General features: G+C 58.7%; 56 protein-coding genes and 3 rRNA genes (2 of these 59 cut by a window edge). 35 read left to right on the top strand and 24 right to left on the bottom strand.

The annotated features are described in order from the left end of the window. A protein-coding gene (locus LG376_RS04270) for a DUF1846 domain-containing protein (protein ID WP_225746257.1) crosses the window boundary here: on the top strand, positions 1 to 1,239 show its 3' portion. It extends 258 nt beyond the left edge of the window; 1,239 of the gene's 1,497 nt are visible here — the last part of the coding sequence; its start codon lies beyond the left edge, outside the window; the stop codon is at positions 1,237 to 1,239. 112 nt (positions 1,240 to 1,351) lie between these two features. Beyond that, positions 1,352 to 2,287 carry a rhodanese-related sulfurtransferase gene (locus tag LG376_RS04275; protein WP_225746258.1) on the top strand — a complete coding sequence of 312 codons (936 nt, stop codon included), beginning with the start codon at positions 1,352 to 1,354 and terminating at the stop codon, positions 2,285 to 2,287. Here the strand turns inward: LG376_RS04275 and LG376_RS04280 are convergent. From LG376_RS04280 to LG376_RS04305, 6 genes are all read right to left on the bottom strand, one after another. Beyond that, entirely contained in the window at positions 2,284 to 3,030 is a 747-nt protein-coding gene (locus tag LG376_RS04280) for an aminotransferase class IV (RefSeq protein ID WP_225746259.1), read from the bottom strand. The genes LG376_RS04275 and LG376_RS04280 overlap by 4 nt on opposite strands. Beyond that, on the bottom strand, positions 3,027 to 4,886 hold the full coding sequence (locus LG376_RS04285) for a chorismate-binding protein (RefSeq protein ID WP_225746260.1): 1,860 nt from the start codon (positions 4,884 to 4,886) through the stop codon (positions 3,027 to 3,029). The genes LG376_RS04280 and LG376_RS04285 overlap by 4 nt, the downstream gene beginning before the upstream one ends. Before the next feature lie 17 nt (positions 4,887 to 4,903). After that, on the bottom strand, positions 4,904 to 5,386 hold the full coding sequence (locus LG376_RS04290) for a hypothetical protein (protein ID WP_225746261.1): 483 nt from the start codon (positions 5,384 to 5,386) through the stop codon (positions 4,904 to 4,906). 9 nt (positions 5,387 to 5,395) lie between these two features. Continuing rightward, a complete protein-coding gene (locus tag LG376_RS04295) occupies positions 5,396 to 6,367 on the bottom strand; it encodes a universal stress protein (protein WP_225746262.1) in 972 nt (323 codons plus the stop codon). 86 nt (positions 6,368 to 6,453) lie between these two features. Further along, entirely contained in the window at positions 6,454 to 6,954 is a 501-nt protein-coding gene (locus LG376_RS04300) for a MarR family winged helix-turn-helix transcriptional regulator (RefSeq protein ID WP_049377051.1), read from the bottom strand. 54 nt (positions 6,955 to 7,008) lie between these two features. Further along, a complete protein-coding gene (locus LG376_RS04305) occupies positions 7,009 to 8,097 on the bottom strand; it encodes an inositol-3-phosphate synthase (RefSeq protein WP_005326986.1) in 1,089 nt (362 codons plus the stop codon). A 117-nt stretch (positions 8,098 to 8,214) separates the two neighbouring features. Here LG376_RS04305 and LG376_RS04310 point away from each other — a divergent pair, with 117 nt between their 5' ends. The 8 genes from LG376_RS04310 (at position 8,215) to dnaB (ending at position 15,919) form a co-directional block, all read left to right on the top strand. Next, positions 8,215 to 8,592, top strand: a complete 378-nt coding sequence (locus tag LG376_RS04310; RefSeq protein WP_034667960.1) for a DUF5318 family protein — start codon at positions 8,215 to 8,217, stop codon at positions 8,590 to 8,592. Positions 8,593 to 8,667: 75 nt separating this feature from the next. Then, positions 8,668 to 10,920: a transglycosylase domain-containing protein gene (locus LG376_RS04315; RefSeq protein WP_225746263.1), complete on the top strand. Its 2,253-nt coding sequence runs from the start codon at positions 8,668 to 8,670 to the stop codon at positions 10,918 to 10,920. Between the two features lie 6 nt (positions 10,921 to 10,926). Then, positions 10,927 to 12,324 carry a glycosyltransferase family 87 protein gene (locus tag LG376_RS04320; RefSeq protein WP_225746264.1) on the top strand — a complete coding sequence of 466 codons (1,398 nt, stop codon included), beginning with the start codon at positions 10,927 to 10,929 and terminating at the stop codon, positions 12,322 to 12,324. After that, the gene (locus tag LG376_RS04325; protein WP_049377054.1) at positions 12,321 to 12,509 is read left to right on the top strand and encodes a hypothetical protein; all 189 of its coding nucleotides are present in this window, start codon (positions 12,321 to 12,323) and stop codon (positions 12,507 to 12,509) included. The genes LG376_RS04320 and LG376_RS04325 overlap by 4 nt, the downstream gene beginning before the upstream one ends. Positions 12,510 to 12,631: 122 nt before the next feature. Further along, positions 12,632 to 12,922, top strand: a complete 291-nt coding sequence (gene rpsF, locus LG376_RS04330) for a 30S ribosomal protein S6 (protein ID WP_005326996.1) — start codon at positions 12,632 to 12,634, stop codon at positions 12,920 to 12,922. A gap of 49 nt (positions 12,923 to 12,971) precedes the next feature. Continuing rightward, positions 12,972 to 13,517, top strand: coding sequence for a single-stranded DNA-binding protein (locus LG376_RS04335; RefSeq protein WP_005325943.1), 546 nt, complete (start codon positions 12,972 to 12,974; stop codon positions 13,515 to 13,517). A 48-nt stretch (positions 13,518 to 13,565) separates the two neighbouring features. Continuing rightward, positions 13,566 to 14,018 (top strand): 50S ribosomal protein L9, encoded by a 453-nt coding sequence (gene rplI, locus LG376_RS04340; protein WP_005325949.1) that lies wholly within the window; start codon positions 13,566 to 13,568, stop codon positions 14,016 to 14,018. 470 nt (positions 14,019 to 14,488) lie between these two features. Next, positions 14,489 to 15,919 carry a replicative DNA helicase gene (dnaB, locus tag LG376_RS04345; RefSeq protein ID WP_005325950.1) on the top strand — a complete coding sequence of 477 codons (1,431 nt, stop codon included), beginning with the start codon at positions 14,489 to 14,491 and terminating at the stop codon, positions 15,917 to 15,919. A gap of 1 nt (position 15,920) precedes the next feature. On the opposite strand, the gene LG376_RS04350 is transcribed toward dnaB, so the two are convergent. From LG376_RS04350 to LG376_RS04365, 4 genes are read right to left on the bottom strand one after another with little or no spacing between them, the layout of a single operon-like run. Next, positions 15,921 to 16,385, bottom strand: a complete 465-nt coding sequence (locus LG376_RS04350) for a VanZ family protein (RefSeq protein WP_225747359.1) — start codon at positions 16,383 to 16,385, stop codon at positions 15,921 to 15,923. Positions 16,386 to 16,413: 28 nt separating this feature from the next. Beyond that, positions 16,414 to 17,715, bottom strand: a complete 1,302-nt coding sequence (locus tag LG376_RS04355) for an MFS transporter (RefSeq protein ID WP_225746265.1) — start codon at positions 17,713 to 17,715, stop codon at positions 16,414 to 16,416. 9 nt (positions 17,716 to 17,724) lie between these two features. Beyond that, on the bottom strand, positions 17,725 to 19,878 hold the full coding sequence (locus tag LG376_RS04360) for a cation-translocating P-type ATPase (RefSeq protein ID WP_225746266.1): 2,154 nt from the start codon (positions 19,876 to 19,878) through the stop codon (positions 17,725 to 17,727). 8 nt (positions 19,879 to 19,886) lie between these two features. Continuing rightward, positions 19,887 to 20,087, bottom strand: coding sequence for a heavy-metal-associated domain-containing protein (locus LG376_RS04365; RefSeq protein ID WP_005325954.1), 201 nt, complete (start codon positions 20,085 to 20,087; stop codon positions 19,887 to 19,889). Between LG376_RS04365 and trxA the strand changes: the two genes are divergently transcribed. Then, a complete protein-coding gene (gene trxA, locus LG376_RS04370) occupies positions 20,043 to 20,573 on the top strand; it encodes a thioredoxin (RefSeq protein WP_353743550.1) in 531 nt (176 codons plus the stop codon). The two genes, LG376_RS04365 and trxA, sit on opposite strands and share 45 nt — an antisense overlap. 83 nt (positions 20,574 to 20,656) lie before the next feature. Further along, complete coding sequence (locus tag LG376_RS04375) at positions 20,657 to 21,394, top strand: PspA/IM30 family protein (RefSeq protein WP_005325958.1); 738 nt, start codon at positions 20,657 to 20,659, stop codon at positions 21,392 to 21,394. Here the strand turns inward: LG376_RS04375 and LG376_RS04380 are convergent. Then, the gene (locus LG376_RS04380) at positions 21,391 to 22,488 is read right to left on the bottom strand and encodes an NYN domain-containing protein (protein WP_225746267.1); all 1,098 of its coding nucleotides are present in this window, start codon (positions 22,486 to 22,488) and stop codon (positions 21,391 to 21,393) included. The two genes, LG376_RS04375 and LG376_RS04380, sit on opposite strands and share 4 nt — an antisense overlap. A gap of 203 nt (positions 22,489 to 22,691) precedes the next feature. Between LG376_RS04380 and LG376_RS04385 the strand changes: the two genes are divergently transcribed. The 7 genes from LG376_RS04385 to rrf all read left to right on the top strand — a co-directional run bounded on the left by LG376_RS04385 (position 22,692) and on the right by rrf (position 30,723). After that, positions 22,692 to 23,066, top strand: a complete 375-nt coding sequence (locus LG376_RS04385) for a GntR family transcriptional regulator (protein ID WP_225746268.1) — start codon at positions 22,692 to 22,694, stop codon at positions 23,064 to 23,066. Further along, positions 23,063 to 23,491, top strand: a complete 429-nt coding sequence (locus LG376_RS04390; protein ID WP_225746269.1) for an ATP-binding cassette domain-containing protein — start codon at positions 23,063 to 23,065, stop codon at positions 23,489 to 23,491. Before LG376_RS04385 ends, LG376_RS04390 begins: the two co-directional genes overlap by 4 nt. 105 nt (positions 23,492 to 23,596) lie before the next feature. Further along, on the top strand, positions 23,597 to 23,866 hold the full coding sequence (locus LG376_RS04395; protein WP_225746270.1) for a hypothetical protein: 270 nt from the start codon (positions 23,597 to 23,599) through the stop codon (positions 23,864 to 23,866). After that, positions 23,863 to 24,834 (top strand): beta-carotene 15,15'-monooxygenase, encoded by a 972-nt coding sequence (locus tag LG376_RS04400; protein ID WP_225746271.1) that lies wholly within the window; start codon positions 23,863 to 23,865, stop codon positions 24,832 to 24,834. The genes LG376_RS04395 and LG376_RS04400 overlap by 4 nt, the downstream gene beginning before the upstream one ends. Positions 24,835 to 25,421: 587 nt before the next feature. Then, a 16S ribosomal RNA gene (locus LG376_RS04405) occupies positions 25,422 to 26,939 on the top strand. A 458-nt stretch (positions 26,940 to 27,397) separates the two neighbouring features. Further along, a 23S ribosomal RNA gene (locus tag LG376_RS04410) occupies positions 27,398 to 30,466 on the top strand. Between the two features lie 139 nt (positions 30,467 to 30,605). Further along, positions 30,606 to 30,723: ribosomal RNA gene (rrf, locus tag LG376_RS04415) — 5S ribosomal RNA — on the top strand. The 16S, 23S and 5S rRNA genes sit together here, the layout of an rRNA operon. A gap of 365 nt (positions 30,724 to 31,088) precedes the next feature. Here the strand turns inward: rrf and LG376_RS04420 are convergent. Continuing rightward, on the bottom strand, positions 31,089 to 32,099 hold the full coding sequence (locus tag LG376_RS04420; protein ID WP_370633339.1) for a pseudouridine synthase: 1,011 nt from the start codon (positions 32,097 to 32,099) through the stop codon (positions 31,089 to 31,091). Here LG376_RS04420 and LG376_RS04425 point away from each other — a divergent pair. The 4 genes from LG376_RS04425 (at position 32,080) to LG376_RS04440 (ending at position 34,219) form a co-directional block, all read left to right on the top strand. Next, positions 32,080 to 32,223, top strand: a complete 144-nt coding sequence (locus LG376_RS04425) for a hypothetical protein (protein WP_005325337.1) — start codon at positions 32,080 to 32,082, stop codon at positions 32,221 to 32,223. The two genes, LG376_RS04420 and LG376_RS04425, sit on opposite strands and share 20 nt — an antisense overlap. 41 nt (positions 32,224 to 32,264) lie before the next feature. Continuing rightward, a complete protein-coding gene (locus LG376_RS04430; protein WP_049377497.1) occupies positions 32,265 to 33,164 on the top strand; it encodes a universal stress protein in 900 nt (299 codons plus the stop codon). 119 nt (positions 33,165 to 33,283) lie between these two features. After that, the gene (locus LG376_RS04435; RefSeq protein WP_049377498.1) at positions 33,284 to 33,532 is read left to right on the top strand and encodes a GlsB/YeaQ/YmgE family stress response membrane protein; all 249 of its coding nucleotides are present in this window, start codon (positions 33,284 to 33,286) and stop codon (positions 33,530 to 33,532) included. Between the two features lie 78 nt (positions 33,533 to 33,610). Further along, a complete protein-coding gene (locus LG376_RS04440) occupies positions 33,611 to 34,219 on the top strand; it encodes a TetR/AcrR family transcriptional regulator (protein WP_049377499.1) in 609 nt (202 codons plus the stop codon). On the opposite strand, the gene yidC is transcribed toward LG376_RS04440, so the two are convergent. After that, the gene (gene yidC / locus LG376_RS04445; RefSeq protein ID WP_225746273.1) at positions 34,176 to 35,120 is read right to left on the bottom strand and encodes a membrane protein insertase YidC; all 945 of its coding nucleotides are present in this window, start codon (positions 35,118 to 35,120) and stop codon (positions 34,176 to 34,178) included. The genes LG376_RS04440 and yidC overlap by 44 nt on opposite strands. A gap of 33 nt (positions 35,121 to 35,153) precedes the next feature. Between yidC and LG376_RS04450 the strand changes: the two genes are divergently transcribed. Both LG376_RS04450 and LG376_RS04455 read left to right on the top strand, forming a co-directional pair. Next, the gene (locus LG376_RS04450; RefSeq protein ID WP_049377501.1) at positions 35,154 to 35,816 is read left to right on the top strand and encodes a class E sortase; all 663 of its coding nucleotides are present in this window, start codon (positions 35,154 to 35,156) and stop codon (positions 35,814 to 35,816) included. Beyond that, positions 35,816 to 35,968 (top strand): hypothetical protein, encoded by a 153-nt coding sequence (locus tag LG376_RS04455; RefSeq protein ID WP_049377502.1) that lies wholly within the window; start codon positions 35,816 to 35,818, stop codon positions 35,966 to 35,968. The genes LG376_RS04450 and LG376_RS04455 overlap by 1 nt, the downstream gene beginning before the upstream one ends. On the opposite strand, the gene LG376_RS04460 is transcribed toward LG376_RS04455, so the two are convergent. After that, positions 35,965 to 36,501 (bottom strand): DUF2020 domain-containing protein, encoded by a 537-nt coding sequence (locus tag LG376_RS04460; RefSeq protein WP_225746274.1) that lies wholly within the window; start codon positions 36,499 to 36,501, stop codon positions 35,965 to 35,967. The genes LG376_RS04455 and LG376_RS04460 overlap by 4 nt on opposite strands. Between LG376_RS04460 and LG376_RS04465 the strand changes: the two genes are divergently transcribed. Together LG376_RS04465 and LG376_RS04470 are read left to right on the top strand one after the other, a co-directional pair. Next, positions 36,500 to 37,663 carry a sensor histidine kinase gene (locus LG376_RS04465; protein ID WP_225746275.1) on the top strand — a complete coding sequence of 388 codons (1,164 nt, stop codon included), beginning with the start codon at positions 36,500 to 36,502 and terminating at the stop codon, positions 37,661 to 37,663. The genes LG376_RS04460 and LG376_RS04465 overlap by 2 nt on opposite strands. Positions 37,664 to 37,700: 37 nt before the next feature. Beyond that, positions 37,701 to 38,339 (top strand): response regulator transcription factor, encoded by a 639-nt coding sequence (locus tag LG376_RS04470; protein WP_040425341.1) that lies wholly within the window; start codon positions 37,701 to 37,703, stop codon positions 38,337 to 38,339. On the opposite strand, the gene LG376_RS04475 is transcribed toward LG376_RS04470, so the two are convergent. Further along, a complete protein-coding gene (locus tag LG376_RS04475) occupies positions 38,336 to 38,647 on the bottom strand; it encodes an Lsr2 family protein (RefSeq protein ID WP_049377504.1) in 312 nt (103 codons plus the stop codon). The genes LG376_RS04470 and LG376_RS04475 overlap by 4 nt on opposite strands. 189 nt (positions 38,648 to 38,836) lie before the next feature. Continuing rightward, positions 38,837 to 39,469, bottom strand: a complete 633-nt coding sequence (locus tag LG376_RS04480; RefSeq protein WP_049377505.1) for a DUF6474 family protein — start codon at positions 39,467 to 39,469, stop codon at positions 38,837 to 38,839. Between the two features lie 69 nt (positions 39,470 to 39,538). Here LG376_RS04480 and LG376_RS04485 point away from each other — a divergent pair, with 69 nt between their 5' ends. Then, positions 39,539 to 40,972 (top strand): TM0106 family RecB-like putative nuclease, encoded by a 1,434-nt coding sequence (locus LG376_RS04485; protein WP_225746276.1) that lies wholly within the window; start codon positions 39,539 to 39,541, stop codon positions 40,970 to 40,972. Here the strand turns inward: LG376_RS04485 and LG376_RS04490 are convergent. Continuing rightward, entirely contained in the window at positions 40,959 to 42,257 is a 1,299-nt protein-coding gene (locus LG376_RS04490; RefSeq protein ID WP_225746277.1) for a copper oxidase, read from the bottom strand. The two genes, LG376_RS04485 and LG376_RS04490, sit on opposite strands and share 14 nt — an antisense overlap. A gap of 10 nt (positions 42,258 to 42,267) precedes the next feature. After that, a complete protein-coding gene (locus LG376_RS04495) occupies positions 42,268 to 43,419 on the bottom strand; it encodes an MFS transporter (RefSeq protein ID WP_049377507.1) in 1,152 nt (383 codons plus the stop codon). 71 nt (positions 43,420 to 43,490) lie between these two features. On the opposite strand from LG376_RS04495, the gene LG376_RS04500 reads away from it, so the two are divergent. Then, positions 43,491 to 44,345 (top strand): LysR family transcriptional regulator, encoded by an 855-nt coding sequence (locus tag LG376_RS04500; RefSeq protein ID WP_198492212.1) that lies wholly within the window; start codon positions 43,491 to 43,493, stop codon positions 44,343 to 44,345. Positions 44,346 to 44,387: 42 nt separating this feature from the next. Here LG376_RS04500 and LG376_RS04505 read toward each other — a convergent pair whose 3' ends face one another. After that, positions 44,388 to 44,990 (bottom strand): superoxide dismutase, encoded by a 603-nt coding sequence (locus LG376_RS04505; RefSeq protein WP_049377509.1) that lies wholly within the window; start codon positions 44,988 to 44,990, stop codon positions 44,388 to 44,390. Positions 44,991 to 45,154: 164 nt separating this feature from the next. On the opposite strand from LG376_RS04505, the gene msrA reads away from it, so the two are divergent. Continuing rightward, entirely contained in the window at positions 45,155 to 45,802 is a 648-nt protein-coding gene (msrA, locus tag LG376_RS04510; protein WP_049377510.1) for a peptide-methionine (S)-S-oxide reductase MsrA, read from the top strand. Here msrA and LG376_RS04515 read toward each other — a convergent pair. Beyond that, on the bottom strand, positions 45,799 to 47,541 hold the full coding sequence (locus LG376_RS04515) for an alpha/beta-hydrolase family protein (RefSeq protein ID WP_225746278.1): 1,743 nt from the start codon (positions 47,539 to 47,541) through the stop codon (positions 45,799 to 45,801). The two genes, msrA and LG376_RS04515, sit on opposite strands and share 4 nt — an antisense overlap. Positions 47,542 to 47,628: 87 nt before the next feature. On the opposite strand from LG376_RS04515, the gene LG376_RS04520 reads away from it, so the two are divergent. The 3 genes from LG376_RS04520 to LG376_RS04530 are packed head-to-tail and all read left to right on the top strand — an operon-like array spanning position 47,629 to position 50,221. Beyond that, the gene (locus LG376_RS04520) at positions 47,629 to 48,576 is read left to right on the top strand and encodes an L-lactate dehydrogenase (RefSeq protein ID WP_225746279.1); all 948 of its coding nucleotides are present in this window, start codon (positions 47,629 to 47,631) and stop codon (positions 48,574 to 48,576) included. After that, entirely contained in the window at positions 48,576 to 49,280 is a 705-nt protein-coding gene (locus tag LG376_RS04525) for a glycerophosphodiester phosphodiesterase family protein (RefSeq protein ID WP_225746280.1), read from the top strand. Before LG376_RS04520 ends, LG376_RS04525 begins: the two co-directional genes overlap by 1 nt. A 20-nt stretch (positions 49,281 to 49,300) precedes the next feature. After that, positions 49,301 to 50,221, top strand: coding sequence for a DUF5926 family protein (locus LG376_RS04530; protein WP_225746281.1), 921 nt, complete (start codon positions 49,301 to 49,303; stop codon positions 50,219 to 50,221). Positions 50,222 to 50,271: 50 nt separating this feature from the next. Here LG376_RS04530 and LG376_RS04535 read toward each other — a convergent pair whose 3' ends face one another. The 3 genes from LG376_RS04535 to LG376_RS04545 all read right to left on the bottom strand — a co-directional run bounded on the left by LG376_RS04535 (position 50,272) and on the right by LG376_RS04545 (position 53,404). Beyond that, complete coding sequence (locus LG376_RS04535; RefSeq protein ID WP_225746282.1) at positions 50,272 to 51,510, bottom strand: LCP family protein; 1,239 nt, start codon at positions 51,508 to 51,510, stop codon at positions 50,272 to 50,274. Positions 51,511 to 51,572: 62 nt separating this feature from the next. Beyond that, a complete protein-coding gene (locus tag LG376_RS04540; protein ID WP_225746283.1) occupies positions 51,573 to 52,271 on the bottom strand; it encodes a CPBP family intramembrane glutamic endopeptidase in 699 nt (232 codons plus the stop codon). Continuing rightward, entirely contained in the window at positions 52,268 to 53,404 is a 1,137-nt protein-coding gene (locus LG376_RS04545; protein WP_225746284.1) for an amidase, read from the bottom strand. The genes LG376_RS04540 and LG376_RS04545 overlap by 4 nt, the downstream gene beginning before the upstream one ends. A 33-nt stretch (positions 53,405 to 53,437) precedes the next feature. Here LG376_RS04545 and pheA point away from each other — a divergent pair, with 33 nt between their 5' ends. Continuing rightward, positions 53,438 to 54,334 (top strand): prephenate dehydratase, encoded by an 897-nt coding sequence (pheA, locus tag LG376_RS04550; RefSeq protein ID WP_225746285.1) that lies wholly within the window; start codon positions 53,438 to 53,440, stop codon positions 54,332 to 54,334. Between the two features lie 9 nt (positions 54,335 to 54,343). Further along, on the top strand, positions 54,344 to 54,997 hold the full coding sequence (locus LG376_RS04555; RefSeq protein ID WP_225746286.1) for a histidine phosphatase family protein: 654 nt from the start codon (positions 54,344 to 54,346) through the stop codon (positions 54,995 to 54,997). Here the strand turns inward: LG376_RS04555 and LG376_RS04560 are convergent. Beyond that, positions 54,994 to 55,048, bottom strand: the final stretch of a protein-coding gene (locus LG376_RS04560; RefSeq protein WP_049377520.1) for a metallopeptidase family protein. The gene runs 293 nt beyond the window's last position; the window shows 55 of its 348 coding nt (coding positions 294-348); its start codon lies beyond the right edge, outside the window; the stop codon is at positions 54,994 to 54,996. The two genes, LG376_RS04555 and LG376_RS04560, sit on opposite strands and share 4 nt — an antisense overlap.

Here is a 55,048-nt window from a genome sequence, read left to right on the forward strand (position 1 = left end):
GACCTGGGCATTCTTTATGAAGATGACCTGCTGCGCCTGGTGGACGTATTCCGCAGCCGCGGATTCTTGGTAGAAAACATCGTCATGACCCAGCTGGAGGAAGGCAACTCCCAAGCCGAAGCCTTCATCGACAAGGCAGAGCGCCTCGGCCTCAAGGTGGCGCGCCACTGTGTTATCCCTGGTTACCCCACCAATACGGACCTCATCGTGTCCGAAGAAGGTTTTGGCCGCAATGAGTTTGCGGAAACCTCCCGCGACCTCGTCGTGGTCACCGCGCCGGGCCCCGGCTCCGGCAAGCTGGCCACCGCGCTCTCGCAGGTTTACCACGAACACCAGCGCGGCAAAAATGCCGGCTACGCCAAGTTTGAAACCTTCCCTATCTGGAATCTCCCCCTGGAACACCCCGTGAACCTGGCCTATGAGGCAGCCACGGTGGACCTCAATGATTCCAATATTATTGACCACTTCCACCTGTCCGCCCACGGCGAATCCACCGTGAACTACAACCGCGATGTGGAAGCGTTCCCGCTGCTGCGCACGCTTTTGGAAAAGCTCACCGGCACCACCCCGTACCAGTCCCCGACGGACATGGGCGTGAACATGGCGGGCTTCTGCATTACTGACGACGCCGTGTGCCGCGCCGCCGCCCAGCAAGAAATCATCCGCCGTTACTTCAAGGCGCAGGTGGAAGAGGCTCGTGCGGGCTTGGGCACCGAGCAATCCGAGCGCGCCGCGGTCATCATGGCCAAGGCCGGCATCAAGGTAGAAGACCGCCCCGTGGTGGCACCTGCGCGCCAGCGCGCGGAAGAAACCGGGGAGCCCGCCTCCGCTATGCAGCTGCACGATGGCACCATGATCACCGGCCGCACCGCGCCCCTGCTGGGCTGCTCGGCGGCGATGCTGCTCAATGCGCTGAAGCACCTGGCGGGCATCGATGACGATATCCACCTGCTGTCGCCCGAGTCCATCGAGCCGATTCAAACGCTCAAGACCAAGCATTTGGGTTCCAAGAATCCACGCCTGCATACCGACGAGGTTCTGATCGCCTTGTCCGTGTCTGCGGCGAAGGATGACAATGCCCGCAAGGCGCTGGAGCAGATCAAGGAGCTTGCTGGTTGCGACGTCCACACCACCACCATCCTGGGTTCTGTGGATGAGGGAATCTTCCGCAACCTCGGCGTGCTCGTGACCTCTGATCCCGTCTTCGCCCGCAAGAAGGCGCTGTACCAGAAGCGCTAGATTTCGCGTGCTCAAGATTCGGCCCTTTCAGCTTGTGCTGGAGGGGCCGAAGTCATATAAGGAAGAGCTACAAGATTGGGGATCTGCGCAGCTGCGGGCCTAAGATTAGGGCGTGACTATTGGCAAAGTTCTCCTATATTACTGCTTTACCCCCATCGAAGATCCCACCGCTATCATGCTGTGGCAGCGCACCTTGTGCGAGTCCCTGGGGCTCACGGGGCGCATCCTCATTTCCGAGCACGGCATCAACGGCACCGTTGGCGGCGATATGGAAGCCTGCAAGCGCTACGTCCGCCAGACCAAGGAATACCCCGGCTTTAAGCGCATGCAATTCAAGTGGTCCGAAGGTGGCGCGGATGACTTCCCGCGGCTTTCGGTCAAGGTGCGCGATGAAATCGTGGCCTTTGGCGCGCCGGGCGAGCTGAAGGTGGATGAAAACGGCGTCGTTGGCGGCGGCGTGCACCTCAAGCCAGAAGAGGTAAATAAGCTGGTAGAAGAACGTGGCGAGGAGGTCGTCTTCTTTGACGGCCGTAACGCCATGGAAGCGGAGATTGGCAAGTTCAAAAATGCCGTCGTGCCCGATGTGAAAACCACGCATGATTTCATCGAGGAAATCGAGTCCGGCAAGTATGACTGGATGAAGGATAAGCCGGTGGTGTCCTACTGCACCGGTGGCATTCGTTGCGAGATCCTGTCCTCGTTGATGAAGAACCGTGGCTTCAAAGAGGTCTACCAGATCGATGGCGGCATCGTGCGCTACGGCGAAAAGTACGGCAATGATGGTCTGTGGGAAGGCTCCATGTATGTCTTTGACAAGCGCATGCACCACGAGTTTGGCCAAGGACTCCAAGACCCCGGCTTCATTCAGCTGGGCCACTGCGTGCACTGCGGTAAGGGCACGAATACCTTCCACAATTGCATCAATGAAGATACCTGCCGCCAGCAGGTGCTCATCTGTGATGACTGCATCCAACATGTAGAAACGCAGCACTGCGGTCGGCCGGATTGCGCCGAAGTGGCAGCGCAGCTAGCCAAGCAGGAGAGCTAGTCGCCCGCAGTTTCCTTGCGGAAACAGCCCCACCACCAGTGCTGCCACGCGGTGGTATGCGGGCTGTGCGGTGGATGGATGACACCGGTGGGGGCGTGTAGTTCGCTAACGGGGCTCATGCCGTGGAGCGAGTTGAGGAACCACAGGGGGCACTCGGCGGCGAGCTCAGGGGTGATGGGGCGCGTTTCGGTGTGAATTCCAAGGTCCGCAGCGCGCCGGGCAACTTGGCGCAGCGTGATGCTGGGCAGCGCCGGACCGGTGGGGAGGATGAGCGTTTCCTCGTCCCAGGCGACGAGCGCGCCGGTGGTGGTCTCCACCATGGCACCAGAGGAATCCACGATGGCGGTGTCATCGGTGCCGTCTGCCTGATACTCATCGCGGTAGCGTGCCAGCGCTGGGAAGTCGGGGCCCTTGACTAAGGGCTGCGTGCGCGGGTCGGGGGCTTGCACATAGGTCACCCGGGTGACCGGGCGCGCAGGGGGTGCGGGGCGAATATCGAGGCGCAGGTGTCCGCCGGCTAGCGAGATGCGGGGAAAGAGATCGCCGGGGCCCATAAGCTGCAGCATCGCGGGGACGAAGCCGGCGGGAAGCGGTCCGGCCACCGACTCGAAGCGCTGGAGGTGCAGGGGGAGGGCGTTGGAGTGGGCGTCGCCAAGCATCCGCCAAGAATCCGCCACGTCAAAGGGCCCGGGGTGAGGCTGGCTTGGAATGAAGCTGCCCTCGTGCCAGAGATAGGTGCTCATTGCCACGCCCCCAGCACGGACTGGGCCTTGAGGTTGCGCTCTTCTAACTCGGCGGCCGGATCCGAATCTAGGACGATGGCCCCGCCGGCGCCGATGGTGACCTCACCGACCGCGCGCACGGCCGTGCGGATGACCACGCTGAGATCGGATTGACCGTCAAACCCCAAGTAGCCCACCACGCCGGAGTACACGCCGAGCGGTCCCGTTTCGAGCTGGTCAATGATCTCGCAGGTGCGCAGCTTCGGCGCGCCCGTCATCGATCCGGGAGGGAAGATGGCGCGGAGGGCATCGATCGCGGTGGCACTGGCGCGCAGCTGCCCGGTAATGGTGGAGACCAATTGATGCACGGTGGCATAGCTTTCTACCTGCATCAACTTCGGCACGCGCACGGTGCCGGGTTCGCATACCCGGGAGAGATCATTGCGCAGTAGGTCAACGATCATGAGGTTTTCGGCCCGTGTCTTCGGGTCCGTGGTCAGCAGCGCGGGATCCTGATCGGCCGAGATGGTGCCCTTAATCGGCTTGGCCTCTACCTCGCGGCCGCGCACGGTGAGGAAGCGCTCGGGCGAGGCACTGCAGACCTCGACGCCATCGAAGACGAGGTGCGCGGCATAGGGAGCGGGATTGTGCGAGCGCAATTGGCGATAGAGCTCACCCTCGGCCGCGGCCGTGTAGGTATCGGTCAGGCAGACCTCGTAGCTCTCGCCGGCGTGCAGGAATTCCTGGGCGCGCTTAATCCGCTCCAGGTAGCCAGGGCTGCGCCAGGAGCCCGCGCTTAGCGACGCCCCACCGTCCTCCCCCGTAGGCCGTGGTCCCTCTGCATCTAAGGCGGCTTCCAGGCGGTTTAGCAATTCCTCGGCGCCGTCGCCGGCAAGGCAGCACAGGTGCGCGGTTTCTGCGTGGTGGTCGTAGACGATGAAGGACTGCGGCCGCACAAAATAGGCATCTGGGTAAGGGGAGCGGTGGCTAAGTTCAATCGGCAGTGTGAGCTGGGCGCATTCGTAGCCTAGGTACCCGATGACCCCGCCGGTAAACGGGAGGGCCGGTGCGTCGATGATGCGGGTGGCGAGCTCGCGGTCGAGGAGGGTGAGGATATCGGGGGCGTCACCAAGCTGGTAGCGGAAAGAGCGACTCAACGCTCCCGCGGTATCGCCGAGGATGGAATAGCGCCCACGGGGATCCGCGGAGTCGAGGAAGAAGGCATCGTTGCCCTCGGCCCGCAGGGCGGCAAAGACCCGTGCGCAGTCCACCGCGCCGGGCACCTCGCGGTGGAGCAGGCGGAATCCGCCGAGGAAATTGCGCATGATGTCCCGGCCGTGCTGGGTAAGCACCGACTCGGGGTGGAATTGCACGCCCCAGTGCGGCAATCCATCCACCTTGAGCGCTTGGATGACGCCGTCTTCGCTGCGGGCATGGACGGTGATGCCGGGGGCCTCTTCTATGTGCAGGGAGTGGTAGCGCACCACTTCGAAGTCTTGCGGGATTCCGGCAAAGATGCCTTCGCCCGAGTGACGGATGGTGGAGACAAAACCGTGGCGCGGCTGCGGCGCCGGCGACACCTGGGCGCCGGCTAGCAGGCCTAGCCCCTGGTGGCCAAGGCATACGCCCAGCACCGGAATCTCGGCCGCGGCCGCGGCGGCGATAATGCCCCGGGCAGCACCGAAATCCTCTTCACGTTCCGGCGTGCCCGGGCCAGGAGAGATCACCACGTGGGAAAATTCGCCCGCACGGACGCGCTCGGCCAGCCCTTCCGCTTCACCGGCGGCGACGACGAGTGGTTCGCGTCCGGCTACCTCCGCGATGAGGTGGGCAAGGTTGAAGGTATAAGAATCGTAATTATCAAGCAGGAGGATCATAGGGAGGCGGAAAGTTTCTACGCGGCGGCCGAGTCCATGAGGAACAGCTGGATATCGGTGATGGTCCACAGCATGAAATTGCAGGCCATTACCCAGAAAATGGCCATCCAACTGCGCCACCGCAGATAGCGGTGCAGCTTGCGCACCATGATGATGGCGCAGCCGATCATGCCGAAGAAGGGAATGATCGGGGTGGTCAGGCTAAAGAAGGTGCGCTGCCCGTCGGTGCAGAGCCACGTGGCGGCGCCGTCCTCGCACAAGGGGCCGCCGGAGAGCCGGGTGACGAGCGCGACTGCGAAACCATAAAGCGCGGAGAGCACAAGAACGCCGATCATGTACCAGACGGCCTGGCGGGTGGAGCGGCGGTTAGCAGCGGCAATCTCTAAAGGGTCCGGCTCATCGGCCAGCTCATCAAAGCTCCGCGGTTCCGGGCGACGCAGATTGGCATAGTCCGCATCGGAGGTCAGATCGTTTTCGGGATGCTCTGGTCGCAGGCTCATGCCCCAATCCTAACCACAGGCAGGGTGGACCAAGATAGGCACCCGAATATGCGGCAGCAGCTCCGTGGCGGTAGATCCCAAGAACACGCGGGCGATGGGCCCCTGCGGGGTGGAGGACATGAGCATCAGATCGCCCTTCTTCCACTTGAGCGAATCCACCGCGCCGCCCCAGCCCGCGCCGGAACCAATTTCAGAGGTGACATCCAGCTCGGGGAATTGCTCTTGGATGCAATCGCGGGCGCGGTCCAGCATGGCGAGGGAATCCTCGAGCCACTCGGCCGTCAGCTTAAGCGCCATATCGTGCTTATCCTTGGACGGCGTATTGAGCAGACCGTTTGCCGAGAAGGCAAGCAGGCGCAGCGGCAGGTTCCAGCGGTTCGCGAGCTCAGCTGCGGCGAGCATCTCATGATCTTCGCGCGGGCTGCGTTCGGTGATGGCAAAGTTGAAGCGGGTGACGCCGTGCTTGGACAGCTTTACCTTGCGGGGCACCAAGCCCAATGGTTGAGGAGAATAATGCAGCAAGGTATCGGCCGTAGAACCAGCAAAGAAACGGCCCTTCGGCGCCGCCTGGTTGGGGCCTAAGATGATGAGGTCTGCCCCGAACTTCTTGGCCATCTCCGTCAGTAGCTGGGGGCGCGAAGGCCCGTCGACCAAGAGGGAAGGCTTGTCATCCCAGCAGCTGCGGGGTACGCCGGCTTCATCGAGGGCGGCACGGGTAGCGGCCGCGCAGGCTTCTTTTTGTGCTTTAAACCATTTCTTATATTTTCCGCCCAGCTTGCTGAGGGAGGTAGTAGTCCACGGCTGGAACACGGTAGAGATGACCCGTACCTGGATAGTGGCGGTACGGGAAAGCCACGCGGCACAATCTAGAGCCTCGGTGCCGGAGGAAGAAGGGCTCCAAGAAATGAGGATACGAAGGGGCTTATCGGCCGAGCCCTTGCTCAAGGCTGGCAGATGCCCATCGGAAGAATCAGTTGCCATACGGAGTGAACTAGTGAGAGATTACGGTTTTCGTTTTCTCAATTATCACGTTAAGCCCAAGAAAAATGAAATCACCGCGGGCAAAACTAGCGCTGTTCGTCGTTCATTGTGGGGCGATAGACATCAGCGAGCTTGGAGATGACGGTGGCAACGTCGTTCGCGGTCTCTAAATCCTTCGGCTCGAGCCACCGCATGATTTCTGCTAGGGCGGAGGCGCGCTGCTGCGAGACGATGGCTAGTTCGGATTCGCCTAGTTGCGTCAGTGCTACCAAGACGCCGCGGCGGTCCTCTTCATCGCGGTGGCGTTCCACGTAGCCGCGGCGCTCTAGCTGGTAAAGCGCGTTGGAGGCGGTGGGCATGCGGATAAGCTCTGCCTGCGCGATAGTGGAAACGCGCGACGGTCCGCGCATACGCAGCTGGTTCATGATGGACACCTGGGAGGTGGTCAGTGAAGAGCCCTCCGCCGTGCGCTGGAAAATAAGAATGAGCTTATTGAGCGACGGCTGGATGGAACGCGCGACCTCGACGGCATCCTCGTACGTAGACGGGGATTGAGCGGGGCCCTTCTCCTCATGTTGCTGCGTCATAAAAAACGATTGTATAGCCCGTTTTCCCTGCGCGGTAGTTCGGAAGTTAAAAAATTAGTTTCCGGCAATAAAGTCTTCTAACTCGGCGCGCGCCACGTCATCGGCCTTTTGTACCGGCGGGGATTTCATCAAGTAGGACGAGGCAGCCAGTACCGGGCCCGCCACCCCGCGGTCGAGGGCAATCTTGGCGGCACGCACCGCATCAATGATGATGCCGGCGGAGTTAGGCGAGTCCCAGACCTCCAGTTTGTACTCCAAGTTCAGAGGTACTTCGCCAAAGGCAGAGCCCTCCAAGCGGACATAGGCCCATTTGCGATCATCGAGCCATTCCACGTAATCGGAAGGCCCGATGTGGACGTTGCGGTCCTCCCGCTTGCCGGCGATGGGTGAGTTGTGCAGGTTAGAGGTTACGGCCTGCGTCTTGGAGATCTTTTTGGATTCGAGGCGCTCGCGCTCGAGCATATTCTTAAAATCCATATTGCCGCCCACATTGAGCTGCATGGTGCGCTCCAAGCGCACGCCGCGGTCTTCAAAGAGCTTCGCCATGACGCGGTGAGTAATGGTGGCGCCCACCTGGGACTTAATATCATCGCCCACGATGGGCAGCCCGGCGTCTTCGAACTTCTTCGCCCATACCGGATCAGAGGCAATAAAGACTGGCAAGGCATTGACAAAGGCGCAGCCGGCATCGATAGCCGCCTGAGCGTAGAATTTATCCGCTTCTTCAGAGCCCACCGGCAGATAGGAGACTACGACGTCGGCGCCGGACTGGCGGAGTATGGCGGGGACGTCGGCAAGCGGGGCTTCCGATTCCGCGATGGATTCTTGGTAGTACCGGCCGAGGCCGTCCAGGGTAGGACCGCGCTGCACGGTAACGCCCAGCTCAGGGACGTCGGTAATGGAAATGGTGCAGTTGCGGGAGCTGCGCGTAGCCTCCGCTAGGTCCTTGCCTACCTTGTCCGCATCCACGTCGAAGGCGGCAACGAATTCCACATCGCCTACGTGGTACGGGCCAAACTGGGCGTGCATCAAACCGGGAATATCTGCATCGGCCGCGGCGTTGCGATAAAACTCCACGCCTTCAATGAGGGACGTGGCGCAGTTGCCGACGCCCACGATGGCGACCTTTACTTTTTCGGACACGGTCTACTCCTTTAACTCCATGAGTTGTGGCTGTTAGTGACTGCGCAAGAGTAAGCCTAAAATTATGCCCTGCGGTGGCATAACACCATGTGGATCGATCAAGAAGAGGTAATTAGGATGATCCGGGTGAATTCCGTTGCCTATAAGCACGTGCTCTCCCATGAATGGGAGCGCGCCCACCACCTGCGCGAATTTCGCGCCGGGCAGCTCACGCGGGAGGACGTGTGCGATGCTGATTTTTTGCTGCGCGCCGCAGCTGAGCACCACGGGCGCACCATGGATAAGGAATGCCCCGTGTGCGGCGAGCCTTTGCGGCTCACGCGCTGGGTCTATGGCGAGAACCTCGGCCGCCGCGCCGGAAGCGCCCGCAGTGAGAAAGAAATAGCGGAGTTTGTAGCCGAGGGCTTGGAGTTTACGGTGCACGAGGTGGAGGTATGCCGCCAGTGCCGGTGGAACCACTTGTTGCGTTCTGCTACTGCATTTAACGCGTGTTAGTTTCCAGCGCACCGCCTTAGGCAGTAAGCTGCAATTATTTAGTTTGTGATCAGGGATGAATGAGGACACGAATCAGTGACCGAGAAGGAATCTACCGGCAAGTCCACTAAGGTGGCTCGCCCCAGCAAAAAGCAGGCGACAAAGAAGCGCCGCATCTGGCCGTGGGTCGTTTTGGCGTTCCTACTGGTCTTTGTAGCACTGCCCGCAGGACTTTTTGCCTACGCATACTCGCAATACTCCGTTCCGGAGCCGAAGGACCTAGCCAATAACCAGGTCTCCACCATCTATGCGGGTGATAATCAGACCCAGCTCGCCCGCTTGGTGCCGCCGGAAGGCAACCGCACCCACGTGAAGCTGGATGAAATCCCGGAATACGTGCAGGACTCCGTGCTGGCCGCGGAGGACCGTGACTTTTGGGATAACTCCGGCTTCTCCTTCACCGGCCTCGGCCGCGCCGTGGTTGGTAAGGTAACCGGCAATGAAGATGCTGGCGGCGGTTCCACCATTACCCAGCAGTATGTGAAAAACACGCTGGTGGGCAACGAATACTCCTACGTGCGCAAGATTCGCGAGCTCATCTACTCGGTGAAGATGACCAATGAGTGGGATAAGGAGGATATTCTCAATGCCTACCTCAACACCGTGTACTTCGGCCGCAATGCCTACGGCATCCAGGCGGCATCCAATGCCTACTTTGATAAGGACGCCAAGGACCTCACTCCGGAGGAAGGCGCCATGCTCGCCGGTCTCATTCAGTCCCCGTCCGGCCTCGACCCGCGTGTGAACCAGGAGGGCTCCGAGGACCGTTGGAACTACGTTCTTGACGGCCTGGTGGGAATGGGTGACCTCACCCAGGAACAGCGCGATGGCATGGTCTTCCCAGAGACCCGCGACCCAGCTGAGTACTCCGCCTACACCGAGGCGCCCGGCGCCAATGGCCACATCAAGGATCAGGTCATCCGCGAATTGGAAGAGGTAGGCATTACCGAAAATGAGGTGTCGACCGGCGGCCTGCGCATCACCACCACCATCGACATGAATGTGCAGAACAACACCATTCAGGCAGTCGATGACCAGATGGCTCCGCTGCAAGAGGATGCGCGTGCGGCTTCCGTGACCATTGATCCGAAGACCGGTGCGGTCCGCGGATACTTTGGCGGCCACGATTCCAATGGCTGGGACTACGCCAACTCCCCGCTGCAAACCGGTTCTACTTTCAAGATCATGACCCTTGCGGCCGCCCTGCAGCAGGGCATCAGCCTAGATACCAATTACTCGTCCGCTCCGTACCAGCTGCCCGGCTCGGATGTTGTCAACAACGACATGGGCGGCGGCTGCGGCGTATGCAACCTGCGCGAGGCTACTAAGCAATCCCTGAATACCTCCTTCCTTCGCCTGCAGGCCGACCTCAAGAACGGCACCCAGGACACCGCGGACATGGCCCACGCCCTTGGCGTGGCTAAGTCCCTGCCGGGCATTGAAAAGACGCTGACGGAAAAGGGCAAGCAGCCATTCGAAGGCATCGTATTGGGCCAGTACCAGTCCCGCCCGCTCGATATGGCCACCGCCATGTCCACCCTGGCCAACCAGGGCGTATGGCATAACCCGCACTTTGTGCAGCGCGTGGAAAACGCTGCCGGCGAAGTGCTGTACGAGCACCCCGAAGACGGCGGCGAGCGCCGCGTATCGTCCAACGTGGCTAATAACGTCATCGAAGCCATGGAGCCGGTGGCCGCATGGTCTAATGGCGCCCTAGCCGGTGGCCGTGTTTCCGCCTCCAAGACCGGTACCGCTCAGATGGGCGATACCGGCAATAACAAGGATGCCTGGATGGTCGGTGCCACCCCGCAGCTGGCTACCGCCGTGTGGGTAGGTACCGCGGATAACACCTCCGCCATCTTCGATCAGTACGGCGGCATCATGTACGGCGCCGGCGCGCCAACCAAGATTTGGAAGGCCGTGCTGGACAACTCCCTGGCCAACTCCGAATTCCAAAACTTCCCGGCTGCCTATCCGCTGGGATTCGGCAACATGGGCGCCGGAACGGCCGCTCCGGCCTATGACCCGAGCTGGGATAGCGGCGCTGGCGATACCCAGGACTACGAGGCCCCTGCCGAGCAAGCAGCTCCGGAAGAGGAGACCAAACCGGCTCAGCCGGAGAACAAGCCGGAGAGCCCGAAGCCTGCCCCGAAACCGCAACGCGGCAATGGCAATAGCGGCAATGGTGGCAATAGCGGTAATAGCAACCAGGCACCGGCCCAGCCAGAGGCGCCGTCGTTGGATGACCTCATCGGCCCCGATAGCGACTTGGCAGACCTCCTAGGGTAGGCAGCAGTGACAGCGAATCCGCACCAGCGCATTCCCGCCTCCTCAGAACCCTTGGCCCGCGGGGTAATTGAATTCCTCGGCGGGCCAAGGGGCCGTTTTGCCGGTGTACGCCGCACCCAGTGGTGGACCCCGCTGCGCGCCATTATCGCCGTCGGCTGGGTTTTCCTGGCGTGCGGATTCCTCTCGAAGGCTAATTGCGCCGGCGGCACCCGCGGTGATGACGGGGTCATTAACCTAAATTGGGCAGGCAACCGCCAGTACACCTCTTTTTGCTATAACGACATCATCCCGCTCTACGGCGGCCGCGGCCTCGATGAAGGCGGCTTCCCCTATGCCTATTCTTGGCAAGAGGGTGACCTGACCCGCTATATGGAGTACCCGGTTCTGGCGGGCCTATTCCAAGGGTTAATGGGCTGGATTGCCCGCAATACGTACTCTCTGGTTGAGTGGGTCGGCATCCCGGAGGCCGGATGGTACTTCGGCCTGACCGCCTTGGTCATGGCGTGCATCTGGGTAGGCGCGCTCTACATGGTCTACCTGCTGGTGGGCAACCGCACCTGGGACACCATCCTCGTCGCCGCCAGCCCCCTTGTCATCATCCACGCCTTCAGCAACTGGGATATCCCCTCCATTGCCTTTGCCGTAGGTGCGCTCCTGGCCGCCGCGCGCAAGCGCCCTGCCGTAGCGGGTATCCTCATCGGCCTTGGCACCTCATTTAAGCTGTGGCCGCTCTTTCTCTTGGGGGCGTTCCTAGTCTTGGCGGTGCGCAATCGTCGCTGGCCGCAATTTTTCTACGCTTTGCTCGCCGCGGCCGTGACCTGGATTGTGGTCAACGCTCCGGTGGCCCTGAAGTACCCGGAGGCATGGCGCGAATTTTTCCGCCTCAACCAAGAGCGCGGTGCGGAGTGGACCACCATCTACTCGGTGCTTAGCCGCAATACTGGAATTAGCTTTAGCCCAGAGTTCCTCAATACCTTCAGCTTGGTAGCATTTTTGGCTCTCTGTGCGGCGATTGCGGTGCTGGGACTGCGCAGCTCGCGGACCCCGCGCATGGCCGAGCTGGTTTACCTCATCCTGGCAGCCTTCTTACTATTCAACAAGGTATGGTCGCCCCAGTATTCTCTGTGGCTGGTAGTGCCCGCGGCCCTAGCCCTGCCACGTTGGCGCTTGGTCTTTAGCTGGGCGCTTGTCGACGCCCTCGTATGGCCCTTACTCATGTGGCACATGCTGGGTACAGACAATAAGGGTATTCCGCACGAGCTGCTTGACGTTGCGATTATCTCCCGCGACGCCCTCATTATCGCCATGGCTGTCCTCGTCATTCGCCAGATGTGCGGAAAGACCCCGGATATGGTGCGCGATGCGCACGCCGGCCGCGACCCCTTGGCAGGAGCATTCGCATGATCATTACCTATATCGGAATGGCATCCATCTTCTTGGGATTCCTCTGCGTGATGGGGGCCTTCTGGCTCTTCCACAATCGTGAAGATCGCCGCGGGCCCGTCGTGCTGGGGCTTTTGGCCATTCTTTTCCTCACCATCATTCCGGCGACTGCTGCTGTGTTTTTCGCCGCAACGACCACTGGTTAGATTTCTTTTCCCCGGTCATTTGCGGTACTGTAGTGGGGTTGCTTGACGCAACGTACCCTCCTGCTGCATCCGCAAAGGTGATGCAGCCGAAAACTACTAGACCATAGGAGGTGATGAGGTCCGTGCGTCACTACGAAGTCATGATCATTCTGGATCCTAATCAGGATGAGCGCACCGTAACCCCGTCCCTGGATAAGTTCCTCGAAATCGTCCGCCAGGAAGGCGGCAAGGTTGAGAACCTTGATGTATGGGGCAAGCGTCGTCTTGCATACCCCATCAACAAGAAGGAAGAGGGCATTTATGCCGTCGTCAACCTGGAGTGCGAGCACACTTCGGTTGCCGAGCTCGACCGCCGTCTGAACCTGAACGACACCATCCTGCGTACCAAGGTTCTGCGCACCGACAGCAAGTAGCGGATACTGGGATCAAGCACAATCCACGTAACCGATAAGGAGTAAAGACATGGCACAGGGAGATACCAATATCACGGTGGTAGGCAACATCGTTGCTGACCCCGAGCTGCGCTTCACCCCGGCGGGTGCGGCAGTAGCTAACTTCCGCGTCGCCTCCACCCCTCGTCGCTATAACTCGCAGACGAACCAGTGGGAAGACGGCGAAGCTATGTTCCTGACCTGCAACGTATGGCGTCAGGCAGCGGAAAACGTTGCCGAGACCATGTCCAAGGGCATGCGCGTCATCGTTACCGGCCGCTTGAAGCAGCGTTCCTTCCAGACCCGTGAGGGCGATAACCGCACCGTATTCGAGATTGACGTCGACGAAGTCGGTCCGTCTCTGCGCTACGCCACCGCTCAGGTAAACCGCAATCCGCGTGAGGGCGGCAATAACTTTGGCGGCGGCCAGCAGCGCTCGAATAACAATAATCAGGGCGGTTTTGGAGGCGGCCAGCAACAGCAGCCGCAGCAGAACCAGGCTCCTTCTGAGGATCCGTGGAACTCCGCACCACCTGCAGGTGGTTTCGGAGGCGCTGATTCTGAACCTCCGTTCTAAGTCTGTCACCCGCAACTATTCAACTAACTCAATTGAAAGGCAGGGATCATGAAGCTGATCCTCACCGCTGCCGTTGAGAACCTCGGCGCCGCTGGCGAAATTGTTGAGGTTAAGGACGGCTACGGACGTAACTACCTGCTTCCTCGCGGCCTGGCCATCGTGGCTACCCGCGGCGCAGAGAAGCAGATTGAGGGCATCAAGCGCGCCCAGGAAGCTCGCGAGATTCGCGACCTGGATCACGCACGTGAGGTCCGCAACCAGCTCGAGCAGCTGACGGATGTCAAGGTAGAGGTTAAGACCTCCGAATCCGGTAAGCTCTTCGGTTCCGTTCAAGCAGAAGACATTGTCAACGCCGTCTCCAAGGCTGGTGGCCCTAAGCTGGATAAGCGCATCGTTGTGCTTCCTAAGGGCCTGGTCAAGAAGACCGGCAACTACCAGGTCGAGCTGAAGCTGCACGCTGATGTTATCGGCAAGGTGAACTTCTCGGTCGTTGCTGCCTAACTAGGCGCACGACGGTCCAAATAAGACCCAAAGACAACAGCAACGCTTTAGGCCTCAAGTTCCTGCTATGTGAGGTGGCAGGAACTTGGGGCCTTTAGCGCGTTTTAACCGGCCTGTGGATAACTGTGGAATTCTGTGGATAACACTTTGGCGATTTAACTCTATGTTTACGCGGAGGCCTCTTTATTAACCCGCAGGTCAGGCCGCTTATCCACGAAGGGTGTGCGTATTTTCACACCGAGAAAAACATGCTCTGAGCTGGGAGTTTGATTTGTGCAGGTCATGGGCTTTTGGAGTTATCCACAGGCTTATGCAGGGCAAATATGGGCGAAGGCTACCGCGACCTGCGATTTTCACAGCACCCTGTGGATAACTGTGGAAGTTATGCCCAGGGGGTGGTGTCCGGGCACTAGACTACACTGAGATTCCGATACGCTCGGATGCTCAAATAGCCACAAGGGGGAGAAGTCATGACCAACGCCAGCTTTGATGATGAACACCTGCCGCCGGAGCCGCCGCCGGAGGAGGAACCGGCTCCGCGCCGTCGCTATCAGCAGGAAGAGCCAAAGCGCTATGGCGAATTCCGCCAACCCCCCGCAGACCGCGAAGCGGAGCAGGGTGTTCTGGGTGCCATGCTGCTCAGTCCCCATACGGTGATGGAAGTCATTGAGGAGCTGGAGCCGGAGGATTTCTACTATCCGGCGCACACGTTGATTTACCGCGCCATGCTGGATCTATACTCCGAGGGCAAGGACGTCGACGCCGTCATTTTGGCCTCCCAGCTCGACCGCTTTAATAACCTCGAGCGCGTTGGCGGCGCCCCCTATCTCCACACGCTGCTCGCCACGGTGCCCACAGCTGCGAACGCTCGCTACTACGCCGAAATCGTCGCGGAAAAGGCAGTGCTGCGCAAGCTTGTTGATGCCGGTACTCGCGTAGTACAGCTCGGATTTTCCGGCACCGAAGATGCAGAGATCGAGTCCGTGCTGGACCGTGCGCAGCAGGAAGTTTTCGCCGTCGCCCAGCGCAAGACAGCAGAAGATTACCGAGTCCTGGGGGACCTTATTGACCCCACCATTGATGAGCTCGCCGCCCTGCAGCAAGCCGGCGGCGTGGAGCTAGGCGTGCCTACTGGCTTCATCGACCTCGATAAGTTGACCAATGGCCTTCACGCGGGCCAGATGGTCATCGTTGCTGCTCGTCCTGGTGTGGGTAAGTCGACCCTGGCCATGGACTTTATGCGCTCCTGCTCCTTGCAGCACGGTAAGTCTTCTGTGATTTTCTCCCTCGAGATGTCAGCTTCTGAAATCGTCATGCGCCTGCTTTCGGCGGAGTCAGAGGTCAAGCTGGCCGATATGCGCGGTGGTCGAGTTTCCACCGAGGACTGGGCAAAGATCGATGAGACCCTCAACCGAGTGCAAGACGCCCCACTCTTCATTGATGACTCACCAAACCTCACGATGATGGAAATTCGGTCCAAGGCCCGCCGCCTCAAGCAGCAGCACGGTTTGGATCTCATTGTCTTGGACTACCTGCAGCTGATGTCTTCGGGTAAAAAGGTCGAGTCCCGCCAGCAAGAGGTCTCCGAGTTCTCCCGTCAGCTGAAGCTCTTGGCCAAGGAGCTGGAGGTTCCTCTTATCGCGATCTCGCAGCTGAACCGTGGACCCGAGGCGCGTACGGATAAAAAGCCGCAGCTTGCGGACCTTCGTGAGTCCGGCTCGCTGGAGCAGGACGCCGATATGGTCATGCTGCTCTACCGCCCCGACTCCCAGGACCGCGATAATGAGCGCGCTGGCGAGGCGGATATTATCCTAGCCAAGCACCGTGGTGGCCCGATTGATACCGTGCAGGTGGCCCACCAGCTGCACTACTCCAAGTTCGTCAATATGGCGCACGGTTAAATTACAGGTCTACCACCGCGTTGGGGTCTCCCAATCGTGGGCCAAGGATGACCAATACCAAGAAAACCGCAGCTGCGGCAAGCGCCAGCCACCGCCATACGGGGAAAAGGCGTTCGCCGCAGAGGCGGGCGAATGCCGCGCCAACGAGAGCGCCCAGGGTATTGAAGAGAAGATCATCGATATCCGTGCGCCCCAGGGCGAAAGCATATTGGCAGACCTCTAGTACGAGGCTGAGGCCAAATCCCCACGCAACTGTCTTCTTAACAGAGCGGCAGAGGCCGAATACCAGCATGCCAAAAGGGATGAAGAATGCGGTATTGCCCGCGTACTCAAATAGCGGGCCAAACCAGCTGCCGCCGGAAAATTCATCGAAAGGAACCCAGCGCAAATCCCGGGCGCGCTGATTTTCCGGTTTCCATAAGTAGCCAATCTGGTAGAAAGGCTTGAGCGTGGTCAATGCGACCATAACGGCCGTCCACGCGGCGAGGGAGAGCCTATTGAGCAAGCGCTATTCCTTTCTGCTCGGGCAGGCTAAAGGCGGCGGCAGCTGCAATGGCAAACGCTGCGGCGAATACGACGAATAGCCAGGCAGTCCCACCCGCAGCAAGCAGTGGTGGAACGATGAGTGGCGCCACAATAGAGGCTAGCCTACCGAAGCCTGCCGCCGCTCCGGTACCACGTCCTCGCAATGAAGTGGGATATAGCTCTGGGCCGATGGCATAGAGGGCTCCCCAAGCGCCGAGGTTGAAGAAGGAGAGCAGACAACCAGCCAGGATGATCAACGCTTCCGTAGCTGCTGCTCCATATAAGCCGGCCGCTGCTGCGGAGCCAAGCAGGAATACCGCGAGGGTTACCCGCCTGCCCCAGAGCTCGATAAGCCAAGCTGCCACCGCGTAGCCAGGCAGCTGGGCAAGGGTGATGATGAGGGTAAAACTAAAGGACTTCACTAGGGAGAACCCGTCGGCTACTAGCAGAGAGGGAATCCAGATGAAGGCACCATAGTAGGAGAGGTTTACACAGAACCAAATGGTCCACAACGCTGCGGTCCGCCTTCGTAGCTGCGGACTCCAAATAGATGCTGCGGGGGAAGGCGTGGGGTCTGGGAGGGCATCGTCCAGCGGCCGATCTTCCGCCGCGGTTTCGAAGCTGGCAACGATAGCTTCGGCCTCATCATGGCGGCCCTTGGATTCAAGAAAGCGCACAGATTCTGGTAGACCGCGGCGAACATAGATTGAATACGCGGCTGGCAGCATGCCAAGGGCCAGGGCCCAGCGCCATCCGGATTCACTCGTGCTCACTACGAAAGTACCGATGATGGCCGCAAGGATCCATCCCAATGCCCAGAATGCCTCGAGAATGACTACCATCCTTCCGCGGACCCGTCGAGGCGCAAATTCGGATATGAGCGTGGAGGCAACTGGTAGCTCGGCTCCGAGGCCCAGCCCGACGATGAATCGGAAGAAGATGAGAACTGTAAGTCCCCCAGCTAGCGCGGAAGCCCCTGTTGCCAAACCGTAGATAAGCAAGGTGAGAGAAAAGACATTGCGGCGGCCGAATTTATCTGCCAGCAATCCGCCAAAGGTTGCACCGAGCGCCATGCCAAGGAAGCCTGCAGAGGCTAACCAAGAAGTCTGGCTAGGATTTAGCTCCCAGTGAACGGCAAGGGCGGCCATGATGAAGGAGATTAGCCCTACATCCATGGCATCAAGCGCCCATCCAAGGCCGGAACCTAGGAGTAGGCGCTTGTGCTTCGAGGTGACGGGAAGGCGATCGAGACGTTCGGTGCGGCTGAGCATGCGATAATACTATCGCTGAACAGAAAAACTTTTCAGGCGTAGTGAGTTGGTAACTACAAAAACCGAGCTCAGTGCCATGGCAAGGCCGGCAAGTAATGGGTTAAGCAGGCCAAGCGCGGCAACAGGAATGAGTATGACGTTATAGGCAAAGGCCCAGAAGAGGTTGCCCTTAATAATTGCCAGCGTGCGGCGCGAGAGCCGAATAGCATCAGCGGCGCAGCGTAGATCGCCGTTCATCAGGGTGATATCGGAGGCTTCGATGGCTACATCGGTACCCGCGCCCATGGCGAGGCCGAGGTCGGCTTGGGCCAGTGCGGCGGCGTCGTTAATGCCATCGCCCACCATTGCCACGGTGTGCCCGGCGGACTGCAACTCCTTGATGTGGTTTACCTTGTCTTCCGGTAGTACCTCGGCGCTGACGTGTTCGATCCCCACCTCGGCAGCCACGGCGCGGGCGGCCCCGGCGTTGTCGCCGGTCAGCAGGTAAGGGGTAAGCCCCAGCTCCTTCATTTGGGCCACAGCGGCCGCCGAGCTCGGCTTGATAGTATCGCGGACCTCAATGATTCCGGCGGGTTGGCCGTCCACGGAGACAACCACCGGCGTGGCACCAGAATCTTGTGCCTCGCGGAACGGTGCTTCTAAGTCACCCAAGGGGCCTTGCGGCTTGCCGACGCCCACCCGGACCCCCTCCACAGTTCCTTCCACGCCACCCGGAACTACTGCGAAGTCGGTAGCCGGCCTAACGTCGCGCTCTTTGGCTATGGCGCGAGCGATGGGATGCTCGGAGTTCTGTTCCACGGCTGCGGCTAAGTCGAGGACGTCGCCGTGTACGGCGGTAACGGACATCTCTCCGGCCGTGACCGTGCCGGTCTTATCCATGACGATGGTATCGATTTGCCGCGTAGATTCCAGGATCTCCGGGCCTTTAATGACAAGCCCCAGCTGCGCGCCGCGGCCGGTGCCGACGAGGATTGCGGTGGGCGTCGCCAAGCCCATGGCGCAAGGGCAGGCCACAATGAGGACCGCGACCGCGGCAATAAACGCTGGGGCCACCCCGCCGAAGAAGAGATGGGCAAGGAGTGTCAGTGCTGCTACGGCGAAGACCGCGGGGACGAAGACTTGCGCAATGCGGTCCACGAGGCGCTGTACTGGTGCCTTGGACGTTTGTGCATCCGTGACCAGCTGGGCCATTTGGGCCAGTACCGTATCCTCGCCCACCTTGGTCGCTCGAACTTCAAGCTTGCCGGAGGCATTAATGGTCGCGCCGGTCACTGCATCGCCGGAGCCGACCTCAACGGGCACGGGCTCGCCGGTAATCATGGAGGCGTCGACCGCCGAATTGCCGGCAACAACGATGCCATCGGTGGCAATCTTTTCGCCCGGGCGTACTACGAAGACATCGCCTACCTGCAACTGGGCAATTGGAATGCGCTGCTCGCCTCCCTCGCGCAGCACCGAAGCTTCCTTAGCTCCTAGGGAGAGTAGCTCCCGCAGGGCCTCAGAGGACTGGCCCTTGGCTCGTGCCTCGAACCACCGACCGAGCAGGAGGAAGGTAATGACCATGCCCACGGACTCGAAATAGATGTGATCCATCTGCGCCGCGTTCGCGTCCAGCGTCATGTGCATTTTCATGCCCGGTTCGCCCGCGTTGCCGAAAAATAGCGCCCACAACGACCAAAAATAGGCCGCTGAGGTTCCCATGGTGATAAGCGTGTCCATGGTAAAAGACCCGTGCTTGAGGTTCGTCCACGTAGCAGTGTGGAAAGGCGCGCCGCCGAAGACGAAAACGATGGTGGCTACGATGGCACAGGCCCATTGCCAATTCTGAAATTGCAACGCCGGCCACATCGATACCACCATGAGCGGTAGCGATAGTGCGCCGGAGATAACGGTGCGGCGCAGCAATCCCCCGTCACTGTTCTTCTCGGCTTGTGGCTCCTCCGCCTTCGCCGCCGCCATATCGAAGGCGCCGTAACCCGCACCCTCTACCACCGAAATGAGCTCCTGTGGACTTACCGTCTGGGAGTCGTACTCGATGGCCGCCGCCTCGGTAGCGAAATTGACGCTGGCGCTTACTCCCTCGAGCTTGTTTAGCTTGCGCTCGACGCGGGAGGAGCAGGAGGTGCACGTCATGCCCGTGACGCCAAGGTCCAGGTGGGACATAGTCTCGCCTACTTCAGTGTGTAGCCGGCTTCCGCTACGGCGGCCGCTACTTGCTCGTCGGTGAAATCGGTTCCGGTAACCGTAACGGCGCCGGTGGTGTGGTCAGCAGTGACTTCACTGACGCCGGAAATCTCGCCGACTTCTTCCTTTACTGACATTTCGCAATGTCCGCAGGTCATGCCCTCTACGGTGTAGTTCTTGGTGCTCATAATGATCCTTTCTTAGAGTTGGTTTCTGGGCTCATTTTATACCCCATAGGGGTATATGACAAGGATTTTTCATGTACGTTGGGGAATAAAGCAATCCGCAAAGGAGTTAGAACGATCATGGCTACTATCGATGTCACCGAAGAAAACTTTGAAGAAACCGTCACCGGCGAGGGCATTACGCTCGTAGACGCGTGGGCCGATTGGTGCGGCCCTTGCAAGCGCTTTGCGCCGGTTTTTGAAAAGGCCTCCGAAGAGCACACGGATGCCACCTTTGCCAAGCTCGACACCGAAGCAAATCAGGGCTTGGCATCCGCGTTGGAGATTCAGTCCATTCCTACGTTGATGATCTTCCGCGATGGCATCCTTGTCTTCCGTGAAGCTGGAGCTCTGCCTCCCGCGGCCTTGGAAGACCTGCTGAAGCAGGTGAAGGACCTCGACATGGAAGAGGTTCGCCGCCAGGTAGAAGAGCAGAATGCGCAGGGTTAATCCCACCAACTTCCTCGGCGCTTTCTGGTGAGTATCGCTAAACTCGCTAGAAAGCGTCTTTTTTATGACCAAAGGAGAAGATAATGGCTAATCCCTTCAGCAAGGGCTGGAAGTACATGATGAGTTCCTTCGATCAGAAGATTGATGAGAACGCTGACCCAAAGGTGCAGATCCAGCAGGCCGTTCAGGCCGCGAAGGAGCAGCACCAGCAGATTTCTGATCACGCCGCAGAAATCATCGGTCATAAGTCCCAGCTGGAGATGCAGATGAACCGCCTGGTCAAGTCCCAGCAGGATTACCAGTCTCAAACTCAGCGTGCGCTTGAGCTGGCGGACTCTGCGGAGGACCCGCAAAAGGCTTCCGAGTACAACCAGGCTGCGGAAGTGGTTGCCTCCCAGCTGGTAGCAGTGGAGCAGGAGCTGGAAGACGTTAAGCAGCAGTACGCCGCCGCGGAGCAGGCTGCCGCGCAGGCCAAGAGCCAGCAGCAGCAGTCTGAAGCGCGCTTGAAGGAACAACTAGCGCAAGTTAGCCAGCTCGAGGCTCAGGCGGACCAGGCGGCTATGCAAGAAAAGAACGCCCAGGCTATTGATTCCATGAATCAGCTCAACCCGGACGATTCCGTACCTACTCTTGATTCCGTGCGTGCCAAGATTGAAAAGCGCTACGCCGATGCCCTTGGCGCCCAAGAATTGCAGCACGCCACCGGCGGCGATCGCATTAATGAGATCCAAGCCGCCGGCAATGACATGAAGGCGACTGCGCGCCTCGATGCCATCCGGGCGGATCTTAAAAAGAAGAAAGAGCTCGAATCCGGCGATTAATTCTGCCGGCGAACGTTAATCAGAACCCCACGAATACCTGAGTGGAATCCATCGCGCAGGTTCACGCGCTGGGTTTCGGTCAGCGTGTATTCGTGTAGGGTTTCGCAGGCAAACTGCAACAGCGGGCGGTCTATCTCCGGGGGAAGCCCGCCGCCAGAAAGCAGATGTGCCTGATCGCGCTGCTCGGTGCTAGCAGCGTTATCGAACCACCACGAGGCGTATTGCTGGCCCACGTCGAATGGGGATTGGAACCCAGCAGAGCTCCATACTTCCTCCGGCAGCGGCACATACTTGGAGCGCAGCTTGCGGCGCGGTGCCATCATGGATGGCTTGGGCGCCGGCTTCTCCGCGGGAGATTCCTCCTCGGCGGGGGAATCCTCTGCAGCATCCACCTTGGGCGGAGCCGGCTTGGGCGTCGGGGCCGGGGTGGGTTTTTCTGTGGCGCCGAAGGCTGCCTCCACCTCTGAGGGCTCGCCGCATTCATCCGGTTCGGGCATTTCCTCGCCATCTTTATGCGCATTTTCGCGCACCACTGGAGGAAGCGGGCCTTCTAGGACCTGCAATTCCATAGCGTCTGCGAAGTCCTCGCGAGGGTCCAAGATGGTGGTGGAATCGCAGGCATGGCGCAGTGCGGAGGACATGGAGTCCCAGCCAAACCCATAAAGATGGACACGGATGCCGTTATCCACGGCCGCTTGAGCGCCGGGAATCATGTCCGCATCGCCACTGACGAGCACAAAGTCAGTGAATTGGCCCTTCATGGCGGCGATGACCATGTCTGCCACGAGGCGGGTATCTACGGCCTTTTGGGTGCGGCGCTCGCCCCATTCGATGAGCTGACCGGTGCGCAGCTGGACCCCTTCGCAGGTGCGTAGTGCACGCTGGTAGCGGTGCGGGCCGGTGTCGGGAATGCCGTCATACCAGTATTGGCGCTGGATGGGGGTCCCAAGTTGGTTCTCGATCATCCCGCCCATAGTGCTGACTACCTCGGGCAGATCAATCTCTAGTTGTGCGCGGGCACCCGTTTCCCACGAGTTATAAAAGCTAGCGAGCAAGTATGAGGTATCGACAAAGACGAGTGTGCGTTCAAGCATGGCTCCTAAGTTCCGTTCTAATTGTTCTAAATAAAAATCTTTGTGGTTTCCAGTGTGCCCCATTAGTCACAAAACGTCGATAACCTTGGACAAAATCCCAGCGCAGTGGCAGCAAAAAAGTTTTCTCTTTGGAAGTATTGCAGGGGTGGGGTGTTGCCGATATGGTTGGTTACACAAGTAACTAACCAACGAACCGAGGGGCAATGGATAATTCCACGCAACCACTCTTCCGCCAAATTGCTTCCTTGGTGGAGGACGCCATCGTGGACGGAACCTTGGGCGAGGGGGATAGGGCCCCTTCCACTAATGAGCTTGCTGATTTTCACAACATCAACCCGGCCACGGCCCGCAAGGGCATCAGCCTCCTGGTGGATATCGGGGTGCTGGATAAGCGCCGCGGCATTGGCATGTTTGTGGCGGAAGGGGCCCTGAACACGATCCGCGAGCGCCGCCGCGCTGATTTCGCGGCGGAGTATATGGCACCGCTTGTCGACGAAGCCGTTCGTCTAGGTTACGACCGCGCCCAGCTCCATGACCTATTTGATCGCGTTGCAGAAAGCCGAGGAATGTACTCATGATTAAGACACGAGATTTCACCTTTGCCGATGGCATGACGCACGGCTTAGTTGGCCCCAACGGCATCGGCAAAACCACGCTCCTGCGCAAAATTGCTGGCCAAATCCAATCTGGCGGTATCACCGTCTTCGGCGAAGAGCCCTTTGACAAGCAGTCGGTTCTCAACCGAGTCATTTTGATGGGGATTGATAACCCGCTGCCGGATTCCTGGGGCATCGGAAAGCTGGGTGTTATTGGTAAGGCGCGCTGGCCGCGCTGGGATGAAAAGCGGTTCAATGAGCTGCTGGTTCGCTTCGACGTACCGGCCAAGGCCTATTCTTCCCTGTCCCGCGGGCAAAAGTCTGCGGTCGGCTTCATCTTCGCCGTTGCTTCTGGCTGCGAAGTCATGCTCCTTGACGAACCCTATCTCGGCCTCGACACACAGTGACGCGAGCTGTTCTATCAGGTCCTTCGCGAGGAACACGGCCGTACCATCGTCATTTCCACTCATCACCTCAATGAGGTAGCGGGTCTCCTCGACACCGTCTCTCTGATGGGGGATAACCCAATTTCCGGCCCAATTAATGACTTTATCGAGGGCATTCTGGAGATCACCGGCCCATCTGAGGCCCTCACAGCAGCGGTCACAGAGCTCGAGCTGCGCGTGCTCAGTAGGGAAACCACAGGCTTGGGGGATCGCGTGCTTATCGACGCCCGCTCTACCGCCACCGACCCCATCTTCCGCACTGTTCAGGCCTACGGTCTGCGCGCCACTGAGGTTTCTTTGGAGCGCGCGGTCTTGGCATTGGAGGAGAAAGCATGAAACTCCAGTGGTACCTAGGCGATTGGTGGAGCTGGTCCTTCTTCTTTTTAGCTTTGTTGGTAATGCCCGTCATGGCGCAGGGAACGTGGAACCTGTTCCCGGTGATCTTTTCCTTGTCGCTAATACTTACCCTGGCACCAGACTTTAAGAAGTACCAGCTGGTGGGTCTAGGCTCGAAAATCTGGAATGAGCATCGCCGCAGTCTTGTTGCCCTGTGCGCACTAGCGGCAGCTATCGGTGCCCTTACCGTGCAGTTGTGGTGGGCATTGCCCATTTATGCCCTCGCGGCGGCGTGGGCCATGTACCGCAAAGCTGCGCCTCAACGGACCGGGTACACCACCACCGGGACCCAACCCTCAAGCGGCTTCGGATGGTTCCCCCGCACCTTGGCAGGGCAAACTATTTACTGCCGGCAGGTCAAGGCATGGGGTGCTGCGTGTCTGGCACAAGTAATCGGGTTTGTCCTTAGCCGGTATAAGGAGGAAATTCCGTTGCTTGGTTTCCTTGGCATCTTCATCTGGGCACTGTCAATTGCGATGCTATTCGCAGCATTCCACAGCTTGCGAGTATCTCGGCGCGAATACACGGTACTTGGTGGAAGCCGTGCTGTTTGGTCCCGGCATACTGCCGTGCTCGGCCTGATACCTGTCCTAGTCGCGAGCACCTTTAGCGCAGTACTGACGAATGACGGGGAACTTGTAGCGGACATCGTGCTGCTTAGTGCCACCTGTGCCCCTGTGGTGGTCAGTGTGGAATTTCTGGGAAAGAAGAACTGGTACCTACCTGCTCTCTATCTGGTCCTTGTTGCCGCGATGGCTCTTCTGCATACTCTGGTGCCGGTCTCCGCGGGTGCCAAGCTTTTGTTGGCGGTCGCCTTCTATGCAGTCTGGGCATTGACGCTGCCCAGCTACATTCGCCGAGCAAATGCACACCGTGGCGGAATGAGTGCTTGGATGGGCATATCTTAAACCGCTCAAAAGGAGCGTTGGCCTGGGGATTTGTGTTTGGTTAAGTCGCTGTGTAACTTAATACAAGTCAGCGCGACCGACAGCGCCCCACAGGAACAGAAAAGTTCTTGGCTGAAGCGGCGATAGGAAAACAGGCCCTGACAATACAAAATTCTTTTTGCTCACAATGAGCTGCACGCAATAATGTGTGGTTGTTGTGTGGTGATGATGTTTGAGAACTCAATAGTGTGCCAATGTACTTTTTATTTTTTGTGTGCATGGTTGTGTGTTGATTGGTTTGTCTGCCAGCAGGCCTAGGTGGTTTGTTGGTTGGTGTGTGCCGGTTGGGTATGTGGAATACGTACCTTTTTGAATGCTGTTTGGTGTTTCGGCTGCATTGAGATGGATTGGTTGGCATGTGATTGTGTTCAACTTTTTTAAGTTTCCTCTTTTTGACCCCGTCGGGTTGAGGGGACTGTTTATTTTTTCTTTGTAGTAATTTTTTGGACGCCAGCACGGGCTGCATTGTTGTGTGGTTTGTGGTGGTTTGTTCTTTTGTTGGGTTTCGGGCTTTTCACGGCCTGTTTCGGATGTTGTTCTGAAATTTTTTTGTGGAGAGTTTGATCCTGGCTCAGGACGAACGCTGGCGGCGTGCTTAACACATGCAAGTCGAACGGAAAGGCCCTGCTTGCAGGGTACTCGAGTGGCGAACGGGTGAGTAACACGTGGGTGATCTGCCCTGCACTTCGGGATAAGCCTGGGAAACTGGGTCTAATACCGGATAGGAGCCATTTTTAGTGTGATGGTTGGAAAGTTTTTTCGGTGTAGGATGAGCTCGCGGCCTATCAGCTTGTTGGTGGGGTAATGGCCTACCAAGGCGGCGACGGGTAGCCGGCCTGAGAGGGTGGACGGCCACATTGGGACTGAGATACGGCCCAGACTCCTACGGGAGGCAGCAGTGGGGAATATTGCACAATGGGCGCAAGCCTGATGCAGCGACGCCGCGTGGGGGATGACGGCCTTCGGGTTGTAAACTCCTTTCGCTAGGGACGAAGCTTTTTGTGACGGTACCTAGATAAGAAGCACCGGCTAACTACGTGCCAGCAGCCGCGGTAATACGTAGGGTGCGAGCGTTGTCCGGAATTACTGGGCGTAAAGGGCTCGTAGGTGGTTTGTCGCGTCGTCTGTGAAATTCCGGGGCTTAACTCCGGGCGTGCAGGCGATACGGGCATAACTTGAGTACTGTAGGGGTAACTGGAATTCCTGGTGTAGCGGTGAAATGCGCAGATATCAGGAGGAACACCGATGGCGAAGGCAGGTTACTGGGCAGTTACTGACGCTGAGGAGCGAAAGCATGGGTAGCGAACAGGATTAGATACCCTGGTAGTCCATGCCGTAAACGGTGGGCGCTAGGTGTGAGGGTCTTTTCACGACTTTCGTGCCGTAGCTAACGCATTAAGCGCCCCGCCTGGGGAGTACGGCCGCAAGGCTAAAACTCAAAGGAATTGACGGGGGCCCGCACAAGCGGCGGAGCATGTGGATTAATTCGATGCAACGCGAAGAACCTTACCTGGGCTTGACATACACTGGATCGCTGCAGAGATGTAGTTTCCCTTTGTGGCTGGTGTACAGGTGGTGCATGGTTGTCGTCAGCTCGTGTCGTGAGATGTTGGGTTAAGTCCCGCAACGAGCGCAACCCTTGTCTTATGTTGCCAGCATTTGGTTGGGGACTCATGAGAGACTGCCGGGGTCAACTCGGAGGAAGGTGGGGATGACGTCAAATCATCATGCCCCTTATGTCCAGGGCTTCACACATGCTACAATGGTCGGTACAACGCGCAGCGACACTGTGAGGTGGAGCGAATCGCTGAAAGCCGGCCTTAGTTCGGATTGGGGTCTGCAACTCGACCCCATGAAGTCGGAGTCGCTAGTAATCGCAGATCAGCAATGCTGCGGTGAATACGTTCCCGGGCCTTGTACACACCGCCCGTCACGTCATGAAAGTTGGTAACACCCGAAGCCGGTGGCCCAAACTTGTTAGGGAGCCGTCGAAGGTGGGATCGGCGATTGGGACGAAGTCGTAACAAGGTACCCGTACCGGAAGGTGCGGGTGGATCACCTCCTTTCTAAGGAGCTTTTATTATTCGGGTGCAGTTGCACCCTGGTTGGTTGAGTGTGCGAGTGTCATGCTGCCGACCTTATTGTTGTAAAAATTGTCCGGGTGAAACACACACCTTTTAAGGCAAGGCCAAGTGTTTGAATGGCGCTTTGTGACACACGCGCCGTGCACAGTTGTAAAAAGTAATTTGTTTGTATGTTGGTGCATTGTTGGGTGTCTGGGGCATTATTCCCCTTTTTTGTGTGCCTGACCATGAGTCTTGCTGGCACGGTGTGTGTTGGTGGGGTGTGGTTGGGGTGTTGTGTGAGAACTGTATAGTGGACGCGAGCATTAAACACGTATGGATGGGCTGCATTTTTGTGGTTTGTTTGTGTGTGTTTGTGTGATTTCTTTTTTCTTTAGTCAATTTTTTGTCAAGTTCACTTGTGTGGCCACTGCGTGTATTTTTTGTGTGTGGTGGTTTGTGTGTTCGTTATTAAGGGCGCATGGTGGATGCCTTGGCATGCTGAGCCGATGAAGGACGTGAAAGGCTGCGTTAAGCCTCGGGGAGTTGTCAATTAAGCGTTGATCCGAGGATGTCCGAATGGGGAAACCTGGCCCTGGTTATGTGGGGTTACCCTTCAGTGAATTCATAGCTGTTGTGGGGGTTTACGCGGGGAAGTGAAACATCTCAGTACCCGTAGGAGGAGAAAATAATAATGATTCTGCTAGTAGTGGCGAACGAACGTGGATGAGGCTAAACCGTGTGCATGTGATACCTGGTAGGGGTTGTGTGTGCGGTGTTGTGGGCCCCAACGTGCGGTGACTGCCATCATCGTGCTTGTGTGTTGTTGTTAGGTGAAGTGGTTTGGAATTACCTGCCGGAGAAGGTGAGAGTCCTGTAGTTGAAGACAATGGCATGCAGGTTGTTGGGTTGCCCGAGTAGCAGCGGGCTCGTGGAATCTGTTGTGAATCTGCCGGGACCACCCGGTAAGCCTAAATACTCAGTGTGACCGATAGTGTATTAGTACCGTGAGGGAATGGTGAAAAGTACCCCGGGAGGGGAGTGAAATAGTTCCTGAAACCATGTGCTTACAATCCGTCAGAGCACCTTTTGTGTGTGATGGCGTGCCTTTTGAAGAATGAGCCTGCGAGTCAGCGGCATGTCGCGAGGTTAACCCGTGTGGGGTAGCCGTAGGGAAACCGAATCCTAATGGGGTGTCAAGTGGCATGTCCTGGACCCGAAGCGGGGTGATCTACCCATGGCCAGTGTGAAGCAGCTGTAAGAGGTTGTGGAGGCGCGAACCCACGTAGGTTGAAAACTGCGGGGATGAGCTGTGGGTAGGGGTGAAAGGCCAATCAAACTCCGTGATAGCTGGTTCTCCCCGAAATGCATTTAGGTGCAGCGTCGTATTATAGCTTGGTGGAGGTAGAGCGACTGGTTGGTTGAGCGGGACTACAATCTTAGCAATGTCAGCCAAACTCCGAATGCCACTAATTGTGTTGTACGGCAGTGAGACTGTGGGGGATAAGCTTCATAGTCGAGAGGGAAACAGCCCAGATCGCCGGTTAAGGCCCCTAAGGGTGTACTAAGTGGAAAAGGATGTGGGATCGCGAAGACAGCCAGGAGGTTGGCTTAGAAGCAGCCATCCTTGAAAGAGTGCGTAATAGCTCACTGGTCGAGTGGTTCTGCGCCGACAATTTAGTGGGGCTCAAGTACACCGCCGAAGCCGCGGCAAACAATTTTTGTTTGGGTAGGGGAGCGTCGTGCATGGGTGGAAGCGTTACCGTAAGGAGGCGTGGACTGTGTGCGAGTGAGAATGCAGGCATGAGTAACGAATTGATAGGTGAGAATCCTATCCGCCGGATGACTAAGGGTTCCTGGGTCAAGTTCGTCTTCCCAGGGTGAGTCGGGACCTAAGGCGAGGCCGACAGGCGTAGTCGATGGATAACCAGTTGATATTCTGGTACCCGTACATGCGCGCCCATGATGAAGCACTGATACTAACCACCGCGGATGCACTACTGGTACTCTTTGAGTGTTGGTGGTGTTGATGTCGTGGGGCCTGATGTGTGGTTCAAGTGATGGGGTGACGCAGTGAGGTAGCCACGCCACTTAGTGGATTGGTGGTGTAAGCGTGCAGACCGTGTGGTAGGTAAATCCGCCGCACATATGGTTGAGGCGTGATGCGTAGACCCATTGGGGTTGATGGTGGTGATCCTGTACTGTCGAGAAAAGCCTCTAGCGATGTGTGTGTATGGCCCGTACCCTAAACCGACACAGGTGGTCAGGTTGAAAATACTAAGGCGTTCGGGTGAACTGTGGTTAAGGAATTCGGCAAAATGCCCCCGTAACTTCGGGAGAAGGGGGGCCTCACGGCGTGAGCACTCTTTGCGGTGTTAAGCGTTGTGGGGTCGCAGAGAATAGAGGGAAGCGACTGTTTATCAAAAACACAGGTCCATGCGAAGACGTGAAGTTGATGTATATGGACTGACGCCTGCCCGGTGCTGGAAGGTTAAGAGGACCGGTTAGTCAACTTTGTTGGCGAAGCTGAGAATTTAAGCCCCAGTAAACGGCGGTGGTAACTATAACCATCCTAAGGTAGCGAAATTCCTTGTCGGGTAAGTTCCGACCTGCACGAATGGCGTAACGACTTCTCTGCTGTCTCAACCACAGGCCCGGTGAAATTGCACTACGAGTAAAGATGCTCGTTACGCGCGGCAGGACGAAAAGACCCCGGGACCTTCACTATAGCTTGGTATTGGTGTTTGGTTCGGTTTGTGTAGGATAGGTGGGAGACTGTGAAGCCGTCACGCTAGTGGTGGTGGAGTCGTTGTTGAAATACCACTCTGATCGGATTGAGCATCTAACCTTGGCCCATGATCTGGGTTGGGGACAGTGCCTGGTGGGTAGTTTAACTGGGGCGGTTGCCTCCCAAAATGTAACGGAGGCGCCCAAAGGTTCCCTCAGCCTGGTTGGCAATCAGGTGGTGAGTGTAAGTGCACAAGGGAGCTTGACTGTGAGACAGACATGTCGAGCAGGGACGAAAGTCGGGACTAGTGATCCGGCACCTACTTGTGGATGTGGTGTCGCTCAACGGATAAAAGGTACCCCGGGGATAACAGGCTGATCTTCCCCAAGAGTCCATATCGACGGGATGGTTTGGCACCTCGATGTCGGCTCGTCGCATCCTGGGGCTGGAGTAGGTCCCAAGGGTTGGGCTGTTCGCCCATTAAAGCGGCACGCGAGCTGGGTTCAGAACGTCGTGAGACAGTTCGGTCTCTATCCGCCGCGCGCGTTGAAACTTGAAGAAAGCTGTCCCTAGTACGAGAGGACCGGGACGGACGTACCTCTAGTGTGCCAGTTATCCCGCCAGGGGTATCGCTGGTTGGCTACGTACGGAAGGGATAACCGCTGAAAGCATCTAAGCGGGAAGCCTGTTTTAAGATGAGGTTTCGTTAAGGTCCCCTAAAGACGATAGGGTAGATAGGCCAGACCTGGAAGCACTGTAAGGTGTGAAGGCTACTGGTACTAATTGACCACAACAAACACCAACACACTGGTATAACTCAACAAAAACACTAAGAAAAAGAAGAATAGTCACTGTTGTGACCGCGTCCACTATGCAGTATCTGACACAACACCCACCCCTAGGTGGGCACCCAAAAAGAAGGGTTTGTGCTTCGCATGTTTGTCGGTGGTCAATAGCTGCAGGGAAACGCCCGGTCCCATTCCGAACCCGGAAGCTAAGCCTGCACACGCTGATGGTACTGCAACCGGGAGGTTGTGGGAGAGTAAGTCACCGCCGACACCAAACAACAACAAACAACAAAATAATGAAACAAGAAGGGAAGGAGACGGCCAAGCCACCGTCTCCTTACTTTTACGTTTTGCTAGTCTCGCCAGCATGGACGAAATGCAAGTTTCTAATGTGGCGGACCAGGTAGGGCAAGGAATTCTTTGCCTTGGTAGTCGCTGAAGCTTAAAGGCATTAGGCCCCCCAAGGAGCACACTTTAGGACTCGCAACTGGTTGTGTCCCCGCTCCCGGCAGGCTCTTTCTGGGATCTACGCACAAGGTATGGTCTGGCGATTTTCCCTTATCCACTGGTAAATAGCGCCCGCTTTGGTTCTACCTTTCGCCACGTGACAGTTTCACGGTCTACACAATATGAAGGCTATGTGTGGTCGATTAGGCGGTGCGTGTAGAGAGGAAGGGCGGACTCGAACTCCCGGTACTTCCCGCTGAGGGGGTCAGTAAATTCGATGTGGGTTGCTGTGAGATGCATTGGGATACGCATATCCTCCGCGTCCTCAGGATAGATTTCTGGATAGACGGGATCACCTAGGATGGGTATTCCAGCTTGCCACATGTGAAGACGCAATTGATGGGTCTTGCCCGTGGTGGGTTTAAGCGTGTATTTCCCTAATTGCGGCAGGGCGCCATGGATCCTTTCATACGGGGCGTTGTCTATTAGTTCTACTGCGGCCAGAGTAGTAAAAGCGTTGGGGGTGCCATCACCTATTCGTCCTTGGATTTCGCCAGGGTTTTTGGTGAGGTGGGAGGCCCACTGGAGGGGTGTCGGAAAGCGGCGGTATTCGGCGATCGCCTGATAGGTCTTTTGTACCTTCTTTTCCGCAAAGAGGGTTTGGTAGACGCCGCGAACCTCGCGATGTTTGGTGAATAGCAAAGTTCCGGAGGTAAGTCTGTCTAGGCGGTGCGCTGGGGCAAGCTCGTCGTTACCTGTCATTCTCCGTAGTTGGACTGTAGCGGTCTGTACGATGTGGCGTGCGCGTGGCATGGTTGCCATAAACGGTGGCTTATCTGCGACGAGGATATGTTCATCCTCGAAGAGGATGGGGACGTCGTAAGGCACCGGTGTTTCGGGTGCCGGCATGCGATAGAAAAAGACGTCTTCGTCGTTGCTTAATATGGAGTCGGGTCGAAGCTTGGTTTGATTGCGTAGTACTACCTCGCCGGAGTCAAAACGCGCCTGAAGTGCCGAAGCGTCATCGTCGGGGTGTCGGTGGCGTTGTGCCGAAATGACTGCACTAAGAAAGTCCCAGGCCGTTAAGCCTGCCTCGGGCGTGCGGACACGGGTTGGATTCAGACCGTCTTTAATCGGCAAAGGCGTGAAACCTTTTCGGCGATGTATTAATGTTTTGTCCATGGATTTTAACTCTCTCATTGAACCGGTTGTTGCCTTTTTCTCTGAAGGTATTGGTGCCGTAATTCGCACCGTCTTGGAGTTTGTGTACACCGTTATGTTCCCGTCGAATTCCGAGGCTGCAACCGTCAACCCTCAAGCCTAATCCGTACTACAATTAAGGTATAACCACCGAAAGGACACATCATGGCTAAGGAAGACATTGTAGTCGTTGCCGTTGACGGTTCGGATGCATCGAAGAATGCAGTACGTTGGGCCGCAAATACGGCTATGAAGCGCGAGATTCCACTGCGAATCGCATCCAGCTACACCATGCCACAGTTCCTGTACGCAGAGGGTATGGTTCCGCCAAAGGAGCTTTTCGACGACTTGCAGGCCGAAACGCTCGAGAAGATCGAGGAAGCTCGCGCCATCGCTCATGAGGTAGCCCCAGAGCTGAAGATTGGTCACACTGTGGCCGAGGGCTCCCCGATCGACATGCTGCTAGAAATGTCGCACGATGTCACCATGATCGTCATGGGCTCCCGCGGCATGGGTGGCCTGTCCGGCATGGTGATGGGTTCTGTCTCCGCTTCGGTTGTGTCCCACGCCTCTTGCCCGGTGGTCGTCGTTCGCGAGGATAATCATGTTACGGACTCCACCAAGTACGGCCCTGTCGTCGTTGGTGTGGATGGTTCCGAGGTATCGCAGAAAGCTACTTCTTACGCATTCCGAGAGGCACAGGCCCGCGGTGCTGCTTTGATTGCCGTGCATACCTGGATGGATATGCAGGTGCAGGCTTCCTTGGCGGGTCTGTCGGCCGCCCAGTCCGAGTGGGCTGATATTGAAAAGGAGCAGAGCGAGCTTCTGACCGAGAATCTGAAGGAGCCGCGTGAAGAATACCCAGAGGTTGAGGTAAAGAAGCTCATTACCCGTGACCGTCCAGTGAGCGCCTTGACCGAGGCTGCAGAAGGCGCGCAGCTATTGGTTGTTGGTTCGCACGGTCGTGGCGGCTTTAAAGGCATGCTCTTGGGCTCGACCTCTCGCGCACTGTTGCAGTCCGCACCGTGCCCGATGATGGTTGTCCGTCCGGATGAGGAAGACTAAAAGCTGCTGTTCATAGAGCGCTTCGCCCACAAGGGCGGAGCGCTCTTGTTGTGTGGAGTCGCCTTAGGTAGTGTACCCTCGTGTACGCTAAGGTATACCCGCTATTTTAGGAGGATTGCATGAATTTGGGTCTGGGGCTTATTAGCTCGATTGTTATTGGTATCATCGCCGGCTGGCTGGCAGAGAAGATTATGAAGCGCGACCACGGCCTGCTGACCAACCTTATTGTTGGTGTGCTGGGTGGCGTCATCGGTGGCATGATTATCCACTTCCTGAATATTGAGGAAGGTGGATGGATCTTCTCCTTGATTGCCGCTACGGGTGGTGCTTGTATCCTGTTGTGGATCGTGGGGCTCATCAAGAAGTAGCCCGAATTTAATTCGCGTACAAACCGGTTTGTCTATAAAGTATAGATGAACCGGCTTTGTCGTTTTAGAGAGGAACCCATGGCAGAGAAGAAGTCGCGCCGTAATCGGCCCAGCCCGCGCAGCCGGCTGCTGGAATCGGCGACCAAGCTTTTTACCACCGAGGGCATTCGCGTTATCGGAATTGACCGCATCCTACGCGAGGCAGATGTGGCTAAAGCTTCTTTGTACTCCTTATTTGGTTCCAAAGACGCGCTCGTTATCGCTTATGTAGAAGCTTTGGATGAGAAGTTCCGCCAAGATTGGGAACAGCGTACCGCGGAGATGACGGATCCGGATCAAAAGATCCTGGCCTTTTTTGATAAGGCGATCGAGGAAGAACCCACGCAGGAATTCCGCGGCTCGCACTTCTTGAATGCCGCCGGAGAGTATCCGCGCCCCGAAACTGAGGCGGAACACGGTATCGTGGCTGCCTGCGTTGAACACCGTAATTGGGTGCATTCCACTCTGACGGCTTTGCTAACTGAGCGCAATGGTTACCCATCGTCCTCGCAGGCGAGCCAGCTGTTGATTCTCTTGGATGGCGGCCGTGCGGGTGCTCGGCTCACCAAGGAGATTGGGCCGCTGCAGACGGCCCGCGACCTGGCTACTCAGATGCTTTCTGCTCCCCCTGCTGATTATTCGATTTAAGGTACTTTCGCGCCTCCATACGTAGCTGGTTGACCCGCTTCTTCTCCTCCTTGGAGAGGGCGGGTTCTTTTTCGCGCTTGCGCCAGCGGCGAATGCTTTCGCGACGCATAGCGTGGACATCCTCAGTAAGCGGGTAGTCGCGGTGCAAAATGATCTCAAAGATAGCGGTTTGGATCAGCGTGAAGAGATAGGCGCAGCCCCAGTAAAGAATGATTGCTACTGGGATAGGTCCGGTTTGGGCTAGGTGCCACAGGAAGAAAGGGATTACCAACAGCAAAAAGCCCATGAGTATGAAGACGCGGCGGTTGACCTTCTGATCAAATTGAGTGGTGCGGAAACTGCGCACGAGGGAAATGACGGAATTAGCCATGGTAAAGGCGATGGCGGCAATGAGGATGGGGTTGATGAGGTCGCCGTGCTCGCGGGCGAAATCCGTCAGCGGAGCGCCGTAGAAGGTGGTTTCGCGGAAGGCCGAAACATCGGAGGTATTCAACATGCCCACGGTGGTGGAGCCGCTCTCAATATTGGACATGCGCAGGAGCACTTGATAAAGGCCGATGAAGGCCGGAATCATGATGAGCGGGGGGACACAACCAGCTGCGGGGTTGTAGTTATAACTCTTCATGAGGTTCTTTTCCTCTTGCATGAGCGCCGCCATCTCCTCGGTGGTGGTGGCGTTATTCATCTGCTTTTTGATGCGGTTATTCTCCGGGCGGATGAGTGCGCCGATACGGGCGGAGCGTACGGAAATCCAGTTCAGGGGAACAACGATGCCGCGCACGGTGATAACCAGCAAGATGATGGAAATCAGCCAGGCCGTAGATTCACCGACGAAGCTGCTGATGAGCCAGTGCCAGAACTTCATGATTCCGGAAACTGGGTACATGAAGACTTCGTACATGCTTAACCTTTCATGGGCAGTATGGTTTAAGGCATGACTAAAGTTCTTGGGGAACTCATGCTAACCATTGGCGTGGTTCTTTTACTCTTTGCATTCTATGAAGCCTATTGGACAAATGTAGAATCCGGTCAGCTGCAGGAGGAGGCGAGCGCCCACCTCGAAGAGCAATGGCGAAATCCCCGGCAGAAGCTAGAGCCGGAGTTGGGTGAGGCGTTCGCGCAGCTTTATATTCCCACGTTCGGTTCTGACTACCGCTTCGCCATTATTGAGGGCACTAATGAAGATGACCTGCTGCGCGGCCCGGGCCGCTACGAGGATTCCCAGATGCCGGGAGAGATGGGCAATTTTGCGGTTGCGGGCCACCGCGTGGGCAAAGGAGCTCCCTTTAATGACTTGGGCAAGCTAGAGACCTGCGATGACATCGTGGTGGAGACGCACAAGGAGCGAATTACCTATCGCGTATTGCCCATCGATGGCGAGCAGACGGACTGTTTCAATGGAATTCCGCCGGAGTATTCCCATGTGGCTGGTCGGCATATTACGACGCCTGGCGACGTCTCGGTGACCAACCCCGTGCCAGAGTCGGACGCCGAACCGAGCCGCGAGATCTTGACCTTGACCACGTGCCACCCGCAGTTTTCCAACGCGGAGCGCATGATTGTGCACGCTATGGAAGTAGAAAAAGAGGAGAAATAATGTATCGCGCTTTGTGGAATCTCTTGCCGGGGCCGACGCCGGTGAAGGTCATCTTGGCCATTGCTATTGCGGTGGGAGTCTTCTTCCTACTTATGGAGGTTGTATTCCCGTGGCTGTCGCCGATGATGCCGTATAACGACGTCGCGGTTTAAAGGCCCAAGTTGGCGATCGCTTCGTGGGCGATTTGCTCTGACTTAACGGTTTGTTGCTGGTTGCTCCACACCAGCACCGCGTGCGTGTCCTTCTGCACGGCGTACACGGCGTGCTCATTGACCACGCCCCGGCCGCCTTCCCAGCCGTCGAAGGAGGCCGGTTCGGTGGCGTCGATAGGCGCGGCCCAATCCACTGCGGCGCGGGCGTCCTCGACCGTGGGCATATCGCGCACGATGACGGTGGCCTGTGGCTCGTCCTGGTAGGACCAAAAGACGCAGGCCGGGGTGGGAAAGCGCGTGTCGATGCCCTGCTTGGTCAGGCGCTGGCCGTTGGTTTCTTCGAGCCAGCCGGGGCCGATGTAGGGGCAATCGCTCCAGTCATTGACTTCCGCGGTTTGAGCGACGTTAACCTCCGGTGACTCCGAAGCCTCCGGAGCGACCGTAGTAGTTGGTGCAGGGGTGGGTGCGGATGAATCGCAGCCGACGATCCCAAAAGTGGCTAGAGCGAGTAGGGGAAGTAGGCTTTTGCGCATGAGCTCCACAATAGACCGGGATACCGATGCGTTGCGCACCGGCATCCATATCCTGACCGCTGGCCTGCTGGTGGTGGGCATTTTTACCTCCGCGCGGATGCCGCTTTCGCAAGCGATCATCAACCTGCTGCTTTTGGTGGGCTTTGCGGCCGTGTACTTCGCAGGCTCGGTATACGGGGAATATTGGGCCCGGCCTGTGCGCTACCTGTGGCTGTGCATCCTCTCGGTGCTGTGGGTGGCGGATCTGTTCGTGGCCCCAGCGGCAATCTATTTGGTCTTCGCCATGTTTTTCTTGTACCTCACGGTGCTGGACATGGCGGCGGGCATCGCGTGCGTCATCGTTACCTCGATCATCACCGTGGTGGTGCAGATTCCGCAGGGCCTGACCTTCGGCGGTGTCATGGGGCCGGCGGTCTCGGCGCTGGTGACCATAGCGATCACCTACGCCTTCCGGACGCTGTCGCGGATGAACAAAGAGTTGATTGAAACCCGTTCGCAGCTGGCAGCCACGGAGCGCGATGCCGGCATGGTGGCCGAACGTCAGCGCATTGCGCACGAGATTCATGACACCCTTGCCCAGGGGCTGTCTTCCATTCAAATGCTCCTGCATTCAGCGGACCGTGATTTGGATAAGCAAGACGCGGGCAAAGCGCGAGAGCGCATCGAGCTGGCCCGCAGGACGGCCGCGGATAATTTGCACGAAGCGCGGGCAATGATTGCCGCTTTGCAGCCGCCGACGCTCAATGAGGCATCCCTTGAGGCCGCGTTGACCCGTATGGCGGAGAATTTCGGTGCTACCGGAGATATCCACGTCGAGGTGGAATCCGAAGGAGAGGTACAGCAGCTGCCCATGAAGGTAGAGGCGGCGCTGCTGCGGATTGCGCAGGGCGCTGTGGGGAACGTCGTCAAGCATGCAAAGGCAAGCCGCGCCCGGATCACGGTGACCTATGAGGGCGATGAGGTGCGCCTGGATGTGGTGGATAACGGCAAGGGCTTTGATCCGGCCGCGGTGGAAAGTACCCCGGCTGGACTGGGGCATATTGGGCTGGCCGCAATTAGGCGCCGTGCACAAGAGCTAGGTGGTGAGGTCATTATTGAATCCGCGCCGGGGGAGGGCACTGCCGTGTCAGTTAGTATGCCCTTAGGCAACCGGGTAGATTAAACTTTTGGTTGACAATGACATCGATAGGAGGAATGTCGTGATTCGGGTCCTACTGGCAGATGACCACGAAATCGTCCGCCTGGGTCTGCGCTCCGTGCTTGAGGGGGCAGAGGATATCGACGTCGTAGGGGAGGTCGCTACGGCCGAAGCTGCGGTGTCGGCAGCGCAGGCGGGCGGCATCGATGTCATATTGATGGACCTGCGCTTCGGCGCGGGCGTGGAGGGGACCCGCGTTATGGGTGGCGCGGAGGCAACCGCGCAGATTCGCTCCGCGATGGCCACCCCGCCCAAGGTCCTCGTGGTCACCAACTATGACACTGATGCGGATATCCTCGGCGCTATCGAAGCCGGTGCCGTGGGCTATTTGCTCAAGGATGCACCACCGCACGAGCTGCTGTCCGCAGTGCGCTCGACTGCGGAGGGTGATTCGGCGCTATCTCCCATCGTGGCCGATAGGCTGATGACTCGCGTGCGTACGCCACGCACCTCCCTCACGCCGCGTGAGCTCGAGGTCTTGCAGCTGGTAGCAGCGGGGGCGTCGAACCGGCAGATTGGCCAAGACCTCATGCTGTCTGAGGCCACGGTAAAGTCCCACCTTGTGCACATTTATGACAAATTGGGTGTGCGCTCGCGCACCTCTGCGGTGGCAGCCGCCCGCGAGCAGGGCGTGCTTTAATTAGCGGCGTTATACGCCTCGATGACGTCCTGCGGGATTTTTCCGCGGTGCGCCACTGGTAGCCCTTGGGCGCGGGCCCATTCGCGGATCTGACTGGGATTGGCGCGCTGTGCATTGATGTCCGGGGCAATGCGGGCGGCGTCCACGTAGGGGGCCAGAAGATTATGGAAGTGACGCGCGTTATCCACGGAGAGATCGATGAGGTAATTTTGACCGTTTACGCTGAAGCGAACGACTTCTAGCTGATCTTCGGGGATTAGGGTGTGGTCCAAGTCGTCGTAAAATTGGGTCACTTCACGGCGGGACATATTTCCTCCAATTTTAAAAATTGCACACCAAACACAGAGAGCATAAACGGTGTTAAAGGGGTAGGGCTGCTAGAAGAGTATCAGCAACTTTTTCTGGCCGAAAATACTTTTCCCGAAAAATCCCGGATCTTTATAGAAAATAAATAAACGCCACCACCGAATAGGGGGCGGTGGCGGCGTGTAGCTCTTTTACTGGGCCAGGTGCTGCTGGATTTCCGCAGTAATGGAGTCAATTTCCGAGCTAATGGTCTTGTGAGCGCGGCGGCGCTGCTGCTCGGTCATGAACTCGGCATTATCGATGGCGGAGTCTACTTCTTGCAGGCGGTCACGCACATCGCGCTTGAAGCCGGCTGGAACGTCCGTGTTATCGAGGGAGTTGCGGATGCCGGCGGTGCGGGCCTTGAGCGGCGCACCGTAGCCGGAGAAGGAAGCCATCTGCTCCGAGCTCACGCCTGCCTTAGCGGCCTTGCGCTTTTCGCCTTCGGTCTTCAGGCCCACGTAGCCGCGGTAAAGGAGCGGCAGCAGCAGGGGTGCGGCGGTGCGCAGTGCACCGGCATAGCGCTTGACGTTATCGGAGTTAAAGCGGCCGGCCTTGAGCTTGGCTAGCTCGTTCTTGGCCATCTTCTCCTCATGCTTGCGGCGCTTCTTGAGGCCCTTTTCCTCCGACTTAATGAGGTGCTTTTCCTGCTTGGCCAGGAGCTTTTGCTGGCGGCGGCGGTCCTTAGACTGGGCCTTTACCTCTGCCTTGGCGCGGGTCTTGGCGGCCTTTGCCTGTGCGCGTGCTTCTTGGCGGGCCTTTTTAACTTTCTTCAGAATGCTCATTAAATTTCCCTCACATTTGATCGAGTCTGGATTCAACTTTACCTTGCCGTTCTATTAAGCTCACCCGGTGTGGAGGATGTGGTTGTTGCTTCGGACCTGGTGGGGTGCCGCTACCGCTTAGTACAGCGGCGCGCGCACCCCGAGATGCCGCGCACCCATGCCTCGATTGCCCGGGCGGAGCGCCACGCGGCTGCAGTGGAGGCCGTCATGGAGATGTTTCCCCGCAAGGGCTCTGGCAGGTTTCGCCGCATTGATCTGGAAGGCGATGAGTGGGAGCGCTCCATGCGCACCCTTGAGGCCTTAGCTTCCGGGTATACGCACATCACCAACGCGGTCTTCGCCACCGAGGAGTGGATGGTGCGCGTAGATTTGCTTCTGCGCGAAGGCGATAAGTACACCCCGATTATCGTGTCCAATCACCGTGTGGCCCGCAAGAATGACACCAAGACGACGCCGGCGGTACCTACCCATCGCTTGGGCCTGAGCGAGCCGCTCGAGGTGCCGTATAAGCTGCGCCATCATGCGGTAGATGGTTACCGTTTAGCGTTTGCCGCCCGTGCTTTGCGGGATCTCGGGCTCGATTCCGGCCGGGGCGGGGCCATCGGCCAGGACCGCACCCGGGCATTTTTTACGGAAACAGCCAAGTTTGATCTGGAACGCGCCTGGAATCAGCCGCTTCCTACCGCACCGGTGCGAGTCAAGGAGTGTGCGAGCTGCCGCTTTTGGTCTTTGTGCGAGCAAGAGCTGGTGGCGGCGGATGATATTTCGCTCTTCCTATCCGGCGACCGCGCTAAGCCTTATCGCGAGCGCGGGATTACTACCGTGCAGGCGCTTATCGACGCCGACCTGGGCGAGCCCTCCCGCCTTGCTGCTGCCTGGCGCACCGGGGAAGTGTTGCTGCGCCGCGGCAGCGTGCAGGTCCCGCGCGCAGACGTGGAGGTAGACGTGGATATGGAAGCCTACCTGGACCAGGGCGCGTATCTATGGGGAGCGTGGCACGACGGTAACTACGTCCCGTTTGTTACGTGGGAACCGTTGGGCGGCCGCGCCGAGGCAGAGAACTTTGCAGCATTCTGGCGCTGGTTGATGGATGTGCGTGCGCAAGCCCATGCGGAGGGCAAAACCTTTGCTGCATATTGCTACTCGTCCCACGGTGAGAACCATTGGATGCGCATGTCCGCGCAGCGCTTCCGCGAGGTAGATGAGCGGGAAGTAGAAGAGTTTATCTCCTCACCGGAGTGGGTGGATATGTTCGCCCACGTCAAACGATCCTTCGCCGGCCCCTTCGGCCTAGGCCTGAAGGTAGTCGCCCCGGAAGCGGGTTTTACCTGGCCAGAAGAAGACTTCGACGGTGAAGAATCCGTGAACGCGCGCCGCGAGGCGCTAGCCGGTGACCTCGTGGCGCGGCAGCGCTTGCTGGACTATAACTCCGGCGATGTTCAGGCCACGCGCGCGGTCCGCGAGTGGATGGACGCCGGCGCGCCGGGTACTACAGCGCTGTAAATAGGGCGTAGATGACCGCGAGAATCGCTATCCCCGCGTAGACCTGGTTCCACTCTGGCCCCGGCTTCGGATCCGGGCCCTCCGCCTTTTTCATCAGGACCTGCTTCTGGGCCTTCACCGCCCGGGCGATGAGCACGGGGTAGACCGCCAGGGACAGGATGCACAGGAGGGAGGCGACCACCTTAAGCAGGGAAATATCGGTGCCGATCCAGATGAGCAGCCCACCGTTGACGAAGGTGGCGCGCAGGAGGCCGAGTTTGTCCAGTTGCTGCAAGCCCGCTCGGACGGCAGCGGGACCGCCACCCATGGTGCTGGGCAGGAGGTAGCTCATCACACCGATGAGCAGTTGACCGGCAAACCCCACCAGCAAGGCGAGGGTGGGCAGCGCCGGCTCGGGCATAAAGAAATGCTGCACCGTGTAGTACACCAAAGACAGCACCAGCCATAACGAGGCCATGAGCACGGAGACCGAGGAAAAGGTGATGCGATCGCGCGGGTCCTTAGCCACCGTCAGCACATTAGCGAGCCACTGCTGCAAGCTCAGCGCCCAACCGCAGCAGTAGGCGATAAGTCCCAACTCGGGGAAGCCGAGGAAAGCGCCCACGATCGTGGCAACCACACCGATTGCGAGCAGCACAAAGGAGGATTGCATGTGGCGATTAATACCTTGGGTGCGCCAGATGGAAGGGAAAAGGATGGTGAGAGAACCGGCCGCGGCCAAGCCGATGAATCCGCCGATATTGGCGGCGATATGGGCGAGTAGCAGCGTGGGATGGCCGGGATAGATGGCCAGCAGCCCGCCAAAGATGGCACCCACCGGCAGGCACAGAGCGGAAAATACATAAGCGCCCACTACGGGGCGGAAGCGCTTATCTTTGGCACCGCGCCATTGCTGGAAAAGCGATGCCGCATGCCAGAGCATCATCAGTGCAATGAGCGTGGCGCCCACCTGGGTGACAATCCAGTGCTGGGACCAGAACTCCATGAGGATTTGACCGATTAACGCGAGGATGATTCCGGCATTGAGGCCATAGATGCGGGCCAATTGGGCAGGACGAGCGGATTCGGGGAGGCGCTGTTGGGTGAATTTCTCCGTTAGGTGCTGGGACCACACGATGATGCTATTGCTCACCAGTCCGAGGGTGAATAGGTGGATGAGTACCCACCGGTAGTTCGGGACCAAGGTATGCGTTGCCCCCACGAGGATGAAAACCATCATCCATAGGGATACGGGACGGGAGGCCTTGCGGTGCCATGTCCGCGCCGACCACTTATTCTCAGGCATAAAACCGATTTTAGTCGGATTTAATCTTGGTCCAAGTCAGCGCAGTAAGGGCGAGGGCTACGGCGGTGAAGAAGGCAATGAAGAGGGGCCACGATAGGGCGTCGAAAAGCAGGCCGGCACATGCGCCCACCACAGAAGAGCCAAAGTAATAGCAGAACACATACATCGAAGAAGCCTCCGCGCGGTCGTGGGTGGCGATCTGGCCCACCCACCCGGAGGCGGTGGAGTGTACGGCGAAAAAGCCCACGGTAAAGGCGATCATGCCGAGAAGCGTCAGCGGAAGGTTGCCGGCGCACAGCGCGATGCCAAGGGCAAAAAGCACGGCAGAGGCGAATAGGGTTTTCCCATGGCCTATGCGTGCGACAAGGGAACCTGCCCGCGCTGAGGACCATGTGCCGGTGAGGTAGAACAAAAAGGCCAAGCCGGCTAGCGAAGGGGCCAGACCAAAATCATCGATGAGCCGGAAGGTTAAGAAGTTATACATGGAGACAAACGTGCCCATGGACAGGAATGCGGTGAGAAAGAGCAAGGCCAAATCCCGGTTGGCCCAATGGCCCAAAAGCGCCCGGCTTTCGGTCTTGAGATGGATGGATTTGGGCCGGAAATTGCGTTGGGTAGGAAGTAGCAGCCAAGACGTAATGGCAAAGGCGAGTGAGACCAGCGCCGAGCCGAAGAGCGCCCAGCGCCACGTGGAAATCTCCACCAGTCCGGTGGGAATGAGGCGGCCGGTAAGGCCACCGACGGAGGTGCCTGCAATGTATAGGCCCATAGCCCGCGGCAGGGCTTTGTCATCGAGTTCTTCAGAAAGCCATGCCATTGCCGTGGCGGGGGCGCCGGACAGCAGCGCACCCTGCAGGCCGCGTACCGCGATGAGCTGCCACCCCTCCTGGGCGAGGGGCACAATGAGCCCCACGCCGGTCGCGGCAACGGCCGAAATGAGCAGGATACGTCCGCGGCCGAAACGCTCGGAGAGAATCGATGCGGGCACCACGCATAGGGCCAGCGCGCCCGTGGCGGCCGATACGGTCATGGCCGCTTCAGTGGAAGAAAGCCCCATGTTGTGTACCAGCGTGGGAAGAATGGCTTGGGTGGAATACAGGCTGGAGAATATAGCCAAGCCCACAAGGAGCATGGCTACCGTTGCGCGCCGCGTTCGAGTCATATCATTTAGCCTGCCCGGACATTCAGCATGTGTAAAATGTGGAAAAATACACTAAACGATGCGGAGCATGCATGAATGTGGAGGATGTCCGCGGCTTTCTCGCCGTGGTGGATCAAGGTCGCGTGGGTGCTGCGGCCGATGAACTGGGAATCTCCCAATCCGCGCTGACCCGCCGCGTACAGCGCGTAGAAGCTAGTCTTGGCGCCCGCCTTTTCGAGCGCACTGGGCGTACCCTGCACGTGAATTCGCGCGGGCGGGCCTTCGCTGCGGCTGGGCGGGAAATGCTCCGCGCCTACCAGGTCGGGCGGGACGATGTTGCCCGCCTCATGGATCCAGAACGCGGCACCGTGCGCCTAGATTTCATGCACTCGCTGGGCACCTGGCTAGTTCCGGACCTGCTCAAGAGCTATCGCGCGCAGCACCCGCACGTAGATATTCGTCTGCATCAAGGCGCGGCGCAGGAGCTGGTGAGCAGGGTGGAAAACGGCGAATCCGACCTTGCCCTCGTGGGCCCACGGCCTGATGCAGCCCTGGGCTGGCACCAGATTAAGGTGCAGCGACTAGGCCTTGCTGTGCCGGAAGACCACTGGGCGGCGAACCGGCGGGAGGTGAGACTAGCGGAATTCGCTGCAGACCCGTTCATCGGCATGCTCCCAGGCTATGGCACGCGCATGCTTCTCGATGCCCTTGCAGACGACGCTGGCTTTAGCCCCCACCTCGTCTTCGAATCGATGGAACTTACTACCGTTGCGGGGCTGGTAGCGGCAGGACTCGGGGTGGCGCTTTTGCCGTTGGATGATCCTTATCTACAGGTGGGGAGCCTGATCCCCCTTACGCCGCCAGCGTACCGCGAGCTCGGTTTAGTGTGGCGCGCCGGGGACGATGCGCCCCCAGTGCAGCAATTCCGGGAATTTATCCGGGCATAGAAAAAGCCGCCCCGAAGGGGCGGCCGAAGTAACTAAAAGGAGTTACTTGGTGGCTGCAGCGAAACGCTCAGCAACGTCATCCCAGTTGAAGACGTTCCATACGGCCTTAACGTAGTCGGCCTTAACGTTCTTGTACTGCAGGTAGAAAGCGTGCTCCCACATATCCAGCATCAGCAGCGGGGTGAAGTCGATGGAGGTATTACCCTGCTGGTCAGTCAGCTGCTCGATGATGAGGCGGCCAGCAATGTGGTCGTAGCCCAGAACGGCCCAGCCGGAGCCCTGCAGGGAGGTAGCAGCAGCGGAGAAGTGAGCCTTGAACTTCTCAAAGGAGCCGAAGTCGCGGTTGATGGCCTCTGCCAGCTCGCCGGTTGGCTCGCCGCCACCGTTCGGGGACAGGTTCTTCCAGAAGATGGAGTGGTTGGTGTGGCCACCCAGGTTAAACGCCAAGTTCTTGGAGAGGGCGCGGATGCGATCCGGGTTAGCCTCACCGTTGCGCTCTTCCTCGAGTGCCTCGAGTGCAGCGTTAGCGCCAGCAACGTAGGTTGCGTGGTGCTTATCGTGGTGGAGCTCCATGATCTCTGCGGAGATGTGTGGCTCCAGTGCGTCGAATGCGTATGGGAGGTCAGGAAGTTCGTAAACAGCCATTTGTTAAATCCTTTCTTCGGGTACGTGTCCCGATGATAGGCACGGTGGAAAGATTTCGCCATGATTAATTCGAATTGTGGAACTAGCGCGAATATTAACTGGCCGCGGAATAGCTTTTCGCAGTACAACGTTGGGAAGAAGGAATAAGGAAGGAGCTATACCTTATGTGGATGTTTAAGCCGGAGCCCAAACTTGTTGCTGCAGACGATGCTCTGCCGGGACGACCGGAGCCAATCGTGGACCCCGCCCCGCACGCCGTTTTAGGAACACCGATTACCGGGCCGTGGAAGGACGGGCAGCGCTCCATTCTTATTGCGTTGGGATGTTTCTGGGGTGCGGAGAAAATGTTTTGGGAGACCGAAGGCGTGGAATCCACCTCGGTGGGTTATGCAGGCGGTGCCACCCCGAATCCCACGTACTACGAGGTGTGCCGTGGGCTAACCAACCATGCCGAGGCGGTGGAGGTGGTCTATGACCCGCAGCGCATCAGCCTGCGCGATCTTGTCGTACAGGCCCTAGAAGCGCACGATCCCACGCAGGGCTTCCGCCAGGGCAACGATGTAGGAACGCAATACCGCTCTGCTTTCTACCCACGCACGGAGGAAGAGCGCGCAGAAATCCAGGGCATCGTGGATTCCTATGCAGAGAAACTCAAGGAATTCGGATTCGGGGATACCACCACGGAGGTCAAACTCCTCTCCGAAACTGATTCTGGGGAGTACTACCTGGCTGAGGATGAGCATCAGCAGTACTTATATAAGGTGCCTAATGGGTACTGCCCGCACCACAGTACTGGGGTGAAATGCGACTAAGCGTCGCGCCGAATAAAGCGGGCAATCTTCTTGGCTAACTTCGGCGTGAGCGATTGGCGGGATTGGGATCCTAAGACCTCATCCCAATACCAGAGCATTTCTTCAAAATAGTTGTGTCCGTGCCCGCCAGGGACGTTGAGGGAATTGATCTGGTCCAAGCCAATTTGCCACCAGGTAATAAACGGAACCCAATGCAGCTGCCGGAAGGTATCCGCGTGCAGCGCTTCCGGCTGCGGTTCATGAATCCAGGTGGGCCTGCGCACGAGAAGGTTGAGATCCCACCACACGATGGCGTCGGAAGCATGCTGGGCAATGAGCATGCGGGGTCGGCGCCAGGTATGGGCGTAGTCATTGCCAAAGGCGTCGTGCAGCGTATGGTCAGGAGCCGCCGCGTAGCGCACATGCTTGCCGCCATCGATAACGGGCAGGCGTTCTAGGGAACCAATATCCCGGCGCAGGCGCTGAGTAAAGTGCGTCATGCGCGGGGGGCCGGAAAAAACTGCGCCATTACACGCAGAAAGTAGGTCTTCCACATTATGGTAGTTATCCATAATGGCGTAGGCACCAAGTGATTCACCTGCGAAATAAAGCCGCGGGCGGTTTTCTTTAGGCAGCTTATCTATTTCTTCTTGTATGACCCGAATCAATTCACGAGCCGCCTGCTTCGGTGCGTTCTTATCTACGAGGTAGGAAAAAACCGAAGGCAGGTAGGAGTACTGCATGGTGACGGTGACGCAATCACCGCCGGTCAAAAACTCATAAGAGCACGCACCCCAATTATTGATCCACCCCGAGCCGGCGGGCATTTGGATGACGATAGTCTCTCGCCGCAGGGCACCAGTGCGTTCGAGTTCGGCGCGGATCTTTTCCGCGGATTGCTGGAAGGAGCGGCCTGGAATGTATCCGGCGTAGATGCGGATGGGTTCCTTTGCATCGGTTCCCGTTACTGTGCGGATATCGCGGGCGCGGGGGCCATTGGAGACAAACCGGCGTCCCTGCTGTCCCAACGCCGACCACGGCTCGAGCGACCACGGGCTGCCGGAGCGCTCCGGCTCCCACGGCATAGAGGTGCCGGGGAAAATCTGTTTATTAATTCGCTGCGCTTGGTGCGATAGTGAGCGCAGCCAGCGTCGAAAGACCACGCGATCAGAAAGCGCAAACGCCGTGAGACTCAGACCTGCGGTAACCACCGGCCAAGCAATGAGTGCAGGCACCCAGCGGCCTAGCTGGCGTGACAGTTTAGTGACGGCAAGCTGCGTGGCTTCTCCGATGAGTAGAAGAGCGCCGTAGCCCGCAGTGCCCGCGGCCAAGCCGATGGCCGCTGTGGCGGGCCCACGCACGAGTTGCTTATTGACCAACTCCGCCTGCTTTTTCTGGTTGCGCAGCGAAAGCACGGCATTAAATGCAGTCCCAGCGCCAATAGCAAGGTGCACAATTTGTCGATGTTGTGGTCCGAGGCGGTCCTGCGGGCGCTTGCCAATGCTATTGAGGACAAAGCTTGTCGACGCCGCCCCAAGATGCCCAATGCCCTGACCAATTGCCACGTTGGCGGCGGTCACCCACCACGGGCGGGGAAGTAAGGAGGGCGAAACAGCAGCCCACGTAGCTAATTCCGCACCCAAAATTCCAGCCGACATATTGGACGGTAAGGTTTGCCGGCTGGTCATACGGACGATGGGCGTGAGATCCGCGGCTACGCCAAGAGCGATTAGTGCAGCGCGGCGGAGAGCGCGTTTCATAATGTCCGATTATCCCAGATTTCGGTGGGAATTTCAGTGTGAGATTTAGCCCGTGCAAAAATCTCCACAAAGTTGCACAATAGGGTCATGGCAAATCATGTTGGAAACAAAGTAGTTCTCATCGGCGCCGGCGATGTGGGAGTCGCTTACGCTTTCGCTCTCATCAACCAAAGCATCGTTGACCACCTGGCAATCATCGACATCGATGAAAAGAAGCTAGAAGGCAACGTCATGGACCTCAACCACGGTGTTGTCTGGGCCCCTACCCGCACCCGCGTCACCAAGGGCACCTACGCCGATTGCGCAGACGCCGATATGGTCGTCATCTGCGCCGGTGCCGCACAGAAGCCGGGCGAGACCCGCCTGGACTTGGTGGGCAAGAACGTCAAGATCATGAATAGCATCGTCTCTGACGTCATGGCGAATGACTTTGATGGCATCTTCTTGGTTGCCTCCAACCCAGTGGACATCCTGACCTACGCCGTATGGAAGGCTTCCGGCCTGGACCACAAGCGCGTCATCGGCTCCGGCACCGTGCTGGACTCCGCTCGTTTCCGCTACATGCTGGGCGAGCTGGAAGATGTTGCACCGAAGTCCGTACACGCCTACATCGTGGGCGAGCACGGCGATTCCGAGCTGCCAGCCATCTCCACCGCGAATATCGCAGGTGTCCCGATGTCCAAGAAGCTGGATACGGATCCGGAGTATGCAGAGCGCATCGAGAAGATCTTCGAAGACACCCGCGATGCCGCCTACTCCATCATTGACGCTAAGGGCTCCACTTCCTTCGGTATCGGCATGGGCCTGGCCCGTATCACCGCCGCCGTCATCCAGAACCAGGACGTGGCGCTGCCAGTATCTGCTTACCTGCAGGGTGAGTATGGTGTAGAGGATCTCTACATCGGTACCGCTGCCATCATCAACCGCTCCGGCATCGTGCGCGCGATTGAGCTGCAGCTCAATGAGCACGAAAAGGAGCGTTTCGATGCTTCTGCCAAGACCCTGAATGACATCAAGGAAGAGTTCTTCGGCTAGTGAAGATTGTCGCTCATAGGGGATACTCCGGAAAATATCCGGAGCTATCCCCTCTAGCTTTTGAAAAAGCCCTAGATTTGCCAATTCACGGCGTCGAGTGCGATGTGCGCTTGACGCGCGATGGAAAAGTAGTGGTTCAGCATGATCCCACGTTGGACCGCACCGCGGGGCGCCCCGGCCGCATTTCCAAGATGGACTGGGAAGAATTGCGCGGCGTTGACATCGGTTCGGGCCAGCGTATGATGCTTCTCGACGAACTCTTGGAACTACTTCAGGGCACACCGCACCACCTTTATATCGAGACTAAGCACCCCTCCGGGCAGGGTGACATCCTGGAGGAGCAAACGGTGCTGCGCCTGCGTTATGCGGGGCTTTTCGACGACCCCCGGATCCACGTCATTTCCTTTTCCCACCACGCCATCCGCCGCATGCAGAATTTGGCGCCGCACATGGACCGGATTTATCTTCGTCGCGATTGGGAGCGCCACGTCAACCGCCCCGATGTAATGCTGTCCAAGCCCACCGCGCTCGGCGTATCGTTGCTGCGCGCGAAGCTGCGGCCGGCAATTATCGGCGCGCAGGGATTGCCCACCTACCTGTGGACCGTAGACAAGCCGGAGGACATGAAGTGGGCATGGGCTAATGGGGTGGATATGCTCGCCACTAATCAGCCCGAAGTGGCCCTACATGCCATTGAGCTCTAGTAAGCAGGTATCTTGGAGGCATGGCCAAGAAGAAAAAGAACAAGGAACAGCTGCCTGAGGGCATGTCCCGCCGCCAGGCAAAGCTCGCTGCCCGCGCCAAGGAGCGCGCCGCCCTGGAAAAGGACCCCCGCCCCTACGGCGGACTTGCTGCGGAGGCCTCTCTGGTCGCCATGCAGGAGTTCGTCCCCTCCGCTTTTGCCAAGCTTGACGTCACAGGCTGCGATAAGAACGTGTATGTAGCGACCGTCCTGCCGGGTGCTTCTGCTGCGCTTATTCGGGACACCGAATTTGGCGGCGATGCCTTCGTGGGCCTGCAGGTGCAGTCCCACACCCACAACCCGGGCCGCGACCTCGCCTTTGCCCTTAACTGGGTGAAGAATAATGAGCCGGGCGCCACCCTGCAATCCACCGCTGCTGACGGCTCGGAGCCGAAGCTGGAGGAGCTTATCGATGCCTCCGCTACCCTCGACGTGCAGGTTCACCAGGACTTCGAATGGTGGATTCCGGAGGGAGCACAGGTCACCCCGCAGATTGCGCAGTCGCTACGTGCCGCTAATGATTCCGTTATCGAGTCTCACCAGGTAGGCGAGAACATCACTGGTGCAGCCTTCTGGGCAAATGCCGGCGGCGGCAAGGCCCATATCCGTTGGGTCCGCCCGAATGACGATGAATCCGCGTTCCTGAACGCGCTGGCGCGCGTCGCTGCCCGCGGCGAGCTGAACTTGGGCGAGGGCACCAAGTTCGCCGGTGTTTTCCGCACCCACGGTCTCATCGCTCCGGTCTTCGACTTGGATCCAGAGGTTGACCACGCTTCTTATGAGGACCACCTCACCCGCGTGGACAAGGCCTTGGAGGAAGAAATCTCTAATGATGCCCAGCTGAACGCCGATGAGCGCAAGCAGCTAGAAAACATTAAGTCCCGCCAGGTGACCCTGCGCTAAAGACAAGAATATGGCCCTTCCCCAGTAGAGGAAGGGCCATTTTTTGATCGCTATTTGAGGGAATCCCACAACTCGGCGGCTGCTTCATCGTCCCAGAGGACGACGTTTCCTACCTCGGTGTCTTGGAAACCGCCGATGGGGACGGTCTCGGTGTCTACACCGGAGCCCATGGCAAGTGCCACGCGGGCGAGGTGCCAGACGTGGTCGCCCTCGTCCACGATGAACGAGGAGGCGGTGTGGTTGACCAAGGAGAAGGCGCGGAATGGGTTAATCAGGGTGGCCGGGGAAGCAACCTTATCCAGCAATGCGGAGAAGAATTCGCGCTGTCGCTGCACGCGGTCGAGGTCACCCATGGCGGTGGCGCGGGTGCGCACGTACCCGAGGGCGTCGCGGCCCTTGAGCTTCTGGCAGCCATCTTGGAGATCAATGCCGGCCAGCGGGTCATTGATGGGTTCCTTCACGCATACGTCTACGCCGCCCACGGAGTCGACCACATTGGCTAGGCCACCCATGCCGATCTCGGCGTAGTGGTCGATGCGCAGACCGGTCGTGCCCTCGACGGTTTGGGCAAGGAGCTGCGGTCCACCGTAGGTAAAGGCAGCATTGATCTTGTCCATGCCAAAACCGGGGACTTCCACGTAACTATCGCGTGGGATGGAAACGAGCTTGGCCTTGCCGGTGCGTGGGATGTGCAGCAGCATGATGGTATCGGTGCGGCCCTCGCCCACATCACCACCGGTGCCCAGTTCAGCCTGCTGTTCCTCGCTGAGGCCTTGGCGGGAGTCAGAACCGACGAGCAACCAATTGGTGCCGGCGGTATTAGACACTTGTTCTTCTGGCAGCGCCTCCACGCGGGTGAGGCGGGCATCGGTCCAGAACATGAAGACGAGGTTGAATACCAGCAGGACGACGAGCGCCAGGCCAACGCACCCGAGGGCGCGCTTGGCCGGATTGACCTTCTTGCGGCGGCTATGTGGGCGCTGGCGGGGCGCCGTTCGCGGCGCGGTGCGACGAGGTGGGCGCTGCTGCGCGCGATACTGGCTGGGGTAGCGGCTCGGTGTTGGCGGCGGAGTGCGGCGCGGGGGCTGTTGCTGTGGCTGCGGAGCGCGGAAGGATTCTTGCTCGGGTTCCACGCGCCGCGGCGCCGGGCGGGCGGAGGAACGGCGTCGAATGGGGCGGCCGTATCGATCCTTGAGGGGACGTCCATCGGCCCCAAGGACGAATTCAGTGGAGGAGTCATCGCCGGCGCGGCGGGACTCCCTATGTGGATCTCGTCCTGATTCAGTCATGCGCTATACCTTACAAGGAGCAGGGAGCAACGCCTGCTTCGCGACGTCCCCTACGAGCATTTTCACAAGAAGGAATAACCCACGAAAGCGACGGCGTCGATAAGAAAATGCGCCATGACCAAAGGCCATACCCGCCCCGTGCGGTGGTAGTAATAGCCGTAGATTAACCCCATGATGATATTGCCACATCCAGCGGAAACACCCTGGTAAAGGTGGTAAGAACCGCGGAGAATGGAGCTTGCGGCCAGCGTGGCTGGCAGCGACCAGCGGGCCTGGCGCAAGCGCGTCATAAGCCACATCACCACCACGGTTTCCTCTGCGAAGGCGTTGGCAGCGGCCTTGAGGAGGGAAACGGGGATTTCCACCCAGGCATTGGCGAAGTCGCCGGGAATGACCTCCTTGCTCCACCCAAAATGCACCGCCGCGACATACAGGGCGAGTCCCGGGATGCCAATGAGGGCGGCAAGCCCTGCGCCTTCTAGCCAGTCGCGGGCGCGGTGGGGCCGGGGCACTATGTGATCCTTGGCCAGCAGGAAAAGCGCTAAGGCTCCATAGGAAAAGAGCACGGCGGCCGAGCACAGCTGCAGGCCCATATCCACCCAGGCAAGGGAGGATTGGCTGGAATTGAGGGTGACCGATTGCTCGTCGAGCCGCTGCGGGGAGGCCAGGGCATTGATGAGGTTCAATACCGCCCGCACCCCGGAAATACCAAAGGTGAGGGTGAGGACGATGAGCAGCTCGGCACGTAAAGACTTGGTCATGGGTGCAGGATGTGGGCGAGGCCGAGGAGGGCGGCGTCGGAAAGCGTAATGCCTCCCAGGTGTACGCCCACCGGCGGGTGATTGGGTACGGCCCACGGCACGGAAATAGCTGGCAGACGGGCCATGTTGAACAGGGAACCCCACGGCGACCACCGGGTCTGGGCTGCGAAATTCTCCGCATGGGGCAGGGACAGGAAAGAACCAATACGCGGCGGGTCCGTGGTCAGCATTGGGGTGAGGATGGCATCGACGCCCCATTCCTGGGCCAACAAGCCGGGTAGTTGCCGGACATGCGCCCGCGCCGCGGCCAGCTCAGCGGAGCTAACGCGCCGGCCCTGCTGAGCAATCCATTCGGCGTAGCCCGCCGCCGGGTTGAGCCCCGCTAGGCGGGAGGTAAAGGTCGTGCGGAAATGCGCAAAGGTGGCCCGGGCCTGCGGATACGGGGAAATGGGCACCACGGTGAAGCCGGCTGCCTGTAGGCGTTGGGCGGCCTCGCGGGTGGCGCGCAGATGGTGGGCATCGACGCTGGCATCACAAAACAGCGGCTCTACCAGCAGGCCGATGCGGGCGCGCGGGGTGATCATGCGGTGGCCATGCAGAAAGGCATTATCGGCCACGGTCCGGGTGATAAAGCCCTGCACACCCAGTTCTTTTCCTGCCGGTTTAAAGCCCACCACGCCGCAGGCCGCGGCCGGCACTCGGATGGAACCGCCGCCATCGCTGGCGTGCGCCGCGCGCAGCAACCCGCGCGCGATCTGTACCGCCGCACCGCCCGAGGAACCACCCGGTGTGCAGCCGGGATAAAGGGGATTATCGGGATGGGGCAGGCCCACCGGTTCCGTATCCACGCGCAGGCCCAACTCCGGCGTGGAGGACTTACCGATGATGCGCGCACCTTGCTTCTCCAAGGCCTCGATGAAGGCATCGCTGCGCTCGGGGTAGTAGGTGCGATCGGTATTTCCCAAGGTCGTGGGCATGCCGCGGACATCGCAGAGATCCTTGGCGGAGAGGACCCAGCCGCTCAGCCGGCCGCGGCCGGAGGGCTCGCGGTCCACATCCAGGTAGGTGAAACCGTGCTCCTCGGGGGTAAGGCCGTGCAGATCCGCGCGGAGTTGTTCTACGGAAAAGTCCATGGGGCACCAGTTTAGTGGGCTAAGGTGACGTGCATGACTACCACCATCGCCTTCCTGGGGCCGGCCGGAACCTTTACGGAAGCGGCCGTGCATAAGTTTGCCGCGCACCTGCCGCAGGTAGAGACCCTGCCGGTTGGCTCGCCTTCGGAGGCCGTGGCCGCCGTGCGCGCCGGGCAAGCCGAGTACGCCTGCGTAGCCATTGAAAATTCCGTCGACGGCGCGGTCACCACGACCTTTGATGCGCTGGTTGAAGCCGAACCAGTGCAGATTTACCGCGAGGTGGATATCCCCGTGGCCTTTAGCATTATGACCCGGCAAGACGCGGGCGACATTGCGCGGCTGAGCACCCACCCGGTGGCGTTCCAGCAAATCCGTGGCTGGGTAAAAGACAATCTGCCGAAGGTAGAGTTCGTGCCGGCCAGTTCCAATGCCGCCGCGGCCGAGGCTGTAGCCCGTGGGGAAGCGGATGCGGCCGCAGCGCCGGCGCGGGCCGCCGAGATCTTTGGGCTGGAGACCATCGCCCAGGGCGTGGCAGATGTTGAGGGCGCCGCAACGCGCTTTGTCCTGGTGGGGCGTCCGGGAAAACCCACTGCAAGGACTGGCCAGGACCGCACCAGCGTCATCTTCACCCTGCCAAATGAACCGGGCAGCCTGGTGGGGGCGTTGCAGGACTTTGCGCACCGCGGGGTGGACCTATCCCGGATTGAGTCGCGCCCCACGCGGGAGGCCTTTGGCACGTACCGCTTCTACGTGGACCTTATCGGGCACATTGACGATCAGCCGGTGGCGGAGGCGCTGCGGGCCTTGTGGTTGCGGGCAGAGGACCTGCTTTTCCTCGGCTCCTGGCCGGCGGCAACCCGTGCGGGCAAGCCACCGCGCGATCTGGCAGCGGCGGATGATTGGGTAGCGCGGGCGCGCAGGGGCCAATAATCTAGAAGCATGCCCGGAAGAATTATCCTGCTGCGTCACGGCCAGACCTATTCCAATATTTCCCGCCTCCTCGATACCCGCCCGCCCGGGGCAGAGCTTACCGAGCGCGGGCGCGACCAGGCCACGGAGGCAGGCCGGGAGCTAGCGCAGTTGGTGGGCGAGCGCGAGGTGGAATTTAAATGCTCCATTGCCCTGCGCGCTCAGCAGACCGCGATGCTGGCGGCACGCGCCTTTGAGCAGGAGCGCGGTATGCCGGAATTCTCTCAGCGCGTTGACGTAATCTCCGGCGTGCACGAAATTTTCGCCGGTGACTGGGAGATGGACGGTAGCGAAGATGCCCATCGGTCGCACATGGTGGCTATGCGTGGCTGGTGCGATGGCGAGCGCGGCGCCGGGATGGAAGGCGGCGAGACCTTGGATGATGTGCTGGCGCGCTACCAGCCGGTGCTGGAGGGCATTGCGAAGCAGCTTGGCGACGACCACGATGTCATTCTCGTCAGCCACGGCGCCGCTATCCGCGTGCTCACCAAACACGCCACGGGTGTTGATGCCGACTTTGCCTATACCGGCTACCTGGCCAATTGCCGCTTTATGGTGATGGAACCGCGCGGCAAGGACTTTGGTGAGTGGACGTTAACCCAGTGGGCGGATACGGAGCTCTAGCCCCAGCCCAAGCGGTGTAGCTCCTCTTCCTCGAGGCCAAAGTAATGGCCG

The organism is Corynebacterium sp. Marseille-P4611, from assembly GCF_916618765.1.
Classification (GTDB): domain Bacteria; phylum Actinomycetota; class Actinomycetes; order Mycobacteriales; family Mycobacteriaceae; genus Corynebacterium; species Corynebacterium marquesiae.

What these genes read in the sequence shown, in the direction of transcription:
- LG376_RS04280 (WP_225746259.1), bottom strand. Translation starts at nt 3,030, where the DNA reads ATGAGCACCTATCTCTGGCACGAGGGCAGCTTCATTCCAAGCCAGCCT.
- LG376_RS04285 (WP_225746260.1), bottom strand. Translation starts at nt 4,886, where the DNA reads ATGATCCTCCTGCTTGATAATTACGATTCTTATACCTTCAACCTTGCC.
- LG376_RS04290 (WP_225746261.1), bottom strand. Translation starts at nt 5,386, where the DNA reads ATGAGCCTGCGACCAGAGCATCCCGAAAACGATCTGACCTCCGATGCG.
- LG376_RS04295 (WP_225746262.1), bottom strand. Translation starts at nt 6,367, where the DNA reads ATGGCAACTGATTCTTCCGATGGGCATCTGCCAGCCTTGAGCAAGGGC.
- LG376_RS04300 (WP_049377051.1), bottom strand. Translation starts at nt 6,954, where the DNA reads ATGACGCAGCAACATGAGGAGAAGGGCCCCGCTCAATCCCCGTCTACG.
- LG376_RS04310 (WP_034667960.1), top strand. Translation starts at nt 8,215, where the DNA reads ATGATCCGGGTGAATTCCGTTGCCTATAAGCACGTGCTCTCCCATGAA.
- LG376_RS04325 (WP_049377054.1), top strand. Translation starts at nt 12,321, where the DNA reads ATGATCATTACCTATATCGGAATGGCATCCATCTTCTTGGGATTCCTC.
- LG376_RS04335 (WP_005325943.1), top strand. Translation starts at nt 12,972, where the DNA reads ATGGCACAGGGAGATACCAATATCACGGTGGTAGGCAACATCGTTGCT.
- rplI (WP_005325949.1), top strand. Translation starts at nt 13,566, where the DNA reads ATGAAGCTGATCCTCACCGCTGCCGTTGAGAACCTCGGCGCCGCTGGC.
- dnaB (WP_005325950.1), top strand. Translation starts at nt 14,489, where the DNA reads ATGACCAACGCCAGCTTTGATGATGAACACCTGCCGCCGGAGCCGCCG.
- LG376_RS04350 (WP_225747359.1), bottom strand. Translation starts at nt 16,385, where the DNA reads ATGGTCGCATTGACCACGCTCAAGCCTTTCTACCAGATTGGCTACTTA.
- LG376_RS04355 (WP_225746265.1), bottom strand. Translation starts at nt 17,715, where the DNA reads ATGCTCAGCCGCACCGAACGTCTCGATCGCCTTCCCGTCACCTCGAAG.
- LG376_RS04360 (WP_225746266.1), bottom strand. Translation starts at nt 19,878, where the DNA reads ATGTCCCACCTGGACCTTGGCGTCACGGGCATGACGTGCACCTCCTGC.
- trxA (WP_353743550.1), top strand. Translation starts at nt 20,043, where the DNA reads ATGTCCGCAGGTCATGCCCTCTACGGTGTAGTTCTTGGTGCTCATAAT.
- LG376_RS04365 (WP_005325954.1), bottom strand. Translation starts at nt 20,087, where the DNA reads ATGAGCACCAAGAACTACACCGTAGAGGGCATGACCTGCGGACATTGC.
- LG376_RS04375 (WP_005325958.1), top strand. Translation starts at nt 20,657, where the DNA reads ATGGCTAATCCCTTCAGCAAGGGCTGGAAGTACATGATGAGTTCCTTC.
- LG376_RS04380 (WP_225746267.1), bottom strand. Translation starts at nt 22,488, where the DNA reads ATGCTTGAACGCACACTCGTCTTTGTCGATACCTCATACTTGCTCGCT.
- LG376_RS04385 (WP_225746268.1), top strand. Translation starts at nt 22,692, where the DNA reads ATGGATAATTCCACGCAACCACTCTTCCGCCAAATTGCTTCCTTGGTG.
- LG376_RS04390 (WP_225746269.1), top strand. Translation starts at nt 23,063, where the DNA reads ATGATTAAGACACGAGATTTCACCTTTGCCGATGGCATGACGCACGGC.
- LG376_RS04395 (WP_225746270.1), top strand. Translation starts at nt 23,597, where the DNA reads ATGGGGGATAACCCAATTTCCGGCCCAATTAATGACTTTATCGAGGGC.
- LG376_RS04400 (WP_225746271.1), top strand. Translation starts at nt 23,863, where the DNA reads ATGAAACTCCAGTGGTACCTAGGCGATTGGTGGAGCTGGTCCTTCTTC.
- LG376_RS04425 (WP_005325337.1), top strand. Translation starts at nt 32,080, where the DNA reads ATGGATTTTAACTCTCTCATTGAACCGGTTGTTGCCTTTTTCTCTGAA.
- LG376_RS04420 (WP_370633339.1), bottom strand. Translation starts at nt 32,099, where the DNA reads ATGAGAGAGTTAAAATCCATGGACAAAACATTAATACATCGCCGAAAA.
- LG376_RS04430 (WP_049377497.1), top strand. Translation starts at nt 32,265, where the DNA reads ATGGCTAAGGAAGACATTGTAGTCGTTGCCGTTGACGGTTCGGATGCA.
- LG376_RS04435 (WP_049377498.1), top strand. Translation starts at nt 33,284, where the DNA reads ATGAATTTGGGTCTGGGGCTTATTAGCTCGATTGTTATTGGTATCATC.
- LG376_RS04440 (WP_049377499.1), top strand. Translation starts at nt 33,611, where the DNA reads ATGGCAGAGAAGAAGTCGCGCCGTAATCGGCCCAGCCCGCGCAGCCGG.
- yidC (WP_225746273.1), bottom strand. Translation starts at nt 35,120, where the DNA reads ATGTACGAAGTCTTCATGTACCCAGTTTCCGGAATCATGAAGTTCTGG.
- LG376_RS04450 (WP_049377501.1), top strand. Translation starts at nt 35,154, where the DNA reads ATGACTAAAGTTCTTGGGGAACTCATGCTAACCATTGGCGTGGTTCTT.
- LG376_RS04455 (WP_049377502.1), top strand. Translation starts at nt 35,816, where the DNA reads ATGTATCGCGCTTTGTGGAATCTCTTGCCGGGGCCGACGCCGGTGAAG.
- LG376_RS04465 (WP_225746275.1), top strand. Translation starts at nt 36,500, where the DNA reads ATGAGCTCCACAATAGACCGGGATACCGATGCGTTGCGCACCGGCATC.
- LG376_RS04460 (WP_225746274.1), bottom strand. Translation starts at nt 36,501, where the DNA reads ATGCGCAAAAGCCTACTTCCCCTACTCGCTCTAGCCACTTTTGGGATC.
- LG376_RS04475 (WP_049377504.1), bottom strand. Translation starts at nt 38,647, where the DNA reads ATGTCCCGCCGTGAAGTGACCCAATTTTACGACGACTTGGACCACACC.
- LG376_RS04480 (WP_049377505.1), bottom strand. Translation starts at nt 39,469, where the DNA reads ATGAGCATTCTGAAGAAAGTTAAAAAGGCCCGCCAAGAAGCACGCGCA.
- LG376_RS04490 (WP_225746277.1), bottom strand. Translation starts at nt 42,257, where the DNA reads ATGCCTGAGAATAAGTGGTCGGCGCGGACATGGCACCGCAAGGCCTCC.
- LG376_RS04495 (WP_049377507.1), bottom strand. Translation starts at nt 43,419, where the DNA reads ATGACTCGAACGCGGCGCGCAACGGTAGCCATGCTCCTTGTGGGCTTG.
- LG376_RS04500 (WP_198492212.1), top strand. Translation starts at nt 43,491, where the DNA reads ATGAATGTGGAGGATGTCCGCGGCTTTCTCGCCGTGGTGGATCAAGGT.
- LG376_RS04505 (WP_049377509.1), bottom strand. Translation starts at nt 44,990, where the DNA reads ATGGCTGTTTACGAACTTCCTGACCTCCCATACGCATTCGACGCACTG.
- msrA (WP_049377510.1), top strand. Translation starts at nt 45,155, where the DNA reads ATGTGGATGTTTAAGCCGGAGCCCAAACTTGTTGCTGCAGACGATGCT.
- LG376_RS04515 (WP_225746278.1), bottom strand. Translation starts at nt 47,541, where the DNA reads ATGAAACGCGCTCTCCGCCGCGCTGCACTAATCGCTCTTGGCGTAGCC.
- LG376_RS04520 (WP_225746279.1), top strand. Translation starts at nt 47,629, where the DNA reads ATGGCAAATCATGTTGGAAACAAAGTAGTTCTCATCGGCGCCGGCGAT.
- LG376_RS04530 (WP_225746281.1), top strand. Translation starts at nt 49,301, where the DNA reads ATGGCCAAGAAGAAAAAGAACAAGGAACAGCTGCCTGAGGGCATGTCC.
- LG376_RS04535 (WP_225746282.1), bottom strand. Translation starts at nt 51,510, where the DNA reads ATGACTGAATCAGGACGAGATCCACATAGGGAGTCCCGCCGCGCCGGC.
- LG376_RS04540 (WP_225746283.1), bottom strand. Translation starts at nt 52,271, where the DNA reads ATGACCAAGTCTTTACGTGCCGAGCTGCTCATCGTCCTCACCCTCACC.
- LG376_RS04545 (WP_225746284.1), bottom strand. Translation starts at nt 53,404, where the DNA reads ATGGACTTTTCCGTAGAACAACTCCGCGCGGATCTGCACGGCCTTACC.
- pheA (WP_225746285.1), top strand. Translation starts at nt 53,438, where the DNA reads ATGACTACCACCATCGCCTTCCTGGGGCCGGCCGGAACCTTTACGGAA.
- LG376_RS04555 (WP_225746286.1), top strand. Translation starts at nt 54,344, where the DNA reads ATGCCCGGAAGAATTATCCTGCTGCGTCACGGCCAGACCTATTCCAAT.